This is a genomic window from Ochrobactrum sp. Marseille-Q0166, from assembly GCF_014397025.1.
Lineage (GTDB): Bacteria > Pseudomonadota > Alphaproteobacteria > Rhizobiales > Rhizobiaceae > Brucella.
Genome location: NZ_JACJUO010000003.1, coordinates 403699 through 457500 on the forward strand (window position 1 = coordinate 403699; position 53802 = coordinate 457500).

The window sequence follows — 53802 nt, forward strand, 5'->3', positions numbered from 1 at the left end:
CAACGCATCGACGAGTTCTCTGGATGAGAGTTTTAAAAGTCTGCCAGCAGCAAGGGTTGCGCCAAAAGCTCCGCAAGTTGATGTAATATGCCAACCGCGCGCATAATGGACCGGATGCAATGCATTGCCCAGTCGACATGTTAATTCTGCTCCCAGAACAAACGCTTCGATCAGCGCGCGCCCGGATACAGGCTTCCCCTCAGCGGCCAGCGTCTCAGCTAAAGCCAGAATAGCCGGCGCAACAGGTGCAGACGGATGAATAACTGTCGGAACATGGGTGTCATCGAAATCGAAAATATTTGCCGAGGCCGCATTGATATAAGCGGCCCAGAGCATATCAGCACGTTCAGCGCGTCCGATCAGGCCGGCAGTGGCTGGACCGGAAAAAGCTGGCAGCATCGCTACCAGCTTCTGGATTGCAGCTTCATTTGAACCACCGATTGCTGTACCGACCATGTTGAGCAGCGAGCGCCGCCCGGCTGCAAGCACAGCATCAGGCATCGCCGGTGGCGAATGAATAAACTCAGCAATTACAGCGCTCAAACCCTTCATATCAAGCACCGGCAGCTTTGCCACGCACTTCCGTTCCAGCCCATTGTTCCAATGGGCGAATGATTGCCGTCATATCAGCATCCGGTCCGAGATCAGCTTTGGTAATGGAAAATAGCATCCGCACAGCGTTACCAACCAGCATTGGCACACCAAGACGTTCGGCTTCTTCAAGGCAAAGGCGAATATCCTTCAGAGATAAGGCTATCGCGAACCCAAAATCAAAACCGCGCGGCAGCACGAAGCGTGGAATTTTATCGACACTTGCCGAGGTGCGACCTGAACCGGCATTCAGAACCTCAATCATAACATCCGCATCTAGCCCCGCCTTTGCCCCCATAACCATCGCTTCGGAAGTGATCGCAAGTGCTGCCGCGGAGCAGATATTGTTGATGAGCTTCATCACCTGTGCCTTGCCGGGTTCTTCGGCCACACGAATTACTTTTCCAAGCGTCAGAAGCATTGGCTCAACAACGCTAAAATCTGCGGATGGGCCAGCGGCCATCAGGGCAAGTGTTCCCTTTTTTGCACCTGCAACACCGCCGGAAACCGGGCTGTCGATCAAAGCTATGCCGGCTGAAGAAAGGATTTCCGCCAAATCCATTTCAGCTTTCGGTCCGGTTGTTGAAAGATCAACAACGCGTTTCACAACACCGGGATTTGCAGCAATGGCTCGCCCGACTGCCAAAACGACTTCGGGTGTAGGCAAGGAGAGGAGGACTGTTTCAACCCGGGCGCATAGATCTTCAAGACTGCTGGCTGCATCTGCCCCGGCACCTGTCAAAGCTGAAACCGCTGCCTCTGAACGGTCATTGACCACCAGCTTGTAGCCTGCACCCAAGATGCGCTCTGCCATCGGGCGTCCCATATTACCAAGCCCGACAAAACCCAGTTCAGACATTCCACTCTCCTGTTATCGTGGCCCCGCTGTCAGGCAAAAGACCAACCATTATCCACCGGTATTGCAGCGCCATTGATGCCTTCGCTGGCAGAGCCGCTAAGAAACAAAGCAAGAGCTGTTACCGTATCCATCGGAATAAATTTTCCGCCCGGTTGGCGGGTTGAAAGAAAGAGGCGTGTTGCCTCTTCTTCGCTTAAGCCTTTCTCAGTAGCCAGCAGCCTGATGCGGCCCCGCGCTGAATCTGTCGCCATCAACCCTGGACATATTGCGTTGCAGGTGATTGTTGTTGAAGCCAGTTCAAGCGCCAACGTGCGGGTCAGGCCGATCATCGCATGCTTGGTGGTGACATAATCCGCGCGCTCTGCAAGAGCGATCAAACTATAAACAGACGCCATATTGATGATCCGTCCCCAGCCACGTGCCTGCATGTCGGGAAGGCAAGCCCGGATCAGCCGGAACGGTGCAGAAAGATTAACTTCCAACGCACGATCCCAGTCGGAATCTGCAAGCGATTGCACTGGTGAAATTTTACGAATAACCGCATTGTTGATCAGAATGTCGATGCTGCCTAAATATCTTTTTGCGTGTTCAAAAAGCTCATCCGCAGCACCTTCCTGAGATAAATCAAGCGACACAGCACCGACCGGCTGGCTTATCTCATCCGCCAAAGCCGCAGCAACATCGGTTACTTCCGGCCGAATATCCGTGAGGAAAATGCGGTTTCCGGCTTTTGCAAAGACCCGCGCAAGCTCAAGGCCCAGCCCAAGAGCCGAACCCGTGATCAGCACAGTTTTATCGCTACAGGGAGCCCAAACCGAATTCATCGTGCCAGTTCCTCCCATTTGAGAACTGGCTCAACATCCAGTCGCACAACAATGCCTTCAAGCGCTTCTGACGGCGCACAATAAGCGCGCATTACCGCTGGATCATGCCCCGGCACGATATGATCTAGTGTTGGAGCCAGTTCAGTTAAACGAGCATAGCCGCGAATGAGTTCTGCTTCGTCAAACAAGACCGGAAACGGATTCTCGCGCTCCATATTAGCGTAAAAATGCGTTGCATCAGAGGCAAGAACCACCCAGCCGCGCTTTGTATAAACCCGAACAGCCTGCAAACCTGCACTATGCCCCGGCACCGAATGCAACCAGATACCGGGCGATAGTTCCGTATCGCCGCGATGAAATTCAATGCGACCGGCATACAGATGACGGACGTAGTCAACGATATTTCCAACATCGAACGGCGCTCGCGCTTTTGGATCACACATGCATGGGCCGGTCGCATGCTCTGCCTCGTTGACCTGAAGATGAAAGCGAGCTGACGGAAAATCGCCGAGGGTTCCGGCATGGTCATAATGCAGATGCGTGAGAATCACCTCGCTGACCTTTCCGGCATCCACATCCAGCAGCGCAAGCGCATCAACAGGACGACGCAAAAACGTGCGTACCCGCGCATCGGCTGCTTGCTGCCCGAACCCCGTATCAATGACGTAAATTTCGCCTCCTCGACGCGCCAGCCAGATGAAATAATCCAGATTTTCACCCGACTCATGTGGATCAGCATAAAGAAAATTATCTTTCGCTGTTCGTCCGGTGTGCGTGGCGTAACGAAGTGCGTAAAGCTCAAAAGGCGTTGGTTTCTCGTTAAAATCTGCCGCAGGAGCCGCCATCATTTTCCCACTTTACGTTCACGTTTGCCGAAAACTGTCGAACTCTGTTTTTAGTATGACCGTAATCTTGTCATACAATCTATTGACAGGTCAAGTCCAGCATGTCTAACCTTGAGACAATCAGAACGGCAAAATCAATCTGAAGCCAGGCGACAGGAACGAGACAGCCGTCCTGCCCACCTTAACGGAGAGATGCATGACTCGTCCCGAATTTAGCGGTGAACAATTCCAGAAAGGGCTGAAGGTCAGACGTGAAGTGCTTGGCGATGGCTATGTAGCGCCTTCGCTGGCCAGTGCAGACGATCTGACCGCGCCATTGCAGAAGTTGGTCACGGAATGGTGCTGGGGTGAAATCTGGACCCGTCCGGGACTGGAACGCAAGACCCGCAGCTTTCTCAATCTCGCAATGCTAACTGCACTGAACCGTCCACATGAAGTGAAAATACATGTCCGTGGCGCTCTGAACAACGGCGTTACGGAAGAAGAGATCGTTGAAGTTATTCTTCAGGCAGCGATCTATTGTGGCGTGCCAGCAGCCCTCGATTCTATGCGCGTTGCGACGGAGGTTATCCGTCAGATGCGCGACGAGAAGGCCGCAAGTGCCTGATCCTGATACCGGAAACGCTCAATAAAAACGGGGAACACCCGCGATTCCAATTGCAATAGGAGGCCCATGTGACACAGGGAACAGCAGCAAAGATCGCAACTCAGCCACATCGGTTGAAGACCGGCGAAGAGTATAAAGAGTCGCTCAAGGACAACCGCCAGATTTGGGTTGGCGGACAGAAACTGAATTCCGTTTATGACGAACCAGCGCTCGCGAAAGGTATCGAACTTCTCGCATCGATGTTCGACGATCAGTTCACTGAGGAACATGCAGACGCCACCACCTATTATGATGAGAAGGCAGGCGCAGTTCTGAGCCGTTCATGGCAGATTCCACGCACCAAAGAAGATCTCGCTGCGCGCCGCCGAATGATCGAGTACACCTCGCTCAAGACCGCTGGCACCTTTGGACGCCCACCGGATCTGGCTCCATCGATTGTTGTTGGTCTTTATGCCTATTTGCCGACATTCAAGAAGAAGAAGTCGCTTATTGAAGGTATTGACCCGGACTTCGCAGAAAACATTGAGCGCTATATGGAATATGGTCAGAACAACAATCTGACCGCTTCGGAAAGCCTTGCAGGGCCACAGGCTGATCGCTCTTCGCCAAAGGCTTCGGAAGCTTCGCTGCTCAAGGCCCGCAAGGTCACCAAAGACGGCGTTTATATTTATGGCGCGAAAACTGTAGGCTCAATTGCCGCACAAGCAAACGATATTTTCTTTACCAATCTCGGTGGCATTCAGGAAACGGCTTTGTCGCAAATTTTTTGCCCGGTTAAAGACGGCCATATCTGTGGACGCAATTATGCTGCGAGCTGTGCGAAGACCTTGAATGGCGAGCGGTTGTTGTTGGCGAATTGCTTCTTGCGGATCATATGCGCCACTTCGATGCCAGCAATTGTCGCTGAAGCTGAATGGAATGCTTTGAAGCCTAATGTGTGTTTAGTGATCCGCTTAATGAACCGATGGTCCTGTTCAAGGATGTTGTTCAAATATTTGGCCTGCAGGATTTCAATCATCTTACCTGTGCCCGTGATTTTCAGGATCGTGTTGATAGCCTGTGCGCCAGCTAAATTCGCCCCGCTCTTATCAATGACGATTTTGTTAGGAACACCATTGCTTGCAATGGCTTTCCTAAAGAAACGCCTTGCTGTGCCGATATTTCGGCGCTCAGAGAGCATGAAGTCAAGAGTTTGGCCATCACGATCTACGGCTCTATACAGATAGGTCCAGTTCCCTTTGACCTTTATATAAGTCTCGTCAACACGCCATGAGCCAGATGTTGGTCGCTTACGTTTCTGTGCCTGATCTGCAATCTGTGGCGCATATCGAACGACCCAACGGTTTAAGGTTGCATGATCAACATCGACGCCTCGTTCGGCCATAATTTCCTGAAGGTCACGATAGGAGGCAGGGTAACGAAGGTAGAAGAATACGGCATAAAGAATGACGCTTTTGGGGAAATGAGCCCCTTTGAAATCGACAGCCATTCGCTCGCATCTCGTTCAAATAAACATAACGGACGCATTTAACTCAACAGAAGTGAAAATTTTGCGACAAAGCCCATCCTTGAACAGGACCATCGGTTCATTAAGCGGATCACTAAACACACATTAGGCTTCAAAGCATTCCATTCAGCTTCAGCGACAATTGCTGGCATCGAAGTGGCGCATATGATCCGCAAGAAGCAATTCGCCAACAACAACCGCTCGCCATTCGAGGTCTTCGCACAGCTCGCAGCATAATTGCGTCCACAGATATGGCCGTCTTTAACCGGGCAAAAAATTTGCGACAAAGCCCCTGAGTTTGGGTTTTTCACGCGATAGCTGCCGCCGTTTTCCAAGTGTCGAATGCTTCGAGGGGTATTGTCACGTTAACTGATCTGCAGTTGCCTGCCTGACGTGTTGGGCTTAAATTTTGGTGATGCAGACATCAGATATGAGTTTCAAGCGTCACCGTTTTTCTCCGCAGATAGTTTCTCACGCGGTGTGGCTTTATCTGCGGTTCAACCTGAGCCTGCGAAGTTGAGGAAATCCTGCTTGAGCGTGGGATTGACGTTTCCTATGAGACGGTTCGTCGTTGGATCGCTAAGTTCGGCCCCCAGATCGCCCGCAATCTGCGGCGACGTTTGGTATCTGGACGAAGTCGTTGTGAAATGCGCTGGAGAGAAATTCTGGCTCTGGCGTGCGGTGGATCAACATGGCATCGTTCTCGAAGAAATCTTACAGAAGCGGCGTGACAGAAGGGCGGCAAAGCGCATGCTCGTGGCGTTAATGAAACGCTATGGCTTTGCTCCCAAACGGATCAACACCGATAAGCTGCGCTCCTACGGGGCAGCAAAAGCGGACGTGGCGCCCGGCCTCGAACATTGGTCGCACAAGGGCCTCAATAACCGAGCCGAAAACAGCCATCTGCCGTTTCGAAAACGGGAGCGAACCATGCAAGGTCATCGGTCACCTGGAGCGTTGCAACGGTTCGTCTCCATGCACTCAGCGACCCGCAATTGTTTTTCTGTTCCATCTCGTCGCCGCACCGCACAGACAATTCGCTACCATTGCCTCGAAGCATTCGACACTTGGAAAACGGCGGCAGCTATCGCGTGAAAAACCCAAACTCAGGTACCTTCTCGAAAGCACAAAGTTAACGTGACAATACCATTTTAAGAAGAAGAGAACTGTTTTCGACAAAGATAAAATTATGCCATGCTTAGACCGTATCGCGTGAATACTACAGCCCGCCTGACAATTATATTGAGTTTTACATAGCCATAACTTAGAGGTAACGATGCCTTTTTTGGAGGCACCGTTACTTGTGCAATCTATCAGGCTTCGGGTGAATAGCCAAATGTCACGGCAGGATTTTCAGCAGTCTCCACCCAAATGCTTTTTGCTTGAGTGTAAGCCATCAGCCCATCTTTGCCGCTCGAGCGGCCATAGCCGCTGCGCCCAAAACCGCCGAATGGAGACATGACCGAAATTGTCTTGTAGCCATTAATCCAGAAGGTGCCAGCCCGTACGTTAGCAGCAACGCGGTGCGCACGCGCAACATTTTCTGTCCAAACAGCGCCTGCAAGGCCATAGGGATTATCATTAGCAAGAGCTACTGCTTCTGCTTCATCATCAAACGGCATAACCGCAACCACTGGGCCAAAGACTTCTTCCCTTGCGATATTCATGGCAGGATTGACCTGGTCGAGAATTGTCGGCGCATAATAATAGCCACCAGTTTCTTCAAGAAATTCCGGTTTTTTTCCGCCCGTCGCTAGCACTGCGCCATCCGCGATGCCATCCTGTACCATCTGATCAATCTTTGACCATTGCCGCGCATTGTTGATTGGCCCTATATGAGAATTATCGTCGTAAGGATTTCCTACTACAATGCGGTTCGCAGCATCGGCGTAACGTTCAACAAACTCTTGGTGAATTGAACGATGAACCAGCAATCGTGAACCAGAAACACAACTCTGGCCAGCTCCGCTAAAAATGGCCGATTGAGCACCAATAATTGCACGGTCAATATTGGTGTCTGGAAACACGATATTTCCCGACTTGCCACCGAGTTCAAGGATACAAGGCACAACATTCTTGGCTGCGGTGGCTGCAATATCGGAACCAGCCTTAGCCGACCCTACAAAGACGACAAGTCCAGTAAGCGGATGTGAAACTAAAGCTTGTCCAGCAGTAAGCCCCTGACCCGCGATAACATTGACAAGTCCGCGTGGCGCGCCACCCTGCTCGCACATCAATCCAAGGATCAACGTTGAAAGAGGCGTCAATTCTGATGGCTTGATAACGACTGCGTTACCTGCACAGATTGCCGGGGCAATCTGCCACCCGCCTGTAAACAAAGGCGCATTCCATGGAGTGATCTGCGCTACGACACCAATTGGCTCATGTCGCGTGTAATTGAGGTGACTGCTCGGCACAGGAATGACATCACCATAGAGCTTGTCACACCAACCCGCATAATATTCAAACATCTCAGCCACGCGAACGGCTTCGCCACGAATATCGCGAATAGGTCTTCCAGCCGAGCGGCTCTCAATTTCTGCTATGAGCGAAGCATTTTCACGAATTCGCCTAGCAATTTCATTCATCACGCGTCCACGTGCAGAAGCTGTCAGCCCCATCCATTCCTTTTGAGCGCAAGACGCACTATACATCGCCGCATCTATCACGGATTGATCTGCATCCTTGAACGAAGCAAAGACTTTACCGGTCGCTGGATCCGTCAGGTTCTGCTCAGAACCACGACCGATAAGAATCTCACCATTCACGAAACTGCCGATTTCGCCGTTCGAGAAAAAGTGTTGGAATATTTCAGCAATACGTGCGGACTGTGCGTTTGTTTCGATTATTTGCGTCATGTTATGGCTCATTATTTAGATGAATTGGGTTGAAAAGCGCCCATCTGGGTGAAGTCATCATTATCGTTGAGATGCGCTGCATCGGCCCAAAGCTTTGCAACAACAGACGTAAGAGGATTGTCTGCACCTGTACGTTGCGCCATTTCCTGCGCCAAACGCACATCTTTGCGCATCAGCCCCATCGAAAAACCGCTGTCAAAACGGTCGTTCATAATCCAAGTTGGAAAATGAACTTCACTGATCATCGATTTTCCGGAAGCTGCATTCAATACACGCAATGTTGCCTCTGGGCTTATCCCAGCGGCCAGCGCAAGCTTCAGGGCCTCACTTGTTGTAATCATATGAGCTGCGGCCAAAAGATTATTGACAAGCTTTGCCACGTTACCGGCACCGCTCGGCCCTACATGCAATACTTTTGCGGCCATGGCTTCAATGACAGGCTGCGCGAGTGCAAGATCAGTGTCACTTCCGCCGATCATCATCGTCAGCTTGCCGGAAGCCGCTCCTGCAGGGCCACCACTTACTGGCGCATCAAGGAATCCGTGTCCAAGTGTGTTAAGCTTCTGCGCCAATGCTCTGCTAACATCTGGCTCTGAGGTGGATGTATCGATGATAACGACACGCCGACGATCTTTACCGAAGTGGTCCATATGTGCATTCACGACAGCTTCCACATCGCGTGCAGTTGGAAGAGAAAAAACTAGAAACTCCGCCTTTTCAAAGATGATATCGAGGCTGTCCACTGGTGTTACATTTACACTCTCAGCCAGTTCCTTGCGTTCTGCCGACAAATCAAAACCAAACGTAGGGAAACCTTTGGTAGCAAGCGTCTTCGCCATGCCAAGCCCCATACTACCAAGGCCAACAACGCCAATTATTGGCTTATCCTGTTGTGACATTCCCACTCTCCATTTTTCACGCGTGACCTTAAGGCTCACCACATTTCGAATGAAGAAAAGCTGGCACCAAACCGGCCAAGCGCATAGCCGTCTAGGAAACAACGCAGTGTCCCACGCCATGCAACAGTATTTTGTATATCTACTTGAAGGCAGCCATATTGTTGGCGAGAAAACCGCTCAGCCTTTCGACTGAAAGCGGCAATCTACGACGCGCGCGCACCATGAGATGTGCACTTGCCTCAGCGAGTAACGGATCTGACAGTTCCCGAATTGCAACCGCATTGCGCACCAGCTCTGTTGAGACAGCGAACCGTGGTAAAAATGATATGCCAAGACCCGCTATCACAAAACGTCGCAAAACATCAATTGATGTTGTTTCCACCAACGGCGCGATAGCAAATCCACCATCCGCAGCAACACGCGTGACAAGCTGTGTGATCCCATGTCCGGGCCGCAACAAAGCATTTGGAAGGCCTGCACAGTCAGCCAACTCAAGTTGGCTTTTCTTAAGCAATGGATGCTCTGGAGGCGTAATAACACAGAGCGATTGTTTCGAGATCGCCAGAGAACGAACACGTGCATCCATCAATGGATTATAAGCAATCCCAATATCTGCATCACCATTTGCTATGCCGTCCAAAACGCTTTGAGTTCCTCCAAGCTGTAAGTCATATTGAATATCTGGATAAATTCTGACAAAAGCCCCAAGACCATATTGCAAAACATCGGCGAGAAACCCTTCGCCGCATAAAATTCGAACACGTCTTTGCTGAACACCTTTTAGAAATCCAAGTTGCTCTGTGAGCAGACTGTGCTCCTCAAGAACACGTTTGCTATGTTCAAGAACCAGCTCACCAGCCTCAGTCAACGTCATGCCGCGCGCATTCCGTTCGAACAGAGATAAACCTATATTGCGTTCTGTTTCAGCAATCTGTCGACTAACAACGGACGGTGCAACATTCGCATGCTCGGCAGCGGCACGGATCGAACCAAACCGGACCACTGCCATAAACAAGCGCAATTCTTTAGCGTCGAGAGTATCCATGACCCTTTGTTGCCGAGAAGCCACCTTTAATCAATGTCCGTTGCAAAACTTGCAACGTCCAATTAAGCAACAGCTAGTTCGCTCTGCACAAGCTTAATCCAGAAGTTCGCTCCTATCGGCAAAAGAGCATCATTGAAGTCGTAGTAAGGCGAATGAAGCCCCGGGTTGGCACCATCCCGCTTGCTGCCTAGCCAAAAGTAACACCCTGGCTTTTCCTGTAGCATGAATGCAAAATCTTCTGCCGCCATACTTGGGGCGACATCCAAAACCTTGAGGCCAAGATCGGTTGATTCCGCAAGCTCACGAACTTTACGTGCGTTCTCCGCTGTATTGATCGTTGCCGGATATCTTGCTTCATAACTAACGTGTGCCGTACAACCGAACCCTTCTGCGATCGATGAAGATAAAGCCTGCATACGGTGGGCGATTATCTCGCCAACCTCAGGCAAAAACCAACGGGTTGTACCGCGAATAACCATTGTTTCTGGTATAACATTCCATGCATCACCGCCATGCATTTGCGTGACTGAAACAACTGCAGATTCCAACGGCGATACATTGCGGCTTGCGATTGTCTGAAGAGCTGTAACTAGTTGCGACGCGGCAACTACTGGATCTGCACCTTCATGCGGCATGGCACCATGAGCCCCTTTACCTGTCAGCTCAATCTCAAATGTACCAAAAGCCGCCATCATCGCGTCATCCCGCGCGACACATGTGCCTAACTCAAGCGCAGGCCAGTTATGCAGCCCATAAACCGCGTCCATCGCAAAGTCTTTGAAAAGGCCGTCCTTTACCATGTCGCGACCGCCACCCTCATTTTCCTCAGCTGGCTGAAAAATGAAATGCACCGTTCCATCAAAATCAAGTTTGCTGATCGCTTTCGCTGCTGCAAGAGCCATTGTCACATGCCCATCATGACCGCAGGCATGCATTTTTCCTGATATCTCGGACGCATAAGCGACACCGCTCTTTTCAACGATAGGCAACGCATCCATATCTGCACGAATGCCGATTGAACGGCTCGATGTTCCGCGGCTTAAACTACCGACTACGCCTGTTTTTGCGTACCCCTTCGCAATATCATAACCCCATGAGCGTAGTTTCTCCGCTATGAGCGTCGCAGTCCGATTTTCCTCAAAAGCGAGTTCTGGATGACTATGTAAATCATGCCTCCACGCCGTTGCTTCAGCTATATCCGCTTCGTTAAGAAAAATAGACATGTTTGAACCCTCACGATAGATTTGGTAAAGCCAATATTGCCTCACCAAAAAATAACTTAGCCCGTGATGCGCAGCGTAAGGTCGGCAACAACCACTGATCCAAGATATGTGCCAATCATCACGCATATAGCCACAATGACGATCTTCCAGCCCGAGCGGCGGGCAATCTCAAACTCATTGCGTGTGAGCGCCAAGCCGCCATAGGCAAGTGCCGGTGTTGCCAGTGCAAGAAAGTTCAAATCGCCTACTTTGGCCAGAACAAATTCCGATATTGGAACGCCAGGAATTGTAATGACAATAGCAATAAACGAAACCCATGCGACACTTGGAAGGTAAAAAGGCATATAGCGCGCCATAATCAAACCACCGAGAGACGCACAATAGAGAACTGCCATCCCAGGCAAAGCTTGCACAGGTGTAACACCCGTTCCCACCCAGTTAGAAACCAGACCAAGGAAGCAGGCAATTATGAGGAGTAGCGCATTCTCAACAACATCGATCTTGCGTTCATCCGTGCTCTCGACGGACAAAGTAAGATTATCGACGGATTTTTTCACTGATTTTGAAGTCATCTGCCCTGCCCCTCACCTTATTTCGCGTCAAGATATTCATCTGGACGGCACTTTTTAAAAAGCCATTCTGTAAGTGGCAGAGCCACGAACAAACCGACATAAAGCCCAGTCGCATAAGTCAGAATATTGCTGGCTGCGGCGAGAGCAAGAATGAGGTCTTGTTGGTCTGGCAAAATGCTGACCAAACCACCAGTACAAGCGGCAAGCATGCTACCGGAGCCAACACCACACGACATAGCCAAGGCGCGCACATCGAATACACCAAGGCTATGGACCAAGGGCGGCATGATGGCGAAAACGAAAGTGCCAATAAGTGTTCCGGTAGCATAAACGCCCATGACACCTGCGCCTTCGGGGCTATCGAGACCATATTTATCGGCGATCAGCGCGAGATTAGGCTCGCGGTCAATCGAATAGGTTGCGCCAATTGTCTCACGTCCCATCTTTAAAAGAAAAACAGCAACAGGGAAGGCAACTGCAATCGTTCCAAGATTGCCTATCTCTTGCAAAATGAGAGCGGGACCAGCAGCAATGATATTATCGATCTGTGGTCCTACAGTGGTGCCAAATTTTGCAATAAACGGCATAATTGCAATGGTGATCATTGTTCCGGAAAGCTTTACCGAATCTGACTTCAGCACTTTTCCTGCCGCTTTCAGGATATGCGGGTTCAGAATGATACCCATCGCAAATGCGTAAAGCATCGGCAGAAATATTACAGAGCCAATGCCTATGGGTATTTTACGAACACCAATCAATTCGGCGATACAGATGATAACCAGAACGAACGCGTGCAACCAAATATGGTGCATCGCGAAGACTTTATTCCCCTTCACGCGGGACTCCTTGATTTTATTTTACCGCTGCTCATCAGTATGATCAGTTTGAAAATGAGGTCCAGCCTGACATCCAGGAACGGAGTGTTGCTTGGCCAGCAACAGAAGGAGAAACGTTTTATCAGTGACGTGGCGGACATGCGCCTGATTAGCTCCTCCTTCTTGAATAGTCTACTGGCCGTTCAGTGGAAGATTCACGGTAGACCTACATATAAACAATTTCCGATACCGAACCACTCGCATTCAGCTCAAGGGCAAGTTCAATCACCAGAGCGTTGATAAGGGGAATCTTGGGATGGAGGTTTAGCAGGCTAAATTGCGTAATCCTTAAACCTCAACCCGCCACGTCTCAAAACGGCAGTAGGTTGAGGTGATAAACTCCCTCGTGATTTTGACTCAGATCTTTCAGGTCCTTTCGCCGACAGCTTTTATCGATAACCCGACTCCAAAATCGTAGAGCCTTGGTCTACTCGAAGAACTTCAAGCCGACATGGTAAGCACATTCGTTATTGCATACGCCACGATAGAGAATGGAAAACGACGATTTTATACATCTGATCTCGTTGTTTCACGTCACAGATATAGACCAGTCACGATCACGAATAATCGATGTGAAAGCACCTGTTTCCAGTATATTGAGCGCGCCGTCGAAGGCGAACTTGCTAATAATTTGCCATCGATATTCTAGCCACCGGCAGAACGAGCGGTTTATTCTCACAACAACCCGATTTTCAGAGTTTGGTTTCATACGACGGTGCTTGCTGTCAATCGGCGAGCAACAAGTCCCTCAATAGTCGGATCGAAAACAGATCGCTGACCAAGAGTTGACATGACAACGGTCTTATCTTTTCGAATGATCCCCTATACCAATATAATTACATTAGAATTCCGGGAGTCGGACAGGGGTTGCCATGCAGCGGTTTCAGTTGGGGTCGGTTGATCTCAATCTTTTAAAGGTCATTTATGCGCTCGTCGTAAAAGGCAATATGACGACTGCAGGTGAATATATCGGTCTTTCTCAACCCGCCATGAGTCACGCCTTGAAGCGGGCACGCGCAATAACAGGCGATGAACTGTTCAAAAAAACTTCCGGTGGCTTTGTGATGACACGCTTCTGCACGGAAATCTTTCCAGCGGTGCGGCGTATTATCGAAGAAACGGAAGCTGTCATGCTCCAACGGCGGGCATTCGAACCCTCAACATCCCATCGCACTTTCAGAATTGGCATGAACGACTATTTCTCTGTCGTCCTGATGCCCCGCCTTCTGGAAAGTGTCCGCTCTGAGGCCGAACACTGCGTTCTGGAAGTCATCCATATGCCGCGCACCGGCTCAAACCAAAACAGGAACTTTCTTCCTGTTGTGCAGGAACATCTCGATGAGGGGGCAATCGATGTCGCCGTCATGACTGCAGACAACTTTCCGGCTCGGTATCGTTGTTCTTCACTTTTTACCGAGAGAAGAGTCTGCATCATGTCAGCAAACAATCCGGTAGCGAGAGATCCCTTGACACTCGATACCTTGCTTTCACTCGGACATGTTAAAGTGACGTCTTCGCCGGGTCGTCGCGGATGGATTGACGAGCGTCTTGACGCGTTAGGGCTACAGCGCCGCATCGTCGCGGTCGTTCCGCATTTTTCCGCAGCAGTCGCTATCGTTTCTCGCAGCGATCTCGTTGCCATGATGCCGGAGAGTGTTGCAAAGCTGTTCGAACATTCTCACGATTTACTATTGCTGGAATCGCCTTTCGCAGAGGAAAAACAATCCACCAGCATGATCTGGCTTGCCGAAAAGGAGCGTGATCCGGCAAGCCTCTGGTTGCGTGAGCAAATTTCCGCGTGCTTTACGGAAGATCTGCACTAACGACTGTGCATTATTTGCCGCTCACCTTTGCCGCAATAAACTGGTCGGCAACACTCAAGAACTGCTCCATCGTCACCGCAGGTAGCTCTTCCTTGAAGCTACCGTCATTGCGAGCAATGGCCAGTTCGTCAGGAATTGCGCGGCGGTTGACGAAAACCATATCCAACGCAGGCATGCCCAGAATGAACTGCCCGAAATGGCCCGCAGCCACGAAGGCTCCTTCCCATTCCGGGGTATCCTTGGTCACCACAGGAATCCACCACAGGTAGCTGTAGCCGGCAACACGGGATTTTTCGCTCTCATTCATTTTTTCGGCGGGAACCCGAATGCGTGTGCTTTCCGCAACCCAGTCCGCTGGGATGATTTGCTCGTCACCCCAGCGACCATTGCGCACCATCGACAGACCCAGTCGCGCCATATCCCTGCCCGACAGAAAGAAATGGTAGGCGAGATAGCGGGACGCGCCCTCATAGCCCATCATACGCTGACGCGACGGATCGAAATCCTGAAGGCCCATCGGACCTGCAAAATCCTCTTCGAAGGCTTTGAAGACACTGCGTCCAGTGAGTTGTTCAAAAGCCGCACCCAAAACGTTGAAGTCCCAGTTGTTGTAATGGAAATAGTCGCCTGGTTTTTTTGAGCCGCGCTCTGGTATGTTTTTCGTATTGCTACCGGGACTGCCGGGCTGATGATAGACACCCGAACTGCTGATCAACAGATCACGAAGGGTCGCTGTCTTCTCAATTGGAAGAAGGCCATGGTCTTCATCGATGTTCAAAACCGCCATCGTCAGATCGAGATCGATCTTCCCTTCCGCAACCGCTTTACCAAAGAGCATCGAAAGAATACTTTTTCTGGTCGACGCGAGATAGCTGACTTCCGATACGTCTCCGTAAGTGTAGAGCGATTTTCCGCCGGCGACTGCCATGAAAGATGTGGTCGACAGGCCGTCGAGCATGGTGTCCACTTTTTCTTTAACGGTGGTGGAGAGACCATAGTCTTCAGGAGTGGTGATCTTCGCCCATTCCCGAGCGGGAAATTCCTGACGAACCGCTTGTGGCTGGCGTTCCAGAGGCGCTGAAACAGACATGTTTTATCCTTTTGAAAGTGTCGATTGTGGGATGTCAATCGTTGAGATGGCAGGCACTTTTGTGTTCCGAGCCAATAGCCTGAAGTGTCGGTTTTTCGACGCGGCAACGCGCCATCGCAAACGGACAGCGCGGATGGAAATGGCAACCGGACGGTGGCGACAGTGGGCTTGGAATCTCTCCTTCGATAGCCGAAAAGCGCCGTTGAACGGGATCAAGGCTTGGTCTTTCCTGAAGAAGTGCGCGCGTGTAAGGGTGGTTCGGGTGCGAAAATAATTCGTCAACCCGCGCTTCTTCCACAACGCGTCCAAGATACATGACCACGACGCGGTCGGATATGTGTTCGACCACGGAGAGATCATGACTAATGAAAAGATAGGTGAGATCCAGCTGCTCTCTGAGATCAAGGAAAAGATTTAAAATCTGCGCCTGGATCGAAACATCGAGCGCGGCAACGGATTCGTCGCAGATCAGCATGTCAGGCTGAACAGCCAAGGCACGCGCAATACCGATGCGCTGGCGTTGCCCCCCGCTGAACTGGTGCGGAAAACGACTTGCCATGGATGGGTCGAGTCCTGATCGCTCCATTTGCAGACTGACGTAATCGTCCAGTTCACGCGCGTTGGTCATTTTGTGGTATAGTGGCGCTGCCCCGATGATCTCATGCACACGCTGGCGTGGATTGAGCGACGACGACGGGTCCTGAAAGATCATCTGGACCTTCAGTCGCGCATCTTCTGCCTGCTCACTGTTCATCTCGGTCAACTGCTTGCCCCGAAACAGAACCGACCCCTCGGAGGCTTGCAACAGTCCTGCCACCACGCGACCGAGTGTCGATTTTCCACAACCGGATTCACCGACGATGCCGACCACCTCACGTTCTTGCACGGTGAGGCTGACATCATCCAGCGCTTGGACGACCGGATTTGGAGCTTTCAGGCCCATCAGCTCGGCACCGCGTTCTACCATACCCGATTTACGACTGAAGCGCTTGCTGACGTTGCGTACTTCCAAACGATGGCTCATGATGACGCCCCTTCCATGACGGGGTGAAAACAGCGAAGCAGACGCCCTGCCATCGGTTCTAGTATCGGTTGGTTGAGGCATATTTCACTGCCAAAGGAGCAGCGCGGACGAAACGCACAACCCGTTGGCATATTGGCAACCGAAGGAGTGGCCCCTGATATCTGCCTTAGTCGTTCGCCGCGTTTGTTATGCGCGGGCAGGCTTGCGATCAGACCGTTGGTGTAAGGATGCAAAGGCCGCCTCAGCAGATCGGCCGTTAAACCTTGTTCAACGATACGACCCGCATACATGACTGAAAGCCTCTCAGCCAGACCGGCAACGACCGAAAGGTCATGGGTAACCCATATCAGAGCCGTCCCTTTCTCTCGAGCGAGCTTCTGCACGATTGAGAGAATTTGTGCCTGAATGGTCACGTCAAGCGCAGTCGTTGGTTCATCTGCAATGATCAGGTCTGGTGACATAAGGAGTGAAATGGCAATTGCCACGCGCTGCCGCATACCACCGGAGAACTGATGCGGATATGCATTTAGACGCTCTTCCGGGCTTGGAATGCCCACCATACCCAAGGCGTCGCGTGCGCGCTCACGCGCAACCTTTTTGCTGACGTTTTCGTGCGCAAGCACGACTTCCATCATTTGTGTATCGACGCGAAGTACGGGATTGAGCGTCGACATCGGATCCTGAAAGATCATCGCAATACGGTTGCCCCGGATGGATTGCAATTCTTTCTGCGAGGCGCTTCGCAGATCCATTCCTTTGAAAAGGATTTGGCCACCCGTCACCTGTACAGGCTTATCGAGCAGGCCCATAATCGACAGACCTGTAATCGATTTTCCAGAACCGGATTCTCCAACAAGGCCCATCACTTCGCCTGCAGAGAGACTGAGATTTATGTCGTCAATAAGGGTTATATTACCCTGTTCGGTCACGACTTCTGTTTTCAAACCTTTGATTTCAAGCATGGCACTCATCTCCGTGCAGCCTTCGGATCCAACAGTTGGCGCAAACGATCTCCAACAAGATTGATGGCAAAGATCGTGACCAGAAGTGCAATCCCGGGGAAAAGGGCGATCCAGTAGGTTCCCGACAACATGAACTCATATCCGCTGGCGATAAGAAGTCCGAGCGAGGGTTCTGTTATTGGAACACCGAGACCTAGAAAGCTGAGTGTCGCTTCAAGTGTAATAGCCCGTGCCACCTGCATGGTCAGCAGTACGACAAGCGGCGACAGGCAGTTTGGAAGCAATTGACGAAACAGAATGTTGCGGTGCGGTAGGCGCAGAGACCGCGCTGCTTCCACGTATTCCCGGCGAAGCTCCGTCAAGGCTGCACCACGTGCCGTGCGGGCATACGTCGCCCATTCCACTAGAACAATGGCAAAGACCACATTTCCAACGCTCTTTCCGAGGAGTGCTAGGATCAACAGCGCGGATAGGATTGTGGGGAAAGAAAGCTGAAGATCAACAAGCCGCATCATTCCGGTTTCAAGCCTTCCGCCAACATAGGCGGCCGTCAAGCCGAACGCCGTACCGATGATAAAAGCAAGTGTGGCAGAACCCAATCCAACGATGAGGCTTATTCGCAATCCATAAAGAATGGCCGACAGCATGTCGCGCCCTTGATCGTCTGACCCGAATAGAAAGGTGAAACCTGCCGATGATGGTGTCCCGGGAGCCATACGCCCATCCATAATATCCAGCTGCATGAGGTCATATGGATTCTGTGGCGACAGATATGGCGCAAACACTGCCATGAGGACGATCAGAATAATCAGCACAAGTCCCAGCACAGCAAAGGGCGAACGAGCAAACTGCCGCATGAATTGAAGGCCTGTGCGAAGTTTGGAAGAGTTTATTACTGTTCGCACATCATTCTCCCTGAAGCCTGATACGCGGGTCAAGCAACCTGTAGGTAACATCCACGACGAGGTTGATGATGACGAACATGATAACCACGAGCATAAGATAAGCGACGATGACGGGGCGATCGAGCGCGGCTATGCTGTCAATGATAATCTTGCCTACGCCTGGCCAGGCAAAGATGGTTTCCGTCACAACGGAAAACGCAATCGTCTGACCGATATCCAGACCCACAACGGTGACGACAGGGATCATCACATTTTTCAGCACATGGACGCCCAGAATACGCTTTGATGAGAGCCCCTTTGCGCGTGCAAATCGCACATACTCGCTCGACATAGCCTCCCGCACACCCGCCTCTGTCAAACGTGTCACCATAGAAATATTGAAAAGCGAGAGGCTGATTGCAGGGAGCAGGATGTGCCGTAAACCGTCCAGCGTCAGGAAAGACCATGGTATTCCAAAAACCACTTCGGTTGCACCACGCCCCGAGCTTGGGAGCCAGCCCAGTTGAACGCTGAAAATCATGATAAGAAGTATCGCGATCCAGAAAATCGGCAGACTAAAGCCAAAGATCGAGCCTATCATTATGAAGCGAGCGAATGGACTTTCCGGTTTCCATCCCGCGGCAAGCCCAAGTGGCACGCCAAAGATGATCGACAAGAGAACAGCAGCGAAAGCAAGCTCAAGAGTTGCAGGCAACCGGGACAAAATCAATTCAACAGCCGGTTCCTTATAGACGTAGCTAACACCAAGATTGCCCTGAAGGATTCCTTTCAAGAAAAGAAAGAACTGTTCGTAGAGAGGCCGGTCCAGTCCGAGATCCGCAATCAAACGCAAACGGTCATCGTGTGTTGCTTCAGGCGGAAGTAACGTTTCAATCGGGCTGCCGATCAGGTGAAGGCCGACGAATACAATCAGAGCCATTGCAAGCGCGACCAGCACCGCTTGCATAAGGCGCTGGATAATCCATAGGGTCATGATACCCTCTTATTATTGGTAAGATATCGAACCACCACTGTGGGGATCGTTTTGTATGTAGGTGATCGCCGCATTCGCTTAGACGGCTTCCCCACAAATGACCGAAAGGCAAGGCTGGCGCGGCGGCACCAGCCTCTTGTTCCACGCCCTATTCGGAAATATCCTTTGCAAGTGTTCGCTCATCTATCCGAGGAGTGTAGTCGAGACCGTTACGAAGCACCCAGGCATTGCTCTGCTGGTAGAGTGGAATGATGGCGCCATCATTCACCGCGACTTTCACAGCTTCGATAAGAGCAGCTTCACGCGTCTTGTCGTCGTAGATTGTCATCGCCTTGGAGACGAGGTCATCAAGCGCCGGATTGGAGTAGCCGCTGTCATTGGAAGCACCCAAGCCACGCTTAGGGTCAGCAGTGCCCAAAACGTTTATCAGCATGGAACTGGCGTCATAGGTGGCATTACCAAGACCCAGAAGCTTCATCGCGAATTCCGACTTGCGCGACGAAAAGGTGGTCCATGGGAGAGCCTCCACACTCGTCTTTACACCAATTCTCGTCCACATCTGAGCGATAGCCTGAACGACCGCAGGTGCATTGGGATAGCGATCATTCGGCACGTGAACCGTCAGCTGAAAACCATCCGGATATCCCGCATCGGCCAAAAGCTTCTTGGCTCCCGCAGCATCTGGTTTGGGAGGCTGAATGTCAGGCGTATAAGAAAATGCACCCTTGGGCAGCCACTGACCGGACGCCGTTGCAGTACCTTCCATGATCTTGTCAACGATGCCTTGGCGATTGATCGCTTCGGAAAGAGCATTCCGTACGCGGGGATCTGCCAAAGGATTCTTGTCCAGCACTTCTCCGTTAGGCCCCTTCACATTGGCTTTCCACGCATCACCTGATGTCGATGGTGCGAGATAGATAACCCGTAGACCTGGAGTGCTGACGAGAGAAAGATTGGCCGTTGTCTTGAAACGTGCGATATCCGTCGCAGCGGGCGCGTCGATGACATCAACATCGCCAGCAAGAGCAGCGGTCGTGCGCGCGCTCGCGCTTGAAATCATGCGATAAGTGGCATGATCCCAGGCGACTTTCTTGCCCCACCAATCGGGATTACGCTCCAGACCGACCTCAATGCCCTGTTTGAACGTCTTGAGGCGGAACGCGCCTGTGCCAATTGCAGCCTTGCCTGAATTATAGTCGGCAGTGTCGGCACCCTCGCCTGCATGGCGCGATACAATAGCGATATTGGCGAGATCGCCGGGGAGTGTAGGAGCTGGCGCCTTGGTGTTGATGATAACCGCCGCATCACCATCAGCCTCGACGCTTGCAATGTTACGCATAAAGCCGCCGAAGCCACCGGGGCTGTTCGGCACGTTTCCGGCCCGACCGAATGTAAAAATCACGTCGTCAGAGGTGAACGGCTTGCCGTCATGCCACTTTACGCCTTCCCGCAACGCAAAGCGCCATTTCGTTTCAGAAACAGATTCCCATTTCGTAGCCAGACCTTCAACCAATTGGCCGTCAGCCGTTCGCTCGGTCAACCGATCGAAAATCTGCATCGCAATCGAGTTGTTAGGCGAGGCATTGTAAAAGTGAGGATCAATGGATGTCACGGTTCCACTGAGGCCAATCGTCAGGTCCTTGGCTAGCACGGGGGTTGCGACCAAGCCCATAAAGCCAGTCAAGAGAATCACACCTGTTTTCATTTTCACGTTCCCTCATTTTATGAACATGTAACCGTCACATTCGTTTTGCTCAATTTATCAACGGAACGTAAAATTAAACAAATGAATGTTTTTTACATTTGTTATTCATGAGAAGAATAACGAGGCGTTCAGAATCTCTCTGAAACGCTTTGAAGCCCATCATCGGTTTGGTGACCCGCTTGATGAACAGATGATCTTGTTCAAGAATATTATTGAGATATTTGACCTGAAGAATTTCGTTCATTTTGCTTGAACCGGTGATCTTCAGAATGTTGTTAACAGCCTGCGCTCCCGCCAGATTGGCTCCACTTTTATCAATGATTATTTTGTTTGGAACGCCATTGCTTGCAATGGTTTTCTCCAAAAACGCCTTGCAGCGCCGAGACTTCGCCGTTCAGAGAGCATGAAATCGAGCGTTTGACCGTCACGATCAACAGCCCGATACAGATAGGTCCATTTCCCTTTGAGCTTTATATAGGTCTCGTCAACACGCCAGGAGCCAAGCGTTGGCCGTTTACGTCTTTGTGCTTCAGCCGCGATCTGGGGGGCGTAACGAACCACCCAGCGGTTCAGTGTTGCATGGTCCATGTCGACACCCCGCTCAGCCATGATCTCCTCAAGGTCACGATAGGAAACCGAATATCGGGCGTAAAAGAAAACGGCATAAAGCATCACACTTTTGGGGAAATGAGCTCCTTGGAAATCAATCGCCATCCCCGCTCTTCTCACTCAATGTTGCCTCGCAGCGTAAAATAGCTCAGAAAAAATGAACCTTTTGCGACAGAGCCCGATCGGCGAACCTTCGACTGCCTTCGGCGATGCAAAGACGACTGATGCTCTGCTCGACTGGCTTACCCATCATTGCGATATCATTGAAACAATAAATGCGCCGTGGCGCTTGAAAACCATTTCTCAAAGCAAAGCCGAAGAACGCTAACGATCAGCGTGCACAGAACCTTTACTAAATTGAAGTCTCGGGACGGCACGCTAATAGGCGCAACCTAAAGGAGAAGTACTTTTCAGACGACGGTAAGGGGGCTATCAAGCGCCGATTGATACTTTTTTCTTAGAATTCGCCCACCAGCGCGAACGAGATGGGTAAAAAGTAATTCTAAATCATTGAATCAAAGATGCACTACATAGGCGTTAATCCTGCCTTTTAACAACGCTTGCATCCATAATGTTTCTAATGCACTTTAGTTGTGTAGGCTCGCGAATGGAGTAAGAATATATCCATGTCAACATTGCAGGTTCCAAGCTCCCCTCCCCTCCCCCAGCGCCTCATTGGCTATGCGCGTGTATCGATAACCGACGATCAGGCTCATGTCATACAAATGGATGAACTGCGCTTGGCCGGGTGCAAACGGATTTTTGAGGAGAAAGAATCTGAAGCGATGCAGGACAGGCCAATTCTGAACAGGCTACTCGCAGAACTTGTTGCCGGCGACATACTCGTCGTTGTTAGCCTTGATCGGATCGCTCTCTCCGTCAGCCATCTTCTTGAGATGCTCGAAGAGCTTACGCAACGTGGCATCCACTTTCGCTCCATTCAAGACTCAATCGATTCATCAACACCACAAGGCATGTTTTTGCTGGAGGTCCTTCGCTCCGTCATAGTGCTTGAACGAAGACTTGCGGCTGAACGATCGAAAGCAGGAATAAAGGCTGCGAAGCTACGAGGTAGGCTACCAGGAAATCCGGGACTGCGAGAACGCAAGCCGGAGGCAATCAGGGCTGTTTCACAAGCACGCGACAAGCGCTATCTCGACGAACTGATCGCTACGGCACCCACATGGCTGCCGGTCGTGCAACAGCTACGACCGACCCATGGCTGGGACAGTGTGGTTGAAGTGCTTAATCGTCAAGGTCAGGACTGGACTATTGAGCGTCTGCGCCGCGCTGTGCATCGTCTTGTTCGCGAGAAAATGGCCGACAACAAACTCCTAATCCGGTCCCCCCGTCGCATACCTGCCGATCGGTTGATGAAACTGGTCGCTGCGATCGCCATTGCCGATCCACGCCTGTCGCTACGCGATATTGCGGCACAACTCGATAAATCAGGAGAAAAACCCTTGCATGGAGGGCGCAAATGGCTACCTGCATCTGTTCGCAATCTACTCGATGATGCGCATCGTTTTGGTCTCATTCGCCGCTAAGCAGCTGGCAAATCAGTCACCCAGATAGACGCTTTCTCGCCCTGCCCTATCAAACTTAACGACCGTCTATTAACAGGTCACTACGACTGGAGCATCGCTTACGCAAAACGCTATGTTGGTAAGTACAGACGTAACAGCATCTATCAGCAACACGCAACACATCAGAACGGCCCCTCAGGAACAGACTTCAGAGAGGCGAGATCAAATCAGCTTCATTACAAACACAGAGCTCCAATTTCCATGTCGCCAATCATTGTTAAGCCGGGTCATTACAATTGGTGTGGAACGCATTAAGCGCGGCACCACCGCTTCTGGAACCGTGCCGCCACCCAACCCATCACACCGCCCGTCAGAGAAATTTCTTCGAAGCTGCGAGGCCCCACCAGCAGCGGTGATGAACGGATAATCAAGCAAGTTAGCCAAGCCAAGCAACGGCCTTCACTACAGGGCATAATCGAGTGCGAAAACAGCGACGAGCCTCTCGATAACAAAGTGGCATGACAGGAGTTTAACAGTCTTCACAGCATTGGACAGGATGCCTATTTCGGCAACGCGGACAGAAACATTGCGAGCAATGGCTGGAATATGCCATTCCTTCAACTGGATATTGACCTGACGACTTATTGCCATCCAAGGTGCGAGTTGTCATGACAAGAACTCCGTCACAGTCTCTGTATTCGCAAAATATGCACGCTCAAGCATCCCCTTAGCTTAATGGGAAATCTCACCTCGCACCTGTGGAATATGACCTCTATATCGTGCAGCCGTTCGCTGAAAGCAGGCAAGAAAATCTCAAAGCCAGCAGCGCCATGCTTGATGTTACCGGCATCGACAACAGCAAGGAGCAGGCGAAGATCACTCAGCTCGAAACGCATGCGAAAAAGAACAACTGACTACTTGCCTTTGATATAGCTGAATTGCCACCTCGGTCTTTCCGCATTCGGCAAACATTCCCGACCGCTATTCATCAGCAATGTTTGATCTTTCCATATCGGCACTCATCGTATTTTGTGACACCTTCTTTATCGCAGGACGCGTCAAGGGCATCGCGGGTATATTGGCTTAGCCACCGTGGAGATGGGTATGCTGGGCTCATTCATCTCACCACTGGCAGATGTGAGCCCGGTAGTTATCCCGGCCTTTATCACCAATGTCTGGCAGCCCTTGACTGGCTCGAATTTCTTCAAACTTCTGCTTCTCCGCTAACCTATCTCGGTCGCGATCAGCGTTATAACAACGCCTGGACCCACTTGGATGGTGAGCGGCGACACACAACTGGCTACTTCTTTTCTCAGTACCGCATTCATTGTCCAAGCGCCTATACGTTGTTTGCGCACTAGATCAGCAACCCCACAACATACCAAGCCGTGACAAGGGTAACCGGGGCATTCCTAATTCGAGGCGCGTATGTATCTTCAGACTTAGCGAGCACGGAGCACTACAAGCTAATATTTTATTGCTATCACTTCCGCTAGCTCTGCCAGCGCGTGCGGGCATGGCGGTGAAAAAGCTTATTCGCAAACAGATCAGCCCAGGGGGGGGCTTTTACCGAACCTTCCTGATATCTCCGCTGCTTCTTGGAGTAGAAATGTCTCTCTTCGCTACTCCACTCAACCCGCAGACGAATATGCGAAGCATCGCTTTATACGTCTATCCCGCCGTATATACCTGCTTTATGCTGCTGTGTCGTAAAAGACAGACGGCTTGCTTCATCTACTGAGATGCTATTTATAGATTACCTCCAAACGCGTACGTTCCGCACTCTGGAGCAGCCGCTTCTTACTGCAAGATGAGATCGTAAGCTCTCGGTTAAATAAGTAAAACAAGCGGCCGCTTCTGCAAAAAACGTTCTTTACTATCCGACGGAAGGAGTTTACGGCCGTAAACTCCAAGACTGGACGGCCAGCGTTAACCTTTCATTAACCTAAAACTCCTTGCAGAACCTTAAGAATCAGAGCTAAATGCGATAAATGCGTTTTCACGCCATTAAAATCGCACTTTAGGTTTTCACTCCATGAATATCGCATTTGATGCCGATCAGCCACTTTCCGATTTCGACCAGCTCATCCTGAAGCAAGGGGCGGCATTGTCTGGCCGATTGGAAAAGCATCGCATTGAGAACTTCCCGCCCGATGCAGTAAAGTCGCTTCGCTCGTTCCAACTTGCCGAAGCCGCAGAGTATATAGGGGTTAGCCAGGGACACCTTAAAAATCTTTCGCTGAATGGAAAGGGGCCCCAGCCAGCCGTTACCACTACCGGTCGTCGTTCTTACACGGCAGAACAGATGCTGGAAATGCGCCGGTACCTCGATGCTAATGGCCGCTCCGATTCACGTATGTATGTTCCTCATCGCAAAAATGGCGAACATCTGCAAATTATCGGTGTTGTAAATTTTAAAGGCGGCTCAGGTAAGACGACTACCACGGCTCACCTGGCACAACACTTGGCACTGACAGGTCATCGTGTGCTTGCAATTGATCTCGATCCTCAAGCATCACTGACAGCACTTCATGGAATTCAGCCAGAACTCGATCAGTTGCCATCACTCTATGAAGCGATACGATACGATGATGATAGAAAGCCTCTCAGTGCACTTATCAGGAAAACGAATTTTCCCGGTCTTGATATCGTGCCTGCCAATCTTGATTTGCAGGAGTTCGAATACGATACCCCGTTGATCTTGAGCGAGAAGGGCACCCGAGACATAGGACGTACATTCTTCACCCGTCTCGATGCTGCTCTTTCTGAAGTCGAACATCATTATGATGTGGTTGTTCTCGATTGCCCTCCCCAGCTGGGATATCTGACACTAACCGCATTGTCTTCGGCGACTGCTGTACTCGTGACGGTACACCCCCAGATGCTGGACGTTATGTCGATGTGTCAGTTCCTGCTCATGCTTGGCGAAATCCTTGACCCGATTAAGCGTGGCGGCGGCAACATGTCTCTCGACTGGATGCGATACCTCGTTACGCGATACGAACCAAGTGATATTCCGCAAAGTCAGATGGTTCACTTTATGCGGTCATTGTTTGGTGGCTTCGTTCTCAAGAACGAAATGCTGAAATCAACCGCAATCTCAGATGCCGGAATCACAAAGCAAACACTCTACGAGATTGAGCGCTCGCAGCTTACGCGTTCAACATATGACCGCGCTATGGAAAGCTTGCACGGTGTAAACGGTGAGGTGGTTAACCTCGTCCATAAAGCATGGGGTAGGACAGTCTAATGGCACGTAAAGGCATCATGTCGGGATTGTTGGATGGTATCACGGATGGTAAGTTTACCGCCGTAAACTCTGAATCGGAAACACCTGCCCCAACACCAACGGTAGAGACGTCAGGGCGTCGTGGCGCTTTTGGGATGATGTCACGTGCGGCCGACGAAATGGCTGCTAAGGTCGCTGCTGCTGAAGAAATCGAAAAACAGCTTATAAACGGCTCACACATCATTGAGCTCGATCCAAATGATCTGGAGACTTCCTTTGTCCTTGATCGTTTAGAAGATGATGATGATACGAGCCTTCAGGAACTCATTGCAGCAATCCGTGAGCGTGGGCAGGACACGCCTATACTGGTTCGTCCAAATCCAAGTGCTGAAGGCAAATACCAGATTGTTTTTGGTCATCGCAGAGTGAAAGCAGCAAAAGCTTTAAATATCAGAGTTAAAGCGACTGTGAAGCAACTCTCTGACCGCGACCATGCTATTGCACAAGGTCAGGAAAACACCGCTCGTGCTGATCTAAGTTTCATTGAGCGTGCGCTGTTCGCCAGAAAGCTCGCGGAGCAATTCGACAACGAAACGGTAATGTCTGCACTAGCTGTAAATAAGACCGTCCTGTCAAAAATGCAGTCAGTAACTAACTATGTGCCTTCTGATCTCATTCTGAAAATTGGACCATCTAAAGGCATCGGTCGAGATAGATGGTATGATCTTTCGGTCGCATTCAGAGATGGTATTGGAACTGACATTGACTCAGTCATAGATCAGGACAAGTTCTATTCAGCATCATCTGATGAGCGCTTTTTGATGGTCCTGGCGACCGCCAAGTCAGGTGCGAATTCTTCAAATAAGCAGAGTACGAAAGAAGGTAAAAAACAGCCTCTCACAAAATTCTGGAAGTCAAAGGACAACTTAGTTGCCTTTTCCATGAATCGAAAACCAAAGAAAGTCGATATCTCGCTGAGGAGCGACGATGCTGGACCCTTTGGTGAATGGCTATCAACGCGTCTGGAAGGCCTCTACGAAGAATTCAGACAATCTGAACCCGAACATGGAGAGTAAGCTGCAAAAGAAAAAGCCCCCACAAACGTCAGTCTGCGAAGGCTATTTCGTTTTTCTGTAGCAAGATACGAATCGCATTTCTCAGAATCAGTGTCAAGAGTCTTTGGCGTCAATTTGGCGGGTTTATTTCTTTTGCCTTTAGAAAGGTAAGAGGAAATGCAAATTCTGGAGAGTGTCACGTCTGCCTTGAGCAGGCGAATGGTGAAGTGTGCCTTGTCTCAATCGACAGCTGAGGGCATTAGAAAATGGGAACTGTATAAGCATCTTGGTATCGCAAAGTCTCATTACGGCTTGAATGACAGATGCCTCACTGTTCTGAATTCTCTGCTGTCCTTCCTTAGTGAGGATGTCATTGCATCGAAAGCAAAGCTCGTTGTCTTTCCATCCAACAAGCAGATTTCTGTTCGCGCCCATATGATGGCCGAATCCACCGTCAGAAGACATCTTGCTTCTCTCATTCAAGCTGGCTTGATCACGCGTAGAGACAGCCCCAATTGCAAACGATATGCCCATAAGAATAGGGCCGGGGAAGTTGAACTGGCTTATGGCTTTGACCTATCACCCTTCTTTGCAAGAGCATCAGAAATCAGAGAAGCCGCTGAACGTATTCTTGAAGAACAGCGCACCCTCAAACGCATCCGTGACGAGGTCTCCGTCATCCGTAGAGAGCTTGCAATAGCATTTGAACGTCTGCCTAAAAAGACAACGGAAAAATTGTTCCATCAGTTCCGTGATGTGGTTGATGGCATTCCACGTCGTGCCACAAAAGCAGAACTAATAGCGATTAAGGCTTCTCTGGAAGCGATTCAGTCAGATTTAGCTATTGCATTGAAAAATAATGATAATGTTTCAGAAATGAGCGGCAATGGCGCTCAATTTGAGCGACAGCATAAAGAATCACTATCAGAATCTCTCTTAAAAGATCAAAAAGAAATATTTGATTTGAAGGTCTCAGAATCTGACGTTGATCATCAACAAAACAACGTAGAGAAAAGGCCAATGATCTCACTTGATCTCATTCTAAGAGCTTGTCCTGATATCCAAAGCTATTCGCCTTCAGGCATTCGTAGCTGGAAAGATCTCGTGGATGCATCACGTGTTGTGTCATCGTTTTTAGGCATATCGAATAATGCATACATCGACGCGGTACGCGTCTTTGGCTTACAAAGTGCATCAGCGGCAATTGCCTGTATTCTGCAGAAGATTGACGATATTGCCTCCCCGGGGGGGTATCTGCGATCGTTAGCGCAAAAGGCTAGGGCTGGGACCTTTTATCTTGCGACGCTTCTGTTTTCGGAATTGAAAGTGAGTAATTTTTAGCGCAGAGGGAACCACGCTACTCAGCCTTGGTTAGCTCCGAAATCAGTGTACGTTCAGGCTGAGCGATTGCGCCGAGGACCTATAGTGCGGAGTCGACGTGTTAATCGGCCAGATCGCCCGCCTAGTCGGCTAAGCGAAACAGCCGATGATAGTGTGCCCTGTGCTAAAGCTGGAAATAGTAGGCATTTTAGCTTAAATTATCTAGCATCCAGCATATTTGTACAAACCAATAAGCCATACTCATCAGGGGTTATACGACGATAAAATTAACGTCATGGTAACCATACCTATTAAGGTAATCGGTTAAACTAAGGTGCTTAAGATAAACGATTACAATGAGATAAAAAAGCAGTTCGCGCGTTTTTCGAGGCTTGAAAAGCAGTCGCAGCCAGACTTCTCATAGGGTAGGGTAGGCGAAAACTTGTACTATCAGGGAGGTAGTTCATGGGAATTGCCAAGTTATTTGATCTTTGCATTGGGGTTATCAATTCGCGATGAAATGACCGAGAAGCTCTTCCCTGTTGAAGGGTTTTCGTTTTCCGCGTGAGATTGTTGACTATGCGGTCTGGACCTATCATCGATTTGCGTTGAGCACAGCCGATGTGGAAGACCTTCTTGCGGAGCGTGGCATGATCGTCAGCCTGTAAACGGTTCGACTTTGGATCAATCGTTTTTGCCGCCATTTTGCCGACTATATGCACAGGGCCCGACCATAGCCAAAACAACAAGTGGTATCTTGATGAAGTCGTCATCACGATTGCCGGGAGAAAGCTCTGGCTCCGGCGAGCGATAGATGCGCACGGCGATGTTATCGAGATTCTGGTTCAATCACGCCGCGACACCACGGTCGCTAAGCGTTTCTTGTCAAGGCTGGTCAACCAATTCGGCCAACCACGTGTCGCCGTGAGCGACAAGCTGGGCAAGCTATGTCAAACCGATACAGATTAACGCGCCAAATGCCGACCATCGTGCTCATAAGGGCCGGAACAACAGAATTGAGAGTTCACATGCATTATGGCGTGACTATACTGCTGAAATGACAGCTTGAAAAACACATGCGTAAGATACTCGAAACCGTAATCAAACAATTTGGCAATCCCTATTTTCCCCTGAGGCTCTTCATCCTCCTCCGCTTGGTACAAAGTTACTTTCCGCTCGTTTTAGCCTTGCATCCCGTTCACTCCCCCGCCCACTATGGGCCAGTACAACTGTTTAGAATCAATCAGCTGAGCAGTGATCAATCACTCAGAAAAGAGTGGTAGCGTTAGAATAAGGGATGTATTTTAATGACAAAACTTGGGAATTTTTTTTCTGCAGCGCTCGTCGTTGCTGCGTTCAGTAGCACAGCGTTGACACAGAGCTTTGCAAAGACGTTGGTTTATTGCTCGGAAGCATCGCCAGAGAATTTTGATGCGGCTCAGACCACCTCTGGTGCTGTGTATGATGCATCAGCACGCAACATTTCAAACACCCTTATAAAGATCAAACGCGGTTCGACCGAACTCGAGCCAGGACTTGCAGAAAGCTGGGATGTTTCTGGGGATGGAAAAGAGTATACTTTCCACTTGCGAAAAGGCGTTAAGTTTCACACGACTGATTTTTTCACGCCCACGCGCGAATTCAACACGGATGATGTAATCTTCACCTTCGAGCGTCAGGGGGATCAGAAAAATCCTTATTACAATCAGGGAACCTGGCCACAGTTCGGCGCTTATTCTTTTCCCACGTTGATCGAGAAAATTGAAAAAATCGACGATCACACCGTTAAGTTTATACTCTCGCAACCTGAAGCTACTTTCATCTCGACGCTTTCTCTTACGTTTTCAGCAATCCAGTCGAAAGAATATGCCGATAAACTGGTCGCAGATGGCAGACTGGAAGACCTGAGTCAAAAACCAGTCGGCACTGGACCTTATCAGTTTGTGGCTTATCAAAAAGACAGTGCTATTCGCTACAAGGCAAATCCTGACTATTGGGGTGGAAAGCAGAAAATTGACAATCTTATCTTTGCGATCACCCCCGATGCAGCAGTTCGGCACCAAAAGCTGAAGGCTGGAGAATGCCACGTTATCGCAGCCCCTAATCCGGCAGATATCGCCGAGATGAAACAAGATCCTTCCATGTCCATGCTAAGCAGGGATGGAATGAATCTCTCATTTCTCGCTTATAACACGCTTCAAAAACCCTTTGATGATGTCCGCGTGCGCAAAGCACTTAATATGGCAGTCAACAAGCCAGCCATCATTGATGCAGTTTATAACGGCTCGGCGATTGTTTCAATCAACCCGCTTCCACAATCTGTTTGGGGTTACAACAAGGACGTGAAGGACGACCCGTATGATCCTGAGCAATCGCGCAAGCTTCTCGAAGAAGCAGGTGTTAAAGATCTGAAGATGAAAATCTGGGCGATGCCGGTTCAACGTCCGTATATGCCGAACGCACGGCGCGCAGCCGAGTTGATTCAATCTGACTTCGCCAAGGTGGGTGTCAATGCAGAGATTATCACCTATGATTGGAGTGAATATCTCAAACGCTCGCTGGAAAAGGAGCGCGATGGTGCCATCATGCTCGGCTGGACGGGTGGGATAGCAGATCCTGATAATTTTTTAGCCGCACTCCTCGGTTGTCAGGCTATTGGCAGCGCAAACCGCGCCAATTGGTGCAATGAGGACTTTGAAAAGCTGATCCGCTCAGCCAAATTGACAACAGACAAGCTCGAACGGACAAAGCTCTATGAGCAGGCGCAGGTCATATTTAAGGAGCAAGCCCCGTGGTTGACCATCGCACACCAGGTTGTGGAACAACCTGTCAGCACTAAAGTTAAAGACTTCAAAATCGATCCATTCGGCGGATATCTTTTTGAAGACGTCGATATAGAGGAATGAAGGCGAACACCTTTATGTAAATAATCAGTCAGGAAAATCCAACTTGCGGGTGTTCATTTCGTCCGCAAGTCTGGCTTTGAAGCAATATTTTTTGCCATTCATGCTGCGCGAGCTCCAAGAAGAATTATCATGAATATCGTAGACCGTTTTTTAAACTACACTCGTATCAACACCACAGCTGTGCCCAATGCTGCTACGCTGCCTTCGAGCGAGGGACAAAGACAACTCGCGACATTGCTGGCCGGTGAGATGCGCTCCATGGGCTTAGAAGTCGAAGAACGAGACCATTCCATTGTGGTGGGTACACTCGCCGCCAATGTTTCGAGCGAAAAGCATGCCTTCCCCACCATTGCATGGGTTGCTCATCTGGATACCTCAGCAGAATACTCAACAGATACGCATGCGCATATTGTTGACTACAGAGGTGGTGACATCGTCCTTAATGGCGAATCCAACACGGTCATGCGTTTGGATGAGTTTCCAGAATTAGCCGATTATATAGGGGATCGTATCATTGTCACCGATGGTACAAGTCTTCTCGGTGCTGACAATAAATCAGCCATCGCCGAAATCATGGATGCAATTCAGTTTCTCATCAAACATCCCGAAATTGAACACGGCCCTTTGAAAGTTGTTTTCGTTCCCGATGAAGAAATTGGACTGCTCGGAGCAAAAGCGCTTGATGCCGGTTCGCTGAACGCGGATTTCGCCTACACACTTGATTGCTGTGCCATTGGCGAAATCGTCTATGAGAATTGGAACGCAGGAGAATTCTGTATCACGTTTACCGGCCAGCCAGCCCATCCTATGTCTGCCAAAGGCAAGATGCAAAATTCAATTCTCTACGCACAGCAATTTATAGCTATGCTTCCCGGTGGCGAGCGTCCGGAATACACAGAGGGGAGAGAGGGTTACTACTGGGTGAAGAACGTGTGCGGTTCAGTCGCCAAGACAACACTAACGATAGATATCCGAGATTTCATAAAACAGGGATATGAAAGCCGGCGCCAATTCATTGCTGGTTTAGCTGACAGCTTTAACAAGTTACATGGCAGAAATGTCGTCAATGTCGACTACAAACCAGTCTACCGAAACGTTGCTGAAAGCCTTGAAGGTACAAATCGATATCCAGTTGAATTGGCTTTAAACTCCATGAAGGCTATCGGTGTTGAACCAAAGCCGGTTCTTATGCGTGGGGGGTATGATGGCGCTGTTTTGTCAGAAAAAGGCGTACCATGTCCAAATCTCTTTTGTGGCGCACATAACTTCCACTCAATTTACGAGTTCTTGCCTGTGAGGTCGCTTGAGAAAGCATCCGAAATGATAGTGCAGATTATCAAGACTGCCAAAAGGGTAAGCTAACGTGGCAACACCGTGCGCGCTCATAAATTGCGCGGTAGTTCATTAAATATGAGTTCTGATCCGTGTGCCGAGAAAATTCATGTTTTCCTTGGAACTTATTTGGGTGATCATCGGCAATTTTTTAGAATTAAACAAAATACTACAGGGAGATAATTCGCATGCGCAGTACCTCAGACAAGGTTTACGGCAAGGCTAACTAACTCGCTGGAAAAGCCAAGCAGGCGATTCGTGAGCAATTGATACCAAAGAGATGCAGGCCAAAGGACTTGCTCAGGAAGCTAAACGGTGCAGTAAAGAATGTGATCGATAAAGCCCGATTGGTTATACATAATGAGAAAATCTCACTGGTTGATGCAGTGAGATTTTTGCGTATCGGGGTTGGAGTAGCAGCTGGCTCGATTTCTCGAAAGAAAGCCGCGACATCGCCGTATTGCACGTTTTCAGGCTAAAGTAACGGCGCCCAGCGTGCATATCTCGCTGGACTGCGTTAAACAAAATTTCAAATTGGTGCCGCAGCCCATTCTTTGCGGAGCATCTCGATAAATCTGCGCACTTTAGGTGAAACATGGCGGCGCGTGGGATAAACTGCTGCGATTGGCATTTCTTCACGGCAGAATTCCTCTAATAAGGGGATGAGGCGGCCTTGTCTTATATCGTCGCCGACGAGGAATGCTCCAAGTTGAACAATGCCAAGATTTTTAAGAGCAGCATCGCGTATTGCTTCGGAATTATTGAGTTTTAAGCGCCCCTTCACAGCAATCTCACGCATTTGCCCATCGACCTGGTAACGCCAAGGCACGGATGCGTTTGCATAAGTGAAAACAATTTTCTGGTGGTTTTGAAGATCTGCAATGCTTTGCGGCATTCCATGTTCTTGAATATAGTCCGGCGTTGCGCAGGTGATAAAGCGATGGGGCGCCAGAACCTGACGGATTAGACCACTGTCAGTTGGGCCACCAATACGCACAGCGACATCAATGCCATCACTGACCAGATCGCAATAATCATCTGAGAAGGTTTTGTCGCAAATTTTTCAGTTCTGTTGAGCTATGTCAGGATCGTTGCATGTAACTGAATGAGGTGGAAGCGGATGGCGGTGGATTTCAAAGGTACTCACTTCCCGAAAAGTGTCATTCTTTACGCCGTTTTCTTCTATGTCCGCTATTCAGTTTCATATCGCGATCTGCAGGAGATTATGGCTGAACGTGGTGTCGAGGTTGACCATGCAACCTTGAACCGTTGGGTTGTTCGTTACGCGCCGCAGATTGCTGCGCAGGCACAAAAGGTTATGTCGCAAATATTCTGGCTGGTTAAGGGCAGCCTCATTTTTGGACGCACTTATGCTGCGAGCTCCGCAAAGAGCTGGAATGGCAAGCGATTATTGTTGGCGAACTGCTTCTTGCGGATCATATGCGCCACTTCGATGCCAGCAATTGTTGCTGAAGCGCTGTGAAACGCCTTGAAGCCCAATGTGTGTTTTGTAATCCGCTTGATGAAGCGATGGTCCTGTTCAAGAATATTGTTGAGATATTTGACCTGAAGAATTTCGATCATTTTACCTGTACCGGTGATTTTCAGGATGTTGTTTACAGCCTGCGCACCAGCCAGATTGGCTCCACTTTTATCAATGACAATCTTGTGCGGAATACCATTGCTTGCTGGTTTTCATAAAGAAACGCCTTGCAGCGCCGAAATCTCGGCGCTCAGAGAGCATGAAATCAAGGGTTTGCACGTCACGATCAACCGCTCGATACAAATACGTCCATTTCCCTTTGACCTTTATATAGGTCTCGTCAACACGCCATGAGCCAAGCGTTGTGCGTTTACGTTCTTGTGCCTGCGCAGCAATCTGCGGCGCGTAACGAACAACCCAACGGTTCAAGGTTGCATGGTCAACCTCGACACCACGTTCAGCCATAATCTCCTGCAGATCGCGATATGAAACTGAATAGCGGACATAGAAGAAAACGGCGTAAAGAATGACACTTTTCGGGAAGTGAGTACCTTTGAAATCCACCGCCATCCGCTTCCACCTCATTCAGTTACATGCAACGATCCTGACATAGCTCAACAGAACTGAAAAATTTGCGACAAAACCATTAGTTGTGCGACGTTTCGACGAAAGTAATGGTATCATTAACGATTTTCGTGCGGGGGTCCACAGATTAAGGTTGCCGCGCATCGTGCAACAAAGTGTCAGATCGTGTTCATAGTCTTTACGTTAGGAAAGTGGCGGATCTGCCTTGTTTGAGCGTAAAGGTCTAACTTCGCATATCGGTACGACATTTTGTTTGTCAGACTACATTTTGGCCTAGGAAAATTTTTGCCGAGTGGTTTGATGACTTTGTTTTACGCGAGCGCAGTCTCCGGACTATGAGACTGGATACTATTGTGCATCATCTTGGATTAGCTTTGGGAGCGCGGTCTCCCGCAGCCCTACTTGAGCAGGGGCCTCGTCTTATCAAGCATATTACCTAACCATGTTGGGCTTCAAGGCGTATCATTCAGCCTCAAAGACAATCGCTGGCATCGAAGTGGCGTATATGATCCGTTTTCCACACGTAGCCGCTAGGTCTATTTAAGCTATGGTTTAATGGGGGGATGAAAAGCATATCAATCTGCTGCGTTGGTTCTGTAAACACCTCACAATTAAATTTGATATTCCCATAAATATGAGATTAATAGGGAAGTTTTATGTTTGGTTGTTAATAGCCTTTCGTCGGCAAGTCCTTTAGCCGGAGCGGTGTACTGAACAATAGGTGACACAGAATCCAAGCTATAACCGTTTGGCTTGTCGGCGTGAAAATGGGTGGGGTACAATGGTTGCTCGCAATGAAATTGAGGTTTTGTATAGCGAAGAGCGTCCTGGTCTTTTGAAGCGTGTCGCCCGACGCTTGGGATCACAGTCCACAGCAGCCGATATCGTACAGGATGTATTTTTGCGACTGTGGGAGCGTGACTCTGGTAATCTTGACAGCGATGTAGCCTATCTCCGCCGCTCGGTCAGCAATGCGATTGTTGATCATGTCCGTGCGGAGCGCGTTCGTTCAGCTTATGCCGCCAATATTCTGCCTGAGCAGTGTGCATCACCTATCCCAACACCCTATGATATTACAGAAATACGCGATGTAGCCCGACAGCTCGATGATGTAATCCGCGCGATGCCGGAACGGACACGACACATTTTTCTGCTGAACAAAGTTCACGGCTGTAAATATTCGGAGATTGCAGAGGCTCTTGGAATTTCGCGCAGCGCCGTCGAAAAACACATGGCCCGCGCCATGGTCGCCTGCGTTGGTTTTCAGGAGGAGTCTCTGTGAGACTTATGCATGGATTGCAGCAATTCCGCGCCTCAATGTATAGAGGTGGACGGCGGACGGCTGAAAGCACTCTTCATGACCATTGACAGACATTCATCGCAGGAATGGGAGATAAGACGGGTCGATCAGGAAGCGATCGCATGGTTTACCCGTATAAATGGAGAGCCATCATCGGCAGATCACAAGAACTTTGAAGCGTGGTTGAAAAAGAGCACGCTCCATGATGAAGCTTATCGGCGGATCAGTTCGCGATGGGGCGATACTGACCTTCCCAGCGCGATGATTGCGGCAGAAGATGCCGACCAACTGCGTGGCTATCTCGACACAATCGGACAGGCGCGGAAGCGTCGTCACGCGTACAGTGCCCTTGCCGGTATCGCAGGCGCAGTTTTGGCGGCGTTGATCGGCTTTGATATCTGGATAGAAAATCCCCATTTTCTTCAAAATCTTTCAGCTGATTACATAACGGCCCGCGCCGAACGTCAGACAATCACTTTGTCAGATGGCTCAACCGTCTTGCTGGATGCTGACAGTGCTATTTCCACCGACATGACGGCTGAAAAGCGCAGCGTAAAACTTCTGCGTGGCGCGGCCTATTTTGATGTCAAACCGTCTGCGGCGCCGTTTGTGGTCGATGCCGGTCGTGGCGAAACGCGTGTCACCGGCACAGCGTTCTCTGTTGAAATCCGAGGGCAGGACGTGGCCGTCAATCTCGCCAGAGGGCACATCATCGTATCGGCTGAAGCGGATGGGGAAAGCGCGGAGCTGGAAGCGGGGCAGGGCATCGGCTATGACAATAGTGGTCTTGGCGCTGTGCATCCGGTTGCTATTAATGAAGCGATGGCCTGGCAGAAAGGGCGTATCATATTCGATCAGATGCGGCTCGGAGATGTCCTGAATCAGATTGGTCGTTACAGGTCTGGCCGGATCGTTGTCCTTGGCACGGCTCTCGCAGACCAGCTGGTGAGTGGCAACCTTCCGCTTGACGATTCAGACAGCGCTCTCGCATCGCTCCAGACCACCGTAGGGTTTCGGGTCAGCAGGCTGACCGGAAAACTTGTCGTCATCAGTCCCTAAGCAATAATTCTTCTCAATAAATTCAATAGCTTATTTATTTCTGTAAAAAATACTCAACTTTTTAGTGAGTATCCGATCGCTCCTAAACGTGTAATGGATTGAGAGGTACAGAATATCAGTCGCATGTCTCCCTCTCCGGTTAAGGTAATGAGAGGGTTTGTTTTCATGAGAAATGGTGAGCGGGTGTGCGGGCGAATTGTTGCACTGATGGCAACGACAATCCTTGCGGTGGGTGGCACAGTCGTAAGCCCAGTTATGCCGGCATTCGGACAAACCGCAACGCAACAGACCTATAATTTCAGAATATCTGCAAAGCCGGTCCGTCAGGCCCTTAATGACATTTCAGATATTACCGGGATTTCGGTCGTCTTTCAGGATGCATCGGTCGGCGGGATCAGCAGTTCGCCTGTATCAGGCACCATGACGCGTGAAGCGGCCCTTACCGCACTCCTCAGAGATACCGGACTGTTCTACCACTTTACCAATGGCAATACCGTTACAGTAACAGGACGTTCCAGCGGCTCCTCAGCTCAGGGAGTAGTACCTGCCGATGCCGGTGGATCACTGCTGCTCGATACAATTACCGTTACGGGGGGACGTGGCGCATCACTAGCGGATGCTCCGTATGAAACAGCAGGCTCAGGTGCATATATCAGTGCAGAACAGATTGGACGCGTCCCACCCGCCAGTGCCGGTGACATGTTCCGCAATACGCCCGGCGTATTTTCCGCGGGCAACCGAACAGGCCAGTCTCTGAATGTGAATATACGCGGATTGCAGGGAATGAACCGCGTTGCGACGCTGGTTGATGGCGCTCAGCAAAGTTCCTCAACCTATCGCGGATATAAAGGGATGAGCAGCCGAACCTTTGTCGATCCGGAATTTATTGGCGGGATCGAAATTGAAAAAGGGCCATCAGGAGGTCCTTTTGGTAGCGGCTCAATGGGCGGCGTGGTGAATATGCGCACACTCAATGCTGACGATATTCTGCTGGAAGGCAGATCCTATGGCATGAAGATCAAAGGTGGCTTTGGCGGCAACAGCATCGATCCGGGACCTTATGTTGCACCACCCAACGAAATCAAACAGCGATTTGATGGCAATGACTGGCTCAATAGCGGCAACCGTGTGGGCAGCATTGCACTCGCAGCGAGAAATGAGGATTTCGAACTCACCGGCGCATTCGCCTATCGGCGCAACGGCAATTATTTTGCCGGCAAAAATGGTGAAAGGCTTGTCAAGCGGTTTGGATTTCGCGGTGCTGAATACTGGGATCCGATGTCGGATTTAAAGCCGGGTGGCGAAGTTTACAATACGTCTCAGGACACCCGCTCCGTGTTGCTGAAGGGCAAGTTCGACTTCGATTATGATCAGACAGTTGAGCTTGGATATATTCGTTACGACAGTACCTATGGCGAAGAATACGGGGATATGAATAACCCGTTTTCGCAATATAGCTGGGATCCGTATCAGGCAAATCTCAGCCATGTCACTTCAGATATGTATACCGCCAAATATACGTGGAATCCGAGTGACAATGATCTCATCGATTTTCATGCCAACCTCTGGCACACGAGAGTGTCCGATGAATGGGCGGCGATTGAAATTCTGACAGGATCTCCGAGCCTTTCAAAAGTCGATACAACCGGCGGCGAGATCTGGAACACATCGCATTTCGACACAAAATTCGGTGTATTTGATGTGAAATATGGCGCGACGTATTCTTATGAAAAGATCAGTCAGAATCCGGGTGCGCAGCTGAATATTGAAGGTGATCGCTCCGTTGCTTCGATCTTTACCAATGCAGATTATAAACCTGTTGACTGGTTAAAACTGTCTGCAGGTTTGCGCTATGAAGATTATCAGACCAATGATCGCAAGGAAGTGGATCCGACGGATGGGCTTGAAAGCAACATCTTCAATCCGCGTCTTGGAATTACCGTCGAGCCGCTGGATGGTCTTCAGTTATTCGCTACCTATGCAAAAGGTTGGCGACCACCAAGTGTGCGTGAGACGGTCTTTACGATGCCGGGACAGATTGAACCCAATCCTTTTCTGAAGCCGGAAAAATCCACCAATTATGAAGTTGGTATCAATTACCTGACGAGCGATGCCCTGATCGCCAGCGATAAGCTGCGCTTCAAAGCAGCCTACTTTGATAATAATTATGACGATTACATCGTCAGAATTTACGGTAACCGTGCCGGTCTGCCGTTCGCTTACCGAACTTTTGCGAATATCGATGGTGCGAAATATAAAGGCTTCGAACTGTCTCTGTCTTATGATGCGGGACGCTTTTTCGCGGATGCAAATTTAAATCGTTATACGGATATTCAGTATTGCTTTGCAGCGAAGGTTGGAGAAAGTGCCTCCTGCGTTGAAGCAACGCCGCCAGATGACTATCTCAGCGTTTATGTGCCACCCTCTTATAGCGGATCGATAACACTAGGCGCGCGTTTTCTTGATGAGAAGCTGACAGCCGGTGGCCGTGTATCATTTGCCGGAGAGCGAGCCATAAAACGGCAGGGCACGGGCATTGAAAGCGATTGGCGCTCTTATCAGGTTTATGATGCATTTGCCTCTTACAAGGTAAGTGATAGCCTGACCCTCAACGCGAGCATCGATAATGTCTTTGATCTTTATTATCTTGATGCGCTGACTGAGGCTTTGACACCAGCGCCCGGACGTACTTTCCGTATGAGTGCGACCGCAAAGTTTTAGCGGATATAAAATAGTCTTTTTAGAGCGCGCTTCTGTCTGAGATAGACAATGTAGGCGCTCTAAAAAGCGGATTGAAAGTGAATTCCACTCAACCGAATCGGCTCAGATATAGACTTAGCATTCACGAGCTGAGGGCATCTGTAAGATGAAACTGACAGGCGGTTTAGTGTTAAAGTAGCGGGAATTTACAGAAAAACTCAAACGCTGACCCGTTCGGATTTTAAGCGAGAATGATCTATGCATTTCGTCTTTCGCCGGCAATCCCGGAGTTGGAAAGCCAACGCTTGATCTCTGGTGGCGTAACTTTGCAAAGAACGTTTTACTTTCAGGTCTGCATGAAGATATGAGCCAAAAGCTGGCCTATATTCGCAACCCGCTTGCGCTGTTGCGTGAAACTGATCGCAGCCCTCGCATACCAGTTGTGTATAGACCGCAGAAGGGGGCGCTTTATCTGGCTAACTGTGCTGCTCACGAAGCCGGGCAACTAAAGACGGGATTGAACCGCCATCCGGACAGGCGAAGCCAATATTCCAGTTCTCAGTATTGCAAATTCTTCTAAGCTCCAAAAAAAGTGCTTCCATACATGAGCGGAAAAAGGAATCGCTAACATAGTTTTCTACTGGAATCGTCTTAAATACTACTAAGCCATCGGTGAATAAATTGACGGTTTCGATAATCCCGCAATCAGACATTCCGACCTTGGAAATAATCGCTGATCCAGTTCGACACAATGACTGAAATTGGTGACAGAACCGCTTTGCCAAATCAGAAATAGGTCTCTTTATAATAATAAAACGGAAAATTTCATTTAATTTTATTATTATAAAAACAGAATATATTATGTAACTATGAATATCAACCGGAATATATTAATAATATTCAATATTATGAAATTAAATGAAATTATCTTTGGTTCTTTCAATTTTCGTAGAAATGTTTTATTGGCATAATAAAATATTGATTAACTCATATCTTTATGTATTTTATTGGCAATACATTATTTTTTAATAAAATACTAAAGAATATATTTCATCAAGGATGTATTCTATGAATGTTGTTGCCATAGAGAGAAAAAATAGAAAAGAAACAAATTTAAGTAAATGCAAAAAGATATTGAGGGCATCTTCATCGCGTGCTGTCCTTATTGCGCTCATGATGGCTGTATTGGGAACAGCCGCGACAAGAGTGAATGCTGACGTGTTAACTGGTAATAACGGAGGGACTGATAGCAGCTTGAATGGGATAGCCGGCTCGAATGGGAACGGTGCCGGTGGCTCTAATGTTTATACAAGCAGCGGTGGATGGGGCAAAGATGGTAAAGGTGGTACTGGTCAAGGTACCAGTTACCCAACGGGTCCCGGTTATACAGCTCGCCACATTCCTGTTCGGGGTGGGGAAGGCGGAAGTGTGGGTGCCAATACGATATCACCAGGCCTGCGCGAGATCTTGGGTGCGAACGGTGGTGCCGGGGAGGCGTTGCCTTCTACGGTTGTGTTCAAGCTTTATTCTGTCTCCAGGTTTGGCGGTGGCGGTGGCGGCGGCGGCGGCGCAGGTGTTTTCTTAGGCTCCGGTTCACACACTACTTATTCGGGTCTGACTATATCCGGCGGCATGGGTGGCACTGGTGGGATAGTATTACCCAGGAGTTTAAGTGATCTACCCGCCTACCAAGGTGGCGGAGGCAGTGGTGGCGTGGGTGCTATTGTGCAGAACAGGGGTACTTCCTTGCTCAATGCTAAGGGTGCTACTATACGGGGCGGCGCAGGCAGCCCCCGGAGCAGCTCTCCTCCGCAAGATGGGGTAAAGCCTTCAATGCTGGGCGCTGCAGGTGATGGGGTTATTGTATGGCAAGGAGCCCGGTTCACCAATGAAGGGACTGTTATTGGTGGAAATGGTGGAGAACAGATTGGTGCCTCTTCGCTTTCTTCTTCTGGAGGAACAGGTATCCGGGTGGGTGCTGACTCTTATGTAATTAATAATGGGGTGGTGAAGGCAGGCCTTTCCTATGGAGATAAGGCTCAGCCGAATGCTATTGTCATTGCTGGCAATACGGCCACGCTTGAGCTACGTTCGGGTTCAAATATACTTGGGAATGTCGTTGCTGGGAACGGATACAACTTAGCTCTATCGGTCGGCAGTGCTACCCTTGCTTTAGGTGGCGATACGGATGCTGGATTCGATGTGAATGAAATCGGCAGCAAGTATAAAGGCTTCGAACTTTATAAGAAGCTTGGGAAAAGCAAGTGGACGCTGAACGGCAGTACACAAGCTAAGACGGGTTGGAACATCAACGAGGGTGTTTTGTCTGTTACGCAGACTGGCGGCTTGGGAAACGCTGACGGTTTAGTAATTCTTCTCGGCGGCGACATCGAATTTACTTCATCTCTTGATGTTGCACCTCAGCTAAACATTAGAGGTAATAGAGATGTCATCAATACGCTTGGCAATAATGTGCGAATGCTTAATCATATGGATAGTACTGTTTCAGTGAAGACCGGCACAGGCGCCCTTATATTGACTGCTGCTGGAAATAATATTTACGGAATGGAAATCGCTGAGGGAACCCTTCAGGTGGGTGACGGCGGTTTAACTGGCACTATCAATGGCACTATAATTAATAAAGCGACAATGCGCTTTAATCATGCAGGTGAGGCTGTTCATGATGTAGACGTTTCAGGTCCTGGTCGGATTGAACAGGTCGGAAGCGGAACAGAAATTTTCACAGGACGCCTGGCGTCATCAGGGTCAATTTTAATTAATGCTGGTACCTTGCAGATTGGGGATGGTGGAGTTAAGGGCGAGTTAGGCGGCAATGTAATCAATAAAGGAACATTGCGCTTCAACCGGAGTGATTCCATCACTTATGCCAACAACATTTCGGGTTCGGGGAAAATCGAGCAAGTCGGCAGCGGGAAAACAATCTTTACCGGCAATACGACTTCTACCGGAACAGTCATAATAAGCAAGGGCATTTTGCAGATTGGTAATGGTGGCAACACAGGTTCCATTAGTAGTAATATAATCAATAATAGCGGACTGCAGTTTAATCGTCAGGGTTTAGTTACTGTTAATGGAAATATTTCTGGGAGAGGACTTTTTGAGCAGGCTGGCAGCGGAACGACGATCCTGACTGGCAATCTAGCTTCTACTGGCGGCGTGACCATAAGCAAGGGTATCTTGCAAGTTGGTAATGGCGGGCAGACGGGATCGATTGCAGGTGCAATTAAAAACAGTGGCACTTTACGTTTTAACCGCAACAACGATCTTATTTTTTCCAACAATGTTTCTGGCGCGGGAAGTGTTGAACAAGCAGGCAGTGGCACGACTATTCTGAATGGAAATGTGACAGCAGCTGGCGGTGTTCGCATCAATAAAGGGACCCTGCAGATCGGGAGCGGTGGAACGACCGGATCGCTCGCTGCGAATATTACCAATGATAGTAATTTGCGCTTTAATCGCGGTGATAGCGCTACTTTTTCTGGAAATATTGCCGGAAAAGGCAAGGTTGAACAAGCGGGAACTGGCACAACGACGCTGATTGGAAATGTGACAACGACTGGTGGGACAACCATTAGTCAAGGCATTTTGCAAGTCGGTAATGGTGATGCAAAGGGTTCTCTGGCAGGCAACGTTATAAATGATGCGATATTGCGCTTTAATCGCAACGATAGTTTGCTTTTCAGCGGTAATATTTCCGGAAGTGGTAGCATTGAACAAGTGGGGTCCGGCACGACTATTCTGGCTGGTAATGTTAGTTCTGGCGCAGGCATTAAAATTGACAGCGGCATTTTGCAGATTGGAAATGGTAAAGCTGCAAAAACATTGAATGCGGATATAATCAATAACGCCGCATTGACTTTCAATACGTCTACTGAGCTTGTGTATGGGAAGACCTTAAGCGGCAGTGGCTTGACCAATATCGCTGCAGGCGCATCGCTAAACTTTGGCGGTGAGAGCGGTGTATATTCTGGTACTACGAAAGTTCATGGCGACCTGAATGTTACTGGTGTGCTGGGTGGAATTGTCGATGTTGAGTCTGGTGCAAAATTGCGCGGCACTGGAGAGATTAAGCAATCTGCGACGATTAAAGATGGCGGAACGCTGATAGGCAATTCAGGCACGTCGCTTAATTTCGGTCAGGAGCTTATATTGAATGCCGGCAGCAATGTGGCGGTCTATCTTGGCCTGCCGCGAACAGCGGCCGTCTTTGAGGTCGCAGGACCTTTGACACTAAGCGGGAGGCTTAGTGTCATAGATGACGGTGGATTCCAAAAGGGCATATATCCGATTTTTTCTTATAGTGGTGCACTGACAGGTGATGAGTCCTCTATGGAAATTGGTAGTATTCCGCAGAATACCAATCGAAACCATCTTTCCATTGCAATTACGCCAGATCGTGTAAATCTAGTCAACACAGCTGGTGACATCTTCAATTACTGGGATGGCAGCGGTGCCCAGGCTAATAACATTGTTGAAGGAGGCTCTGGGACCTGGATTGCGGATCAACAGAATTGGACAGGCAGTGATGGTGCGATCAACAGTGTCTGGCAAAATAGACAGTTCGCAATTTTTAGCGGGGCTGCAGGTGTAGTAAAAGTCGATAACAATGCTGGTAAGGTAGAGACTTCTGGCTTTCAGGCGCTTGTTGATGGATACCGCATTGAGGGCGATCCATTAACATTGCAAGCGGTTGGCGATGCTAAACCAATTATTGCTGTTGGAGCTCCGGACGTTACAGGGGCAAATACGAAAGTGACGGTTGCATCCGTACTGGAAGGCTCTCACGGTCTTGTGAAAACCATGGCTGGCACTCTCGTTCTAACGGCAGACAACACATATTCAGGTGTAACCGCAATTCGCCAGGGCACTCTGCAACTCGGAGACGGCGGTGCGCATGGCAGTGTTGCGGGAGACATCGTCATAGGAACAGAAACTGGTTTGAGAGCAGATTTGACTGTGCTCAAAAAAGGCGTCACGATCTTTGATCAGAAACTGTCGGGAACCGGCGGTTTGAATATTACCAGTGATCAAATGTCGTCTGCTGACTTGGATATAGATAGAACAATTCTTACAAATGATAACAGTTATACTGGCGGAACTATAATACACAATGCAGCGTTACAGCTTGGTGACAGCACGGGAACAGCTGAAACAGGTAGCATTGTTGGCAATATAGCAATGATAGATGGTCTTCTTGATGTCCACCGCAGCGGAAACGTGGAATTCGCAGGAGATATCAGTGGTGAAGGCGATCTGATTATTTCCGGAAATAATACCACGATCTTGTCGGGCGATAACAGTTTCAGAGGAAACATATCTGTTAGACAAGGCAGCACTTTGCAGGTCGAAGATGATTGGAACCTTGGCGATACTAGCAACAGACTAGCCTTGGATAATGCAACTCTGCGCTTGGATGGTTATGGATATTTATCTGCTGACAGAGCAATAGAGATCGGTGCTGGTAATGCCACTATTGATGTGGCTACTGCGACAAGCATCTTCGATCCGGAGATAGCCAGCAGTATCTCTGGCGATGGTCAACTGATAAAGAGTGGTTCGGGAACGCTTATTCTGTCGGGTAAGAATAGCTATTCTGGTGGAACGCGCGTTGATGAGGGCACTTTGCAACTCGGTTCGGACTGGATGGACGACAATGCGAATCCTGCAACAGGCGATTACCAACTGTCGTCATCGTCAAGTCAGCTGCAATTTGCGTCATATAAAGATTTGGTTTTTGGCGGCATGATCTCAGGTCAGGGTAATGTAACGCTCGTGGGACGGGGAATGGTCATATTCACTCAAGATCAAGGATACACGGGCGAAACTCATGTTGGCTCGATATCTTTTCTGAAACTCGGTTATGGTGGACAGGCCGCAGCCTTGCCAGGTCACGTTGAGCTGGACGGCGTTCTGCTTGGTGAAGGTCGCGTTGGATCACTGGTAAATTCAGGCTCGATCACGCCTACGAAGGAAAATGGTTTCGGTGTCATAGAAGTTGATGGAAACTATACGGGAAATAACGGCTCTTTAGAGATTGATCGTGATCTCGGTGACGACAATTCGGCTGGTGATAAGTTTATCGTTCGCGGCGACACTGCTGGTGACACTTATGTCCGTGTATTTAATAGATCGGGTATTGGCGCACAGACGAGAGAAGGTATCAACATTATCGAAGTTGGTGGCCAATCAGATGGTACTTTTCATCTACTAGGTGATTATGAAGGTGTTGATGGTACACAGACTGTTGTGGCGGGTGCTTATGCGTACGGTCTGTTTAAAGGAAGTGCGACAGATGCACAGGATGGTAACTGGTATCTGCGGAGCAAATTTGTCAGTCCAGTAAATCCAACTGCTCCTACGAACCCAACAGATCCGACCAACCCTACTAACCCAACTGATCCGAATGGTGGTAACGGTGGGGACACCCCGGGATCCCAACCTGAATATCAAGCGGGTGTGCCTTTGTATACAAGTGGATCGCTTGCTCTATCGCGTCTTAACAGACAGGGTTTTGCAAGTCTTTCCAGCCGTATGAACGTGACGACTGGAAATTCCGCTGCTGACCCAGGTTTAAATGCCAGTTCGAGGGAAATAATTTCTCATGACCGACTGTTCTGGGGACGAGTGCAAGGTGGTTACAGTCACATAAATCCAAAGGGTGAGGCTGTTGCTACTAGGTTTGGTGCGCATGATTGGGAATTACAAACCGGTATTGATGCACAAATTTTGGATAATGAACACGGTTCTTTGTTCAGCACTGTGTGGGGCGATTACAGAAGTAGTCAGGTTAATGTCTGGTCGAGCCTCGGTGATGGTAAAATAACGATTGATGGCTACGGCGTTGGCGGGGCATTGACCTGGTACGGTGCTAATGGATTTTATCTCGATGGCCAGGGTAAAGCGACTTGGTATAAATCAGACTTTGAATCATACCGGGTTCATAGGGGGCTGGCTTCAGATGTAGCAAGTTTTGGCTATGCTTTGAGTTTGGAAGCAGGACATCGTATAGCGCTGAACAGCCGCTGGTCCGTAACGCCGCAGGCACAGATGATTTGGGCATCGGTTAATACTGACGATTATCACGATCTATTCGAAGCTGATATTGTTACGCCGTCCAACAATAATCTGATAGGCCGCATTGGCCTAGAAGCCAATTACAGAACGAGCTGGAGAGAGGCTGATGCAACAACATCTCGCTTATCCGTCGGTGGCGTTGCCAATATTTATCGGGATTTCAAGCTTGATCGTGGGCACATCTTCGTTTCTGATACACGCATTGCGACAGGTAACATCGATAAGATGCAAGGGGAACTGGGAATTACGGCTGATTACACCTGGAAAGATAGCAAATATTCAGTTTATGGAAAGTTTATAGGAGCAACAAACTTAGATGATTTCTCAGATAGCTACTCAGTGTCAGGAAGCATAGGCTTCCGTGCCTCCTGGTAAGTAGAAAGAGAAATCATCCTAAATGGGTTCTGATGGGATGGACGCCCTCCGACGGCCTTGATGTGGCAGAATGGGTTCGTTGAGCACCATTGAGGAGGATGCGACCATGGAAGAGATTACTACAATTGGTTTGGATCTGGCGAAGAATATATTTCAGTCCCACGGAAGTGACAGTGATGGGCGAGTTCTTTTGCGCAAGAAATTACGCCGCGAGCAATTGCTGCCATTCTTCGCCAAACAGCCTGCTTGCATGGTGGCGATGGAGGCGTGTTCCAGCAGTCATCATTGGGGTCGGGAGATTGGTGCTCTGGGACATACAGTTCGATTGATCCCGTCCGCTTATGTGAAGCCATTTGTGAAGCGTCAGAAGAATGATGCGAGTGATGCAGAAGCGATCTGCGAAGCAGATTTACGCCTACGATGCGGTTTGTTGCTGTAAAAAGTGAACAGAGCCAAGCTGCAGCTATTGTGTTTAGAACACGCGATCTTCTGGTCAGACAGAGAACGCAGATTATCAATGCCTTGCGTGGACATTTAGCTGAGTTTGGCATTGTGGTTGCCCAAGGCCCTGCACATGTTAGCAAACTGGTGATGGTCGTTCAGGATCCAGAGATGTCTTTGCCAGATATGGCCCGGCCGGTTATCGGCGTACTTGTTGATATGCTTGCTACACTGGATGAGCGTATCAAAGTTTTAGACAAAGAGATTGCCCGTCGAGCCAAAGAGGATGAAGTCGCTCATCGGTTGATGACTATTCCAGGTATTTGCCTGGTGATTGCTACAGCCCTGACAGCATTGGCTCCTGCGGCATCGACCTTCAAACGCGGGCGGGATTTTGCAGCCTGGCTTGGCCTCACCCCTTTACAGCATTCAACCGGTGGCAAACAGCGGCTGGGTCGTACATCCAAAATGGGTGAACGGACTTTACGGCGCTTGCTGATCATAGGGGCCAGCACCGTCGTGCGTTGGGCTGGGAAAAAGGGATCAGATACGGGTACGTGGCTGGCCAGTATGCTCAAACGTAAGCCACCCATGCTGATACGCTTTGCATTGGCCAACAAAATGGCACGGATTGTCTGGGCATTGATGGCGAAGGGCGGAATTTATCGGGCTCCGGTCATTGCAGTATGAAAACGCAACGAACCGGTGGTTGTTGGAGGTGTAAGAAGGTCAAAAGGAAAGTTATGGCGTAACAGTCGATGAGACGAGATCAGGAAAACCAGATTGCGACGAAGTGCTAAAACCACGCGGTTCTGAATTGGACCTGATCTGCGAATTCCCATACGGGCCAGCAGCATGTTGATGGCTGCATTCACAGGCCGGATACATGTCAGCACCCGACTTACACGCTCAAACCTTTCCGAAAGATTCTTCTTGCAACCAATGGGACGTCCATACATGCCGCAAAGTTATCACTTTGCCAGAGCTCAGTTCGGATCATTGGCATATTGAGTAATATGAAGATTGATGTCGATCTCTTTCAAAGAGTGGCTTATTCCCTCCCCCCAGAAGTTTCATCCCAGATGTTGCCTTCTTCAATGCCTTGTATACTATGGATTTCCTGTTCTTCCGGCTGCGACTTTGGCAATTTCAGGAAACGCCGCATGAATGCTTGTGGTCTACCTCCGACTAGGTGATATCCGATCTTAGCGTTTGCTCTTCGCATGAATGCGTAAACTAACCTCTTTGAATGTCAAAGAGGTAGTCTGTAGCCAATTTCACCCAGACATCAGCATCATTGCTTTTAAGATAAATTCTTACAACAGTTTCATCTCGCTTATTGATCCGACCCCATGTCTTTGCAGGGGGTCGGATATTTGTATGTTAGGCGATGCGGTCTCCTTTCTTGACTTTGACCGCACGGTCGTCGACACCTGGCAGCATCTTGGCAAGATCGCGCGTGACGACGACGTCCATGATGACCGGCCCCTTTGCCGACATTGCCTGCGCTATCGCATGGTCCAACTGGTTCGGATGTTCTACGCGGATGCCACATACGCCCATCGTTTCGGCGATCTTTGCGTAGTCCGTCTCTTCGAGGTCCGATGCGTGGTAGCCTTCGACTCAGTATATTAAGTGTTGTAATGCTTTGATGTAACCTGAAGCGGCATTATTGACGACGATAATCGTAAAATCAAGCTTGAGACCGCGCGCGTGTTCGACGCAGCACGTGCCCTGATGGCTGCGGGCAAGCCGTATCCGATAGACGCGAAGACGCGATCTGGCACGAAGGCACGTCCAGCGCGCTTGGTGTCGAACAGCAGGCCGCCCCAGTGTGCTGCAAAGCCACCGTCTGCAATAAGAATGCCGTCATCAGGAAGCGTCTTGTTGAGTTCGGTTAACAGGCGGGCTATGTTAATCGGCGTTTCATCAGAATGAAGACGTGGACCGACATCCTTTCGCTATGCATCCATGCGCTTGCCAACCTTGGAAGCGTAATCTGCTTGGCGCGTGCGGATGGCTTCACTACGCGCTGCCAGCATCTCTTGGAGCTCGCTAATTGTCGCTCCGACGTCACCCGAAAGCGCAAGATCGCAATCCGTAGTGCGGCCGAACTCTTCGATCAATTTATTGGCGATGCGGTCATAACGGCCAAAGAGACCTGCGCTCAGTGTACTCATGTATGGGATTGCGCCTTTACCGGTCAAGGTATGGGCGACAGGTAAGTTCAATGCCTGTGAGAAAGCAGTTAGTACATTGGCTGCATCGCTAAGGTGAACACCACCTCCTGCCAGCACGATAGGTTTATGGGTGTCTGCGATCAACTCTGCTGCCTGCTTTAAGGAATTTTTATCTGGGCGACAACGCAGTGCTGGAATGGATTCATGTGCCGCGATCGCATAAAATCTGTTTCTTCGAACTCGTGGACCGCGTGCGAGATGTCCTCGGGTAGGTTGGCAACGACGGGACCGGGACGACCGGATGTCGCGACGGCAAAGGCGCGGCGCACGAGTTCGGGAATGCGGGAGATGATTTCGATGCGCAGCAGCTCTTTGACTGATGGCCGCAGTATTTCGGTTGGGCAGCTTTCCTGCGCCATGTTCTTCCAGGAATGCTCTCGGTGGGAGTCACCAACTAGAACAACCATCGGCGTTCCTGCGTTAAGTGCCTCGACCAGTCCAGTGACGAGGTTCGTCGCTCCACGCCCCAGTGTTGCATCAGCAAGGCAGACGTGGCCCGATACCTTAGCATAGGCGTCGGCTGCGAAAATGCCCGCGCTCATCGTTGATAAGATAGTGTTTCAAGCCCAAACGACGTGCAGCGTCATAGAAGGGCAGCAACTGAAATCCACCCATGCCGTAGATTGGACCAAGATTGTAAAGCGAGATCATGCGGGCGATTGCTTCGACCCCCGTCAGCTCAATCGCCATGGGACTTATTCCTCCCTAGATATATTCAGCGGTCCCTTATGGACAGAAGGGATAAAAGGTCCGGGCGCCGTTCATGCCAACGTGTAGCATTCTCGAAAGCTCAACCTAGTCGAAGCGCCACATCCTCGTGGAATGCGGGGGGCGACAATTTGCAGTGAGAGGGGCATGCCCTCTGGGTTGACACCATTCGGCAGTGCAAGCGCACACAATCCGAGGTAGTTGACAAAGCGCGGCAGATCGGACAGCGGCATTGCATATTCGTCTATGCCTGATAGCGGCGGCGAACTGATGGGTGTCGTTGGTAGTAAGAGCGCATCCAATCCCGAGAGAGCTTCACACATTTCCGCGGTCTCTGCGCTGCGCTTTGTAAGTCGCATTGCAAAATCCGCAGCGGAGCCATCTTTTCCGGCAAGAATACGCTCACGCACATATGGATCGAAATCGCCGCGATCCTCATTCATTAGTGCGGCGAGATTTGCATAACCCTCGGTGCGGATGATCTGAGATGCAGCCGCACAATAATCGACAGGATCTTTTGGCAGTTTTACGTCAACGACATTCACGCCAAGCTGGCGGAAAACGGCTACAGATGCGTCCAGTGCATCAAGGATTTCGGTTTCGACGTCCGGTAATTGCGCTCGTGAAACAACACCAACGCGCATTCCTCTGGTAGAGTGCTTCAAACTGGTGAGCGTCTTGGGTGGATTGGTGTTCCACGTAGCAGGATCGCGTTCGTCTGAACCTGAAAGCGCATCAAAAAGGTTAGCTGCATCCTCGACGGAACGCGCCATTGGTCCGATTGAATCCAGCATCTGACTGAGCGGGAAAACTCCATGTGTGCTAACGCTCGCCTGTGTTGGCTTTAATCCTACGATTCCGTTCATCGATGCCGGGTTGCGAATAGAGCCGCCGGTGTCTGAACCCAATGAAAATGGCACCATGCCAGCGGCGACGGCGACGCCCGATCCACTCGACGAGCACCTGGTGAACGGTGCTTTGACAGATCCCAAGGGTTTCGAGGTGCACCTAGGTGCGCATTGGTACCCAACCACCGAAGGCGAACTCCACCATATGAAGCTTGCCCAACAGGATGGCACCGGCCGCTTTACACGTTCAACGGCGGTTGCTGTCTCAGTCGGGATATCGTGCTTAAGATGCAAGGAACCCGCAGTTGTCGGTAACCCAGCGACATCCAGAAGGTCTTTTACGGCAAATGGAATACCGTGTAGTCTTCCTCTATAGCGACCATTTGCAATCTCGGTCTCGGCTTGTTGCGCGGCGGGGAGAGCATCCTCTTTGGTAAGTAGCAAAAACGCCTGCAATACCGGGTCTGTGCGCTCGATGCGGATAAGACAGGCTTGCAACAGCTCTGAAGGTGAAACCTCACCTTTTTCGAGTAGCGGGCCAGTTCATGAATGGCGAGATCAGCAAGATTAAGCGAAACCATCAGCATTTGTTCTCAGACTGTAATCGGAAGATCGTATTAGTCGATCTTGTATTTGAGCCATTCGGCGTTTAGTTTGTGAAGTGCTGAATCACCTCCGAACATTTCATGTCCACCTTCAGCCTTGTTACGGCCCAGTTCCAGCACGTAAAGATAATCCGACACGGCTGCGCATTGCCTCACGTTCTGGTCGACGAGAACAACGGTGATGCCTTTTGAAGGCAACTCCTTAATGAAATCTTAGATCTCGCGCGACAGACGTGGCGCGATCATTGCTGTTGGTTCATCGAGAAGAACGACTTCAGGCTCAAGCGCAAGTGCGCGGGCCCGTTCAAGGAAACGTTGTTGACCACCGCTGAACGGCGTGAGCTTTATACGCAGGAAGGCTGGCAGCGCTTTGATGCTGAAGCTAAGCTCTACACGCAAGAGGAAATGGAGCGAGAGAGAAGCAGATATCTCTGATGCCTTAAAAGCGAGCCGTCTGGCTCGCTTTTCTTTTGTGATTTATTCAGCGAAGACAAATCTTAGGGTGTTGATGTGTAACGTTGGTTCGCAAAATTTAATAAGATTAGAGGTGTCCGGATTGGTTGAGACTAAACGAAACACATTGAAGCCTAACATGTATTTGGTGATCCATTTGATAAACGAATGATCTTGCTTATGAATACTGTTTACAGTCTATATGGAACACCTATTCTTGCAATTACTTTCTTAAAGCGCCTCGCGGCGCGAAAATTTCAGCGCGCAGGCATAGTCCTCTGAACGTTGCGATATGAAGCAGCATAGCTGACGTAAAAGAAACAACATATAAGGTTTTATCTTCTAGGAAAGCGGCTTCTGTCGAAATCAATCGACGCCGATCTGTGATCGATCAAATCATCCTACGGCTGGGATTGCGTTATCGATGATGGCAGCGGAGGCGCGGCCGGAGATACTCGAGACGATGGGTGCACGGGTGCGTGCATTGGCGGATAATGTTGCGGAGCGGATGGGGTGGTTGAGCGCGCCTTCGTGCTGATTGGTATTATATAGAGAGTTGAGCTGGGTGAGGGCGCGTTGAGCGCCCTTTGCGTTTTTGGTTGGAATCGATCTGGTTTGGGTGCTTAATGTTTGGTAAAGTTTGCTGTTATTTTCTGTTGAAAGAAACTTTGTATTTTTTTGTGAAAGTTCGTTGACAGTTTGTGTTTGTGGGGTCTATATGGCGCACACCGAGGGCGGCGATCGTC

At 49.7% G+C, this 53802-nt stretch carries 41 protein-coding genes and 11 pseudogenes (1 of these 52 only partly in view); 23 read left to right on the forward strand and 29 right to left on the reverse strand.

Annotation, left to right across the window (positions count from 1 at the left end; genetic code table 11):
- The 4 genes in view from H5024_RS20325 to H5024_RS20340 are tightly spaced (at most 29 nt apart) and all read right to left on the reverse strand, a layout consistent with a single transcriptional unit that may run on beyond the window.
- Positions 1-576 carry the 5' portion of an MmgE/PrpD family protein gene (locus H5024_RS20325; protein ID WP_187549003.1) on the reverse strand. 822 nt of this gene lie to the left of the window's left edge, so the window shows 576 of its 1398 coding nt (coding positions 1-576); its start codon is at positions 574-576; its stop codon lies off the left edge, out of view.
- The gene (locus H5024_RS20330) at positions 554-1450 is read right to left on the reverse strand and encodes an NAD(P)-dependent oxidoreductase (RefSeq protein ID WP_187549004.1); all 897 of its coding nucleotides are present in this window, start codon (positions 1448-1450) and stop codon (positions 554-556) included. The genes H5024_RS20325 and H5024_RS20330 overlap by 23 nt, the downstream gene beginning before the upstream one ends.
- Before the next feature lie 29 nt (positions 1451-1479).
- Positions 1480-2274 (reverse strand): SDR family NAD(P)-dependent oxidoreductase, encoded by a 795-nt coding sequence (locus tag H5024_RS20335; protein ID WP_187549005.1) that lies wholly within the window; start codon positions 2272-2274, stop codon positions 1480-1482.
- On the reverse strand, positions 2271-3122 hold the full coding sequence (locus H5024_RS20340; protein ID WP_247875409.1) for an N-acyl homoserine lactonase family protein: 852 nt from the start codon (positions 3120-3122) through the stop codon (positions 2271-2273). The genes H5024_RS20335 and H5024_RS20340 overlap by 4 nt, the downstream gene beginning before the upstream one ends.
- 193 nt (positions 3123-3315) lie before the next feature.
- Here H5024_RS20340 and H5024_RS20345 point away from each other — a divergent pair, with 193 nt between their 5' ends.
- The gene (locus H5024_RS20345) at positions 3316-3726 is read left to right on the forward strand and encodes a carboxymuconolactone decarboxylase family protein (RefSeq protein WP_187549006.1); all 411 of its coding nucleotides are present in this window, start codon (positions 3316-3318) and stop codon (positions 3724-3726) included.
- A gap of 68 nt (positions 3727-3794) precedes the next feature.
- A pseudogene (locus H5024_RS20350) lies at positions 3795-4445 on the forward strand (4-hydroxyphenylacetate 3-hydroxylase N-terminal domain-containing protein); the annotation flags it as partial.
- Between the two features lie 83 nt (positions 4446-4528).
- Here the strand turns inward: H5024_RS20350 and H5024_RS20355 are convergent.
- A complete protein-coding gene (locus tag H5024_RS20355) occupies positions 4529-5215 on the reverse strand; it encodes an IS6 family transposase (protein ID WP_187549135.1) in 687 nt (228 codons plus the stop codon).
- A gap of 75 nt (positions 5216-5290) precedes the next feature.
- Between H5024_RS20355 and H5024_RS20360 the strand changes: the two are divergent.
- Both H5024_RS20360 and H5024_RS20365 read left to right on the forward strand, forming a co-directional pair.
- A pseudogene (locus H5024_RS20360) lies at positions 5291-5470 on the forward strand (DDE-type integrase/transposase/recombinase); the annotation flags it as partial.
- Positions 5471-5648: 178 nt separating this feature from the next.
- A pseudogene (locus H5024_RS20365) lies at positions 5649-6328 on the forward strand (IS6 family transposase).
- Between the two features lie 218 nt (positions 6329-6546).
- Here H5024_RS20365 and H5024_RS20370 read toward each other — a convergent pair.
- From H5024_RS20370 to H5024_RS20395, 6 genes are all read right to left on the reverse strand, one after another.
- Positions 6547-8091, reverse strand: a complete 1545-nt coding sequence (locus H5024_RS20370) for an aldehyde dehydrogenase family protein (protein ID WP_187549007.1) — start codon at positions 8089-8091, stop codon at positions 6547-6549.
- An 11-nt stretch (positions 8092-8102) separates the two neighbouring features.
- A complete protein-coding gene (locus H5024_RS20375) occupies positions 8103-8990 on the reverse strand; it encodes an NAD(P)-dependent oxidoreductase (protein ID WP_187549008.1) in 888 nt (295 codons plus the stop codon).
- A 139-nt stretch (positions 8991-9129) separates the two neighbouring features.
- A complete protein-coding gene (locus H5024_RS20380; protein ID WP_187549009.1) occupies positions 9130-10035 on the reverse strand; it encodes a LysR family transcriptional regulator in 906 nt (301 codons plus the stop codon).
- 62 nt (positions 10036-10097) lie between these two features.
- Positions 10098-11258 (reverse strand): M20 aminoacylase family protein, encoded by a 1161-nt coding sequence (locus tag H5024_RS20385; protein ID WP_187549136.1) that lies wholly within the window; start codon positions 11256-11258, stop codon positions 10098-10100.
- A gap of 56 nt (positions 11259-11314) precedes the next feature.
- Positions 11315-11830 carry a hypothetical protein gene (locus tag H5024_RS20390; RefSeq protein WP_187549010.1) on the reverse strand — a complete coding sequence of 172 codons (516 nt, stop codon included), beginning with the start codon at positions 11828-11830 and terminating at the stop codon, positions 11315-11317.
- A gap of 17 nt (positions 11831-11847) precedes the next feature.
- Positions 11848-12642 carry a DUF3100 domain-containing protein gene (locus H5024_RS20395; RefSeq protein ID WP_187549137.1) on the reverse strand — a complete coding sequence of 265 codons (795 nt, stop codon included), beginning with the start codon at positions 12640-12642 and terminating at the stop codon, positions 11848-11850.
- Between the two features lie 935 nt (positions 12643-13577).
- Here H5024_RS20395 and H5024_RS20400 point away from each other — a divergent pair.
- Entirely contained in the window at positions 13578-14528 is a 951-nt protein-coding gene (locus H5024_RS20400; protein ID WP_187549011.1) for a LysR family transcriptional regulator, read from the forward strand.
- Between the two features lie 10 nt (positions 14529-14538).
- On the opposite strand, the gene H5024_RS20405 is transcribed toward H5024_RS20400, so the two are convergent.
- From H5024_RS20405 to H5024_RS20435, 7 genes and pseudogenes are all read right to left on the reverse strand, one after another.
- Positions 14539-15618, reverse strand: a complete 1080-nt coding sequence (locus H5024_RS20405; RefSeq protein WP_187549012.1) for a serine hydrolase — start codon at positions 15616-15618, stop codon at positions 14539-14541.
- A 34-nt stretch (positions 15619-15652) separates the two neighbouring features.
- A complete protein-coding gene (locus tag H5024_RS20410; RefSeq protein WP_187549013.1) occupies positions 15653-16642 on the reverse strand; it encodes an ABC transporter ATP-binding protein in 990 nt (329 codons plus the stop codon).
- Positions 16639-17613 (reverse strand): ABC transporter ATP-binding protein, encoded by a 975-nt coding sequence (locus H5024_RS20415; protein WP_187549014.1) that lies wholly within the window; start codon positions 17611-17613, stop codon positions 16639-16641. Before H5024_RS20415 ends, H5024_RS20410 begins: the two co-directional genes overlap by 4 nt.
- On the reverse strand, positions 17610-18461 hold the full coding sequence (locus tag H5024_RS20420; RefSeq protein WP_210309774.1) for an ABC transporter permease: 852 nt from the start codon (positions 18459-18461) through the stop codon (positions 17610-17612). Before H5024_RS20420 ends, H5024_RS20415 begins: the two co-directional genes overlap by 4 nt.
- A 49-nt stretch (positions 18462-18510) precedes the next feature.
- The gene (locus H5024_RS20425) at positions 18511-19482 is read right to left on the reverse strand and encodes an ABC transporter permease (RefSeq protein ID WP_187549015.1); all 972 of its coding nucleotides are present in this window, start codon (positions 19480-19482) and stop codon (positions 18511-18513) included.
- Between the two features lie 148 nt (positions 19483-19630).
- Positions 19631-21187 carry an ABC transporter substrate-binding protein gene (locus H5024_RS20430; protein ID WP_187549016.1) on the reverse strand — a complete coding sequence of 519 codons (1557 nt, stop codon included), beginning with the start codon at positions 21185-21187 and terminating at the stop codon, positions 19631-19633.
- Positions 21188-21329: 142 nt separating this feature from the next.
- A pseudogene (locus H5024_RS20435) lies at positions 21330-21901 on the reverse strand (IS6 family transposase); the annotation flags it as partial.
- 52 nt (positions 21902-21953) lie between these two features.
- Between H5024_RS20435 and H5024_RS20440 the strand changes: the two are divergent.
- Positions 21954-22124, forward strand: a complete 171-nt coding sequence (locus H5024_RS20440; protein WP_282186091.1) for an ATP-binding protein — start codon at positions 21954-21956, stop codon at positions 22122-22124.
- A gap of 298 nt (positions 22125-22422) precedes the next feature.
- Positions 22423-23343, forward strand: a complete 921-nt coding sequence (locus H5024_RS20445; protein WP_187549017.1) for a recombinase family protein — start codon at positions 22423-22425, stop codon at positions 23341-23343.
- Positions 23344-23784: 441 nt separating this feature from the next.
- Here H5024_RS20445 and H5024_RS20450 read toward each other — a convergent pair whose 3' ends face one another.
- Positions 23785-23973 carry a hypothetical protein gene (locus H5024_RS20450; RefSeq protein WP_187549018.1) on the reverse strand — a complete coding sequence of 63 codons (189 nt, stop codon included), beginning with the start codon at positions 23971-23973 and terminating at the stop codon, positions 23785-23787.
- A gap of 128 nt (positions 23974-24101) precedes the next feature.
- Here H5024_RS20450 and H5024_RS21570 point away from each other — a divergent pair, with 128 nt between their 5' ends.
- From H5024_RS21570 to pepT, 8 genes and pseudogenes are all read left to right on the forward strand, one after another.
- On the forward strand, positions 24102-24236 hold the full coding sequence (locus H5024_RS21570) for a hypothetical protein (RefSeq protein WP_282186092.1): 135 nt from the start codon (positions 24102-24104) through the stop codon (positions 24234-24236).
- A gap of 190 nt (positions 24237-24426) precedes the next feature.
- Positions 24427-24549: a hypothetical protein gene (locus H5024_RS21575; RefSeq protein ID WP_282186093.1), complete on the forward strand. Its 123-nt coding sequence runs from the start codon at positions 24427-24429 to the stop codon at positions 24547-24549.
- A gap of 808 nt (positions 24550-25357) precedes the next feature.
- Entirely contained in the window at positions 25358-26572 is a 1215-nt protein-coding gene (gene repA, locus H5024_RS20455; RefSeq protein ID WP_187549019.1) for a plasmid partitioning protein RepA, read from the forward strand.
- Positions 26572-27627 (forward strand): plasmid partitioning protein RepB, encoded by a 1056-nt coding sequence (gene repB, locus H5024_RS20460; protein ID WP_187549020.1) that lies wholly within the window; start codon positions 26572-26574, stop codon positions 27625-27627. Before repA ends, repB begins: the two co-directional genes overlap by 1 nt.
- Before the next feature lie 156 nt (positions 27628-27783).
- Entirely contained in the window at positions 27784-28947 is a 1164-nt protein-coding gene (repC, locus tag H5024_RS20465; RefSeq protein ID WP_187549021.1) for a plasmid replication protein RepC, read from the forward strand.
- Positions 28948-29465: 518 nt separating this feature from the next.
- A pseudogene (locus H5024_RS20470) lies at positions 29466-29956 on the forward strand (IS6 family transposase); the annotation flags it as partial.
- A gap of 277 nt (positions 29957-30233) precedes the next feature.
- Positions 30234-31832, forward strand: a complete 1599-nt coding sequence (locus H5024_RS20475) for an ABC transporter substrate-binding protein (RefSeq protein WP_187549022.1) — start codon at positions 30234-30236, stop codon at positions 31830-31832.
- Between the two features lie 129 nt (positions 31833-31961).
- Positions 31962-33194 carry a peptidase T gene (gene pepT / locus H5024_RS20480; protein ID WP_187549023.1) on the forward strand — a complete coding sequence of 411 codons (1233 nt, stop codon included), beginning with the start codon at positions 31962-31964 and terminating at the stop codon, positions 33192-33194.
- A gap of 499 nt (positions 33195-33693) precedes the next feature.
- Here pepT and H5024_RS20485 read toward each other — a convergent pair whose 3' ends face one another.
- On the reverse strand, positions 33694-34224 hold the full coding sequence (locus H5024_RS20485) for a substrate binding domain-containing protein (RefSeq protein ID WP_187549139.1): 531 nt from the start codon (positions 34222-34224) through the stop codon (positions 33694-33696).
- Between the two features lie 60 nt (positions 34225-34284).
- On the opposite strand from H5024_RS20485, the pseudogene H5024_RS20490 reads away from it, so the two are divergent.
- Positions 34285-34479: pseudogene (locus H5024_RS20490) on the forward strand (IS6 family transposase); the annotation flags it as partial.
- A 53-nt stretch (positions 34480-34532) separates the two neighbouring features.
- On the opposite strand, the pseudogene H5024_RS20495 reads toward H5024_RS20490, so the two are convergent.
- Positions 34533-35232: pseudogene (locus H5024_RS20495) on the reverse strand (IS6 family transposase).
- Positions 35233-35633: 401 nt separating this feature from the next.
- Here H5024_RS20495 and H5024_RS20500 point away from each other — a divergent pair.
- From H5024_RS20500 to H5024_RS20525, 6 genes and pseudogenes are all read left to right on the forward strand, one after another.
- Positions 35634-35776, forward strand: a pseudogene (locus H5024_RS20500) (IS6 family transposase); the annotation flags it as partial.
- A 237-nt stretch (positions 35777-36013) separates the two neighbouring features.
- Positions 36014-36514 carry a sigma-70 family RNA polymerase sigma factor gene (locus H5024_RS20505; protein WP_187549024.1) on the forward strand — a complete coding sequence of 167 codons (501 nt, stop codon included), beginning with the start codon at positions 36014-36016 and terminating at the stop codon, positions 36512-36514.
- A gap of 75 nt (positions 36515-36589) precedes the next feature.
- The gene (locus tag H5024_RS20510; RefSeq protein ID WP_187549025.1) at positions 36590-37591 is read left to right on the forward strand and encodes a FecR family protein; all 1002 of its coding nucleotides are present in this window, start codon (positions 36590-36592) and stop codon (positions 37589-37591) included.
- A 207-nt stretch (positions 37592-37798) separates the two neighbouring features.
- Positions 37799-40312, forward strand: coding sequence for a TonB-dependent receptor (locus H5024_RS20515; protein WP_187549026.1), 2514 nt, complete (start codon positions 37799-37801; stop codon positions 40310-40312).
- A 1047-nt stretch (positions 40313-41359) separates the two neighbouring features.
- Positions 41360-47761, forward strand: a complete 6402-nt coding sequence (locus H5024_RS20520) for an autotransporter outer membrane beta-barrel domain-containing protein (RefSeq protein WP_187549027.1) — start codon at positions 41360-41362, stop codon at positions 47759-47761.
- A gap of 106 nt (positions 47762-47867) precedes the next feature.
- Positions 47868-48892: pseudogene (locus H5024_RS20525) on the forward strand (IS110 family transposase).
- 693 nt (positions 48893-49585) lie between these two features.
- Here H5024_RS20525 and H5024_RS21205 read toward each other — a convergent pair.
- The 8 genes and pseudogenes from H5024_RS21205 to H5024_RS21440 form a co-directional block, all read right to left on the reverse strand.
- Positions 49586-49765: a hypothetical protein gene (locus H5024_RS21205; protein WP_210309775.1), complete on the reverse strand. Its 180-nt coding sequence runs from the start codon at positions 49763-49765 to the stop codon at positions 49586-49588.
- 398 nt (positions 49766-50163) lie between these two features.
- The gene (locus H5024_RS21210) at positions 50164-50526 is read right to left on the reverse strand and encodes a hypothetical protein (protein WP_210309776.1); all 363 of its coding nucleotides are present in this window, start codon (positions 50524-50526) and stop codon (positions 50164-50166) included.
- Positions 50527-50540: 14 nt separating this feature from the next.
- Positions 50541-50849 carry a hypothetical protein gene (locus H5024_RS21215; protein WP_348770734.1) on the reverse strand — a complete coding sequence of 103 codons (309 nt, stop codon included), beginning with the start codon at positions 50847-50849 and terminating at the stop codon, positions 50541-50543.
- Positions 50850-50984, reverse strand: a pseudogene (locus H5024_RS21660) (thiamine pyrophosphate-binding protein); the annotation flags it as partial.
- Positions 50947-51132 carry a hypothetical protein gene (locus H5024_RS21220; protein ID WP_210309778.1) on the reverse strand — a complete coding sequence of 62 codons (186 nt, stop codon included), beginning with the start codon at positions 51130-51132 and terminating at the stop codon, positions 50947-50949. The gene H5024_RS21220 and the pseudogene H5024_RS21660, both read right to left, overlap by 38 nt.
- A gap of 71 nt (positions 51133-51203) precedes the next feature.
- The gene (locus H5024_RS20535; protein ID WP_187549028.1) at positions 51204-52496 is read right to left on the reverse strand and encodes an amidase; all 1293 of its coding nucleotides are present in this window, start codon (positions 52494-52496) and stop codon (positions 51204-51206) included.
- 119 nt (positions 52497-52615) lie between these two features.
- On the reverse strand, positions 52616-52741 hold the full coding sequence (locus H5024_RS21580) for a hypothetical protein (RefSeq protein ID WP_282186094.1): 126 nt from the start codon (positions 52739-52741) through the stop codon (positions 52616-52618).
- 75 nt (positions 52742-52816) lie between these two features.
- Positions 52817-53002: an ATP-binding cassette domain-containing protein gene (locus H5024_RS21440; RefSeq protein ID WP_247875411.1), complete on the reverse strand. Its 186-nt coding sequence runs from the start codon at positions 53000-53002 to the stop codon at positions 52817-52819.
- A 433-nt stretch (positions 53003-53435) separates the two neighbouring features.
- On the opposite strand from H5024_RS21440, the pseudogene H5024_RS20545 reads away from it, so the two are divergent.
- Positions 53436-53594, forward strand: a pseudogene (locus H5024_RS20545) (IclR family transcriptional regulator); the annotation flags it as partial.
- Positions 53595-53802: the final 208 nt, after the last annotated feature.

What these genes read in the sequence shown, in the direction of transcription:
- H5024_RS20330 (WP_187549004.1), bottom strand. Translation starts at nt 1,450, where the DNA reads ATGTCTGAACTGGGTTTTGTCGGGCTTGGTAATATGGGACGCCCGATG.
- H5024_RS20335 (WP_187549005.1), bottom strand. Translation starts at nt 2,274, where the DNA reads ATGAATTCGGTTTGGGCTCCCTGTAGCGATAAAACTGTGCTGATCACG.
- H5024_RS20340 (WP_247875409.1), bottom strand. Translation starts at nt 3,122, where the DNA reads ATGATGGCGGCTCCTGCGGCAGATTTTAACGAGAAACCAACGCCTTTT.
- H5024_RS20345 (WP_187549006.1), top strand. Translation starts at nt 3,316, where the DNA reads ATGACTCGTCCCGAATTTAGCGGTGAACAATTCCAGAAAGGGCTGAAG.
- H5024_RS20355 (WP_187549135.1), bottom strand. Translation starts at nt 5,215, where the DNA reads ATGGCTGTCGATTTCAAAGGGGCTCATTTCCCCAAAAGCGTCATTCTT.
- H5024_RS20370 (WP_187549007.1), bottom strand. Translation starts at nt 8,091, where the DNA reads ATGACGCAAATAATCGAAACAAACGCACAGTCCGCACGTATTGCTGAA.
- H5024_RS20375 (WP_187549008.1), bottom strand. Translation starts at nt 8,990, where the DNA reads ATGTCACAACAGGATAAGCCAATAATTGGCGTTGTTGGCCTTGGTAGT.
- H5024_RS20380 (WP_187549009.1), bottom strand. Translation starts at nt 10,035, where the DNA reads ATGGATACTCTCGACGCTAAAGAATTGCGCTTGTTTATGGCAGTGGTC.
- H5024_RS20385 (WP_187549136.1), bottom strand. Translation starts at nt 11,258, where the DNA reads ATGTCTATTTTTCTTAACGAAGCGGATATAGCTGAAGCAACGGCGTGG.
- H5024_RS20390 (WP_187549010.1), bottom strand. Translation starts at nt 11,830, where the DNA reads ATGACTTCAAAATCAGTGAAAAAATCCGTCGATAATCTTACTTTGTCC.
- H5024_RS20395 (WP_187549137.1), bottom strand. Translation starts at nt 12,642, where the DNA reads ATGCACCATATTTGGTTGCACGCGTTCGTTCTGGTTATCATCTGTATC.
- H5024_RS20400 (WP_187549011.1), top strand. Translation starts at nt 13,578, where the DNA reads ATGCAGCGGTTTCAGTTGGGGTCGGTTGATCTCAATCTTTTAAAGGTC.
- H5024_RS20405 (WP_187549012.1), bottom strand. Translation starts at nt 15,618, where the DNA reads ATGTCTGTTTCAGCGCCTCTGGAACGCCAGCCACAAGCGGTTCGTCAG.
- H5024_RS20410 (WP_187549013.1), bottom strand. Translation starts at nt 16,642, where the DNA reads ATGAGCCATCGTTTGGAAGTACGCAACGTCAGCAAGCGCTTCAGTCGT.
- H5024_RS20415 (WP_187549014.1), bottom strand. Translation starts at nt 17,613, where the DNA reads ATGAGTGCCATGCTTGAAATCAAAGGTTTGAAAACAGAAGTCGTGACC.
- H5024_RS20420 (WP_210309774.1), bottom strand. Translation starts at nt 18,461, where the DNA reads ATGCGGCAGTTTGCTCGTTCGCCCTTTGCTGTGCTGGGACTTGTGCTG.
- H5024_RS20425 (WP_187549015.1), bottom strand. Translation starts at nt 19,482, where the DNA reads ATGACCCTATGGATTATCCAGCGCCTTATGCAAGCGGTGCTGGTCGCG.
- H5024_RS20430 (WP_187549016.1), bottom strand. Translation starts at nt 21,187, where the DNA reads ATGAAAACAGGTGTGATTCTCTTGACTGGCTTTATGGGCTTGGTCGCA.
- H5024_RS20440 (WP_282186091.1), top strand. Translation starts at nt 21,954, where the DNA reads ATGAACCTTTTGCGACAGAGCCCGATCGGCGAACCTTCGACTGCCTTC.
- H5024_RS20445 (WP_187549017.1), top strand. Translation starts at nt 22,423, where the DNA reads ATGTCAACATTGCAGGTTCCAAGCTCCCCTCCCCTCCCCCAGCGCCTC.
- H5024_RS20450 (WP_187549018.1), bottom strand. Translation starts at nt 23,973, where the DNA reads ATGGCAATAAGTCGTCAGGTCAATATCCAGTTGAAGGAATGGCATATT.
- H5024_RS21575 (WP_282186093.1), top strand. Translation starts at nt 24,427, where the DNA reads ATGCTGGGCTCATTCATCTCACCACTGGCAGATGTGAGCCCGGTAGTT.
- repA (WP_187549019.1), top strand. Translation starts at nt 25,358, where the DNA reads ATGAATATCGCATTTGATGCCGATCAGCCACTTTCCGATTTCGACCAG.
- repB (WP_187549020.1), top strand. Translation starts at nt 26,572, where the DNA reads ATGGCACGTAAAGGCATCATGTCGGGATTGTTGGATGGTATCACGGAT.
- repC (WP_187549021.1), top strand. Translation starts at nt 27,784, where the DNA reads ATGCAAATTCTGGAGAGTGTCACGTCTGCCTTGAGCAGGCGAATGGTG.
- H5024_RS20475 (WP_187549022.1), top strand. Translation starts at nt 30,234, where the DNA reads ATGACAAAACTTGGGAATTTTTTTTCTGCAGCGCTCGTCGTTGCTGCG.
- pepT (WP_187549023.1), top strand. Translation starts at nt 31,962, where the DNA reads ATGAATATCGTAGACCGTTTTTTAAACTACACTCGTATCAACACCACA.
- H5024_RS20505 (WP_187549024.1), top strand. Translation starts at nt 36,014, where the DNA reads ATGGTTGCTCGCAATGAAATTGAGGTTTTGTATAGCGAAGAGCGTCCT.
- H5024_RS20510 (WP_187549025.1), top strand. Translation starts at nt 36,590, where the DNA reads ATGACCATTGACAGACATTCATCGCAGGAATGGGAGATAAGACGGGTC.
- H5024_RS20515 (WP_187549026.1), top strand. Translation starts at nt 37,799, where the DNA reads ATGGCAACGACAATCCTTGCGGTGGGTGGCACAGTCGTAAGCCCAGTT.
- H5024_RS20520 (WP_187549027.1), top strand. Translation starts at nt 41,360, where the DNA reads ATGAATGTTGTTGCCATAGAGAGAAAAAATAGAAAAGAAACAAATTTA.
- H5024_RS21205 (WP_210309775.1), bottom strand. Translation starts at nt 49,765, where the DNA reads ATGGGCGTATGTGGCATCCGCGTAGAACATCCGAACCAGTTGGACCAT.
- H5024_RS21215 (WP_348770734.1), bottom strand. Translation starts at nt 50,849, where the DNA reads ATGGTTGTTCTAGTTGGTGACTCCCACCGAGAGCATTCCTGGAAGAAC.
- H5024_RS21220 (WP_210309778.1), bottom strand. Translation starts at nt 51,132, where the DNA reads ATGGCGATTGAGCTGACGGGGGTCGAAGCAATCGCCCGCATGATCTCG.